Origin of the sequence: Nonomuraea monospora, from assembly GCF_039531895.1 — a bacterium.
In the GTDB taxonomy this organism is placed as follows: domain Bacteria; phylum Actinomycetota; class Actinomycetes; order Streptosporangiales; family Streptosporangiaceae; genus Nonomuraea; species Nonomuraea monospora.
The window spans coordinates 171,552-229,222 of sequence record NZ_BAAAQX010000002.1 but is presented as its reverse complement, the minus strand read 5'-3'; the positions used below and the strand labels follow the sequence as shown (position 1 = coordinate 229,222).

47 protein-coding genes and 2 pseudogenes (2 of these 49 cut by a window edge) are annotated in these 57,671 nt (G+C 71.7%); 30 read left to right on the top strand and 19 right to left on the bottom strand.

Features of this window, described 5'->3' with window-relative positions; translation table 11 throughout:
• The 4 genes in view from ABD331_RS04360 to ABD331_RS04345 are tightly spaced (at most 57 nt apart) and all read left to right on the top strand, a layout consistent with a single transcriptional unit that may run on beyond the window.
• On the top strand, positions 1–643 hold the 3' portion of the coding sequence (locus ABD331_RS04360; RefSeq protein ID WP_344470931.1) for an enoyl-CoA hydratase/isomerase family protein. Its footprint begins 119 nt before the window's first position; the window shows 643 of its 762 coding nt (coding positions 120–762); its start codon lies off the left edge, out of view; the stop codon is at positions 641–643.
• Complete coding sequence (locus ABD331_RS04355) at positions 640–2,157, top strand: acetate--CoA ligase (protein ID WP_344470930.1); 1,518 nt, start codon at positions 640–642, stop codon at positions 2,155–2,157. Before ABD331_RS04360 ends, ABD331_RS04355 begins: the two co-directional genes overlap by 4 nt.
• A 9-nt stretch (positions 2,158–2,166) precedes the next feature.
• The gene (locus tag ABD331_RS04350) at positions 2,167–3,483 is read left to right on the top strand and encodes an MFS transporter (protein ID WP_344470929.1); all 1,317 of its coding nucleotides are present in this window, start codon (positions 2,167–2,169) and stop codon (positions 3,481–3,483) included.
• 57 nt (positions 3,484–3,540) lie between these two features.
• Positions 3,541–6,798, top strand: a complete 3,258-nt coding sequence (locus ABD331_RS04345) for a glucodextranase DOMON-like domain-containing protein (protein ID WP_344470928.1) — start codon at positions 3,541–3,543, stop codon at positions 6,796–6,798.
• 134 nt (positions 6,799–6,932) lie between these two features.
• Here the strand turns inward: ABD331_RS04345 and qcrB are convergent.
• Both qcrB and ABD331_RS04335 read right to left on the bottom strand, forming a co-directional pair.
• Positions 6,933–8,315 (bottom strand): annotated as a pseudogene (gene qcrB, locus ABD331_RS61270) (cytochrome bc1 complex cytochrome b subunit); the annotation flags it as partial.
• 120 nt (positions 8,316–8,435) lie between these two features.
• Entirely contained in the window at positions 8,436–9,131 is a 696-nt protein-coding gene (locus ABD331_RS04335; RefSeq protein WP_344470927.1) for a hypothetical protein, read from the bottom strand.
• 123 nt (positions 9,132–9,254) lie between these two features.
• On the opposite strand from ABD331_RS04335, the gene ABD331_RS04330 reads away from it, so the two are divergent.
• Complete coding sequence (locus ABD331_RS04330; RefSeq protein WP_344470926.1) at positions 9,255–10,433, top strand: L,D-transpeptidase; 1,179 nt, start codon at positions 9,255–9,257, stop codon at positions 10,431–10,433.
• A 280-nt stretch (positions 10,434–10,713) separates the two neighbouring features.
• Here ABD331_RS04330 and ABD331_RS04325 read toward each other — a convergent pair whose 3' ends face one another.
• Entirely contained in the window at positions 10,714–11,391 is a 678-nt protein-coding gene (locus tag ABD331_RS04325) for a response regulator (protein ID WP_344470925.1), read from the bottom strand.
• A complete protein-coding gene (locus ABD331_RS04320; protein ID WP_344470924.1) occupies positions 11,388–12,599 on the bottom strand; it encodes a sensor histidine kinase in 1,212 nt (403 codons plus the stop codon). Before ABD331_RS04320 ends, ABD331_RS04325 begins: the two co-directional genes overlap by 4 nt.
• 152 nt (positions 12,600–12,751) lie before the next feature.
• Between ABD331_RS04320 and ABD331_RS04315 the strand changes: the two genes are divergently transcribed.
• The 4 genes from ABD331_RS04315 to ABD331_RS04300 all read left to right on the top strand — a co-directional run bounded on the left by ABD331_RS04315 (position 12,752) and on the right by ABD331_RS04300 (position 16,682).
• Positions 12,752–13,171 carry a hypothetical protein gene (locus tag ABD331_RS04315; RefSeq protein ID WP_344470923.1) on the top strand — a complete coding sequence of 140 codons (420 nt, stop codon included), beginning with the start codon at positions 12,752–12,754 and terminating at the stop codon, positions 13,169–13,171.
• Positions 13,168–14,820, top strand: coding sequence for a multicopper oxidase family protein (locus ABD331_RS04310; RefSeq protein ID WP_344470922.1), 1,653 nt, complete (start codon positions 13,168–13,170; stop codon positions 14,818–14,820). The genes ABD331_RS04315 and ABD331_RS04310 overlap by 4 nt, the downstream gene beginning before the upstream one ends.
• A gap of 97 nt (positions 14,821–14,917) precedes the next feature.
• A complete protein-coding gene (locus tag ABD331_RS04305; protein ID WP_344470921.1) occupies positions 14,918–15,787 on the top strand; it encodes a fumarylacetoacetate hydrolase family protein in 870 nt (289 codons plus the stop codon).
• Between the two features lie 7 nt (positions 15,788–15,794).
• A complete protein-coding gene (locus tag ABD331_RS04300) occupies positions 15,795–16,682 on the top strand; it encodes a LysR family transcriptional regulator (protein ID WP_344470920.1) in 888 nt (295 codons plus the stop codon).
• Positions 16,683–16,752: 70 nt separating this feature from the next.
• On the opposite strand, the gene ABD331_RS04295 is transcribed toward ABD331_RS04300, so the two are convergent.
• The 3 genes from ABD331_RS04295 to ABD331_RS04285 form a co-directional block, all read right to left on the bottom strand.
• The gene (locus ABD331_RS04295; RefSeq protein ID WP_344470919.1) at positions 16,753–18,834 is read right to left on the bottom strand and encodes a glycosyl hydrolase family 28-related protein; all 2,082 of its coding nucleotides are present in this window, start codon (positions 18,832–18,834) and stop codon (positions 16,753–16,755) included.
• Between the two features lie 88 nt (positions 18,835–18,922).
• Positions 18,923–19,657 (bottom strand): cache domain-containing protein, encoded by a 735-nt coding sequence (locus tag ABD331_RS04290; protein ID WP_344470918.1) that lies wholly within the window; start codon positions 19,655–19,657, stop codon positions 18,923–18,925.
• A gap of 66 nt (positions 19,658–19,723) precedes the next feature.
• Complete coding sequence (locus ABD331_RS04285; protein WP_344470917.1) at positions 19,724–20,476, bottom strand: FadR/GntR family transcriptional regulator; 753 nt, start codon at positions 20,474–20,476, stop codon at positions 19,724–19,726.
• Between the two features lie 82 nt (positions 20,477–20,558).
• Here ABD331_RS04285 and ABD331_RS04280 point away from each other — a divergent pair, with 82 nt between their 5' ends.
• The 4 genes from ABD331_RS04280 to ABD331_RS04265 are packed head-to-tail and all read left to right on the top strand — an operon-like array spanning position 20,559 to position 24,502.
• Positions 20,559–21,647: an ABC transporter ATP-binding protein gene (locus ABD331_RS04280; protein ID WP_344470916.1), complete on the top strand. Its 1,089-nt coding sequence runs from the start codon at positions 20,559–20,561 to the stop codon at positions 21,645–21,647.
• Between the two features lie 22 nt (positions 21,648–21,669).
• A complete protein-coding gene (locus ABD331_RS04275; protein ID WP_344470915.1) occupies positions 21,670–22,872 on the top strand; it encodes an ABC transporter substrate-binding protein in 1,203 nt (400 codons plus the stop codon).
• Positions 22,869–23,699, top strand: a complete 831-nt coding sequence (locus ABD331_RS04270; protein ID WP_344470914.1) for an ABC transporter permease — start codon at positions 22,869–22,871, stop codon at positions 23,697–23,699. The genes ABD331_RS04275 and ABD331_RS04270 overlap by 4 nt, the downstream gene beginning before the upstream one ends.
• A complete protein-coding gene (locus tag ABD331_RS04265) occupies positions 23,696–24,502 on the top strand; it encodes an ABC transporter permease (RefSeq protein ID WP_344470913.1) in 807 nt (268 codons plus the stop codon). The genes ABD331_RS04270 and ABD331_RS04265 overlap by 4 nt, the downstream gene beginning before the upstream one ends.
• Positions 24,503–24,505: 3 nt before the next feature.
• On the opposite strand, the gene ABD331_RS04260 is transcribed toward ABD331_RS04265, so the two are convergent.
• The 7 genes from ABD331_RS04260 to ABD331_RS04230 form a co-directional block, all read right to left on the bottom strand.
• Positions 24,506–24,832, bottom strand: coding sequence for a hypothetical protein (locus tag ABD331_RS04260; RefSeq protein ID WP_344470912.1), 327 nt, complete (start codon positions 24,830–24,832; stop codon positions 24,506–24,508).
• Complete coding sequence (locus tag ABD331_RS04255) at positions 24,802–25,821, bottom strand: hypothetical protein (protein ID WP_344470911.1); 1,020 nt, start codon at positions 25,819–25,821, stop codon at positions 24,802–24,804. Before ABD331_RS04255 ends, ABD331_RS04260 begins: the two co-directional genes overlap by 31 nt.
• Positions 25,822–25,926: 105 nt before the next feature.
• Complete coding sequence (locus tag ABD331_RS04250) at positions 25,927–27,393, bottom strand: sulfatase family protein (protein ID WP_344470910.1); 1,467 nt, start codon at positions 27,391–27,393, stop codon at positions 25,927–25,929.
• Positions 27,390–28,358 carry an aliphatic sulfonate ABC transporter substrate-binding protein gene (locus ABD331_RS04245; protein WP_344470909.1) on the bottom strand — a complete coding sequence of 323 codons (969 nt, stop codon included), beginning with the start codon at positions 28,356–28,358 and terminating at the stop codon, positions 27,390–27,392. The genes ABD331_RS04250 and ABD331_RS04245 overlap by 4 nt, the downstream gene beginning before the upstream one ends.
• A 30-nt stretch (positions 28,359–28,388) precedes the next feature.
• Positions 28,389–29,168, bottom strand: a complete 780-nt coding sequence (locus ABD331_RS04240; RefSeq protein WP_344470908.1) for an ABC transporter ATP-binding protein — start codon at positions 29,166–29,168, stop codon at positions 28,389–28,391.
• Complete coding sequence (locus ABD331_RS04235; protein WP_344470907.1) at positions 29,165–29,974, bottom strand: ABC transporter permease; 810 nt, start codon at positions 29,972–29,974, stop codon at positions 29,165–29,167. Before ABD331_RS04235 ends, ABD331_RS04240 begins: the two co-directional genes overlap by 4 nt.
• Positions 29,971–31,194 carry an ROK family transcriptional regulator gene (locus tag ABD331_RS04230; RefSeq protein WP_344470906.1) on the bottom strand — a complete coding sequence of 408 codons (1,224 nt, stop codon included), beginning with the start codon at positions 31,192–31,194 and terminating at the stop codon, positions 29,971–29,973. Before ABD331_RS04230 ends, ABD331_RS04235 begins: the two co-directional genes overlap by 4 nt.
• A gap of 333 nt (positions 31,195–31,527) precedes the next feature.
• Here ABD331_RS04230 and ABD331_RS04225 point away from each other — a divergent pair, with 333 nt between their 5' ends.
• Both ABD331_RS04225 and ABD331_RS04220 read left to right on the top strand, forming a co-directional pair.
• Positions 31,528–32,559: a BtrH N-terminal domain-containing protein gene (locus ABD331_RS04225; protein WP_344470905.1), complete on the top strand. Its 1,032-nt coding sequence runs from the start codon at positions 31,528–31,530 to the stop codon at positions 32,557–32,559.
• Positions 32,560–32,629: 70 nt separating this feature from the next.
• The gene (locus ABD331_RS04220) at positions 32,630–35,566 is read left to right on the top strand and encodes a beta-galactosidase (RefSeq protein ID WP_344470904.1); all 2,937 of its coding nucleotides are present in this window, start codon (positions 32,630–32,632) and stop codon (positions 35,564–35,566) included.
• A gap of 18 nt (positions 35,567–35,584) precedes the next feature.
• Here the strand turns inward: ABD331_RS04220 and ABD331_RS04215 are convergent, their stop codons facing one another.
• Positions 35,585–35,914: a putative quinol monooxygenase gene (locus tag ABD331_RS04215; protein WP_344470903.1), complete on the bottom strand. Its 330-nt coding sequence runs from the start codon at positions 35,912–35,914 to the stop codon at positions 35,585–35,587.
• Positions 35,915–36,028: 114 nt separating this feature from the next.
• Here ABD331_RS04215 and ABD331_RS04210 point away from each other — a divergent pair, with 114 nt between their 5' ends.
• From ABD331_RS04210 to ABD331_RS04195, 4 genes are all read left to right on the top strand, one after another.
• On the top strand, positions 36,029–36,778 hold the full coding sequence (locus tag ABD331_RS04210) for an ABC transporter ATP-binding protein (RefSeq protein ID WP_344470902.1): 750 nt from the start codon (positions 36,029–36,031) through the stop codon (positions 36,776–36,778).
• A gap of 1 nt (position 36,779) precedes the next feature.
• Entirely contained in the window at positions 36,780–36,914 is a 135-nt protein-coding gene (locus ABD331_RS04205) for a hypothetical protein (protein ID WP_262379593.1), read from the top strand.
• Positions 36,911–37,432, top strand: a complete 522-nt coding sequence (locus ABD331_RS04200; protein ID WP_344470901.1) for an NADPH-dependent FMN reductase — start codon at positions 36,911–36,913, stop codon at positions 37,430–37,432. The genes ABD331_RS04205 and ABD331_RS04200 overlap by 4 nt, the downstream gene beginning before the upstream one ends.
• Positions 37,433–37,515: 83 nt before the next feature.
• On the top strand, positions 37,516–38,709 hold the full coding sequence (locus tag ABD331_RS04195) for an endonuclease/exonuclease/phosphatase family protein (RefSeq protein WP_344470900.1): 1,194 nt from the start codon (positions 37,516–37,518) through the stop codon (positions 38,707–38,709).
• A gap of 269 nt (positions 38,710–38,978) precedes the next feature.
• Here the strand turns inward: ABD331_RS04195 and ABD331_RS04190 are convergent, their stop codons facing one another.
• Complete coding sequence (locus ABD331_RS04190; protein WP_344470899.1) at positions 38,979–40,166, bottom strand: MFS transporter; 1,188 nt, start codon at positions 40,164–40,166, stop codon at positions 38,979–38,981.
• 94 nt (positions 40,167–40,260) lie between these two features.
• On the opposite strand from ABD331_RS04190, the gene ABD331_RS04185 reads away from it, so the two are divergent.
• The gene (locus tag ABD331_RS04185; protein ID WP_344470898.1) at positions 40,261–40,836 is read left to right on the top strand and encodes a TetR/AcrR family transcriptional regulator; all 576 of its coding nucleotides are present in this window, start codon (positions 40,261–40,263) and stop codon (positions 40,834–40,836) included.
• Between the two features lie 133 nt (positions 40,837–40,969).
• On the opposite strand, the gene ABD331_RS04180 is transcribed toward ABD331_RS04185, so the two are convergent.
• Entirely contained in the window at positions 40,970–41,230 is a 261-nt protein-coding gene (locus ABD331_RS04180) for a hypothetical protein (protein ID WP_344470897.1), read from the bottom strand.
• A gap of 663 nt (positions 41,231–41,893) precedes the next feature.
• Here ABD331_RS04180 and ABD331_RS04175 point away from each other — a divergent pair.
• The gene (locus ABD331_RS04175) at positions 41,894–44,788 is read left to right on the top strand and encodes a M36 family metallopeptidase (RefSeq protein WP_344470896.1); all 2,895 of its coding nucleotides are present in this window, start codon (positions 41,894–41,896) and stop codon (positions 44,786–44,788) included.
• A 148-nt stretch (positions 44,789–44,936) separates the two neighbouring features.
• On the opposite strand, the gene ABD331_RS04170 is transcribed toward ABD331_RS04175, so the two are convergent.
• Positions 44,937–45,341: a hypothetical protein gene (locus ABD331_RS04170; RefSeq protein WP_344470895.1), complete on the bottom strand. Its 405-nt coding sequence runs from the start codon at positions 45,339–45,341 to the stop codon at positions 44,937–44,939.
• Positions 45,342–45,461: 120 nt separating this feature from the next.
• Positions 45,462–46,736, bottom strand: a complete 1,275-nt coding sequence (locus ABD331_RS04165; RefSeq protein WP_344470894.1) for a serine hydrolase domain-containing protein — start codon at positions 46,734–46,736, stop codon at positions 45,462–45,464.
• A gap of 162 nt (positions 46,737–46,898) precedes the next feature.
• Between ABD331_RS04165 and ABD331_RS60885 the strand changes: the two are divergent.
• From ABD331_RS60885 to ABD331_RS04120, 9 genes and pseudogenes are all read left to right on the top strand, one after another.
• Positions 46,899–47,000 (top strand): annotated as a pseudogene (locus ABD331_RS60885) (LacI family DNA-binding transcriptional regulator); the annotation flags it as partial.
• 111 nt (positions 47,001–47,111) lie between these two features.
• A complete protein-coding gene (locus tag ABD331_RS04155; RefSeq protein ID WP_344470892.1) occupies positions 47,112–47,921 on the top strand; it encodes a LacI family DNA-binding transcriptional regulator in 810 nt (269 codons plus the stop codon).
• 167 nt (positions 47,922–48,088) lie between these two features.
• Complete coding sequence (locus ABD331_RS04150; RefSeq protein ID WP_344471519.1) at positions 48,089–48,982, top strand: carbohydrate ABC transporter permease; 894 nt, start codon at positions 48,089–48,091, stop codon at positions 48,980–48,982.
• A complete protein-coding gene (locus ABD331_RS04145; RefSeq protein ID WP_344470891.1) occupies positions 48,975–49,805 on the top strand; it encodes a carbohydrate ABC transporter permease in 831 nt (276 codons plus the stop codon). The genes ABD331_RS04150 and ABD331_RS04145 overlap by 8 nt, the downstream gene beginning before the upstream one ends.
• Before the next feature lie 17 nt (positions 49,806–49,822).
• The gene (locus tag ABD331_RS04140) at positions 49,823–51,109 is read left to right on the top strand and encodes an ABC transporter substrate-binding protein (protein WP_344470890.1); all 1,287 of its coding nucleotides are present in this window, start codon (positions 49,823–49,825) and stop codon (positions 51,107–51,109) included.
• Positions 51,110–51,139: 30 nt separating this feature from the next.
• Positions 51,140–52,228: a Gfo/Idh/MocA family protein gene (locus tag ABD331_RS04135; RefSeq protein WP_344470889.1), complete on the top strand. Its 1,089-nt coding sequence runs from the start codon at positions 51,140–51,142 to the stop codon at positions 52,226–52,228.
• Positions 52,225–53,127 (top strand): DUF6807 domain-containing protein, encoded by a 903-nt coding sequence (locus ABD331_RS04130; protein WP_344470888.1) that lies wholly within the window; start codon positions 52,225–52,227, stop codon positions 53,125–53,127. Before ABD331_RS04135 ends, ABD331_RS04130 begins: the two co-directional genes overlap by 4 nt.
• On the top strand, positions 53,124–53,825 hold the full coding sequence (locus ABD331_RS04125; RefSeq protein WP_344470887.1) for a cupin domain-containing protein: 702 nt from the start codon (positions 53,124–53,126) through the stop codon (positions 53,823–53,825). Before ABD331_RS04130 ends, ABD331_RS04125 begins: the two co-directional genes overlap by 4 nt.
• Positions 53,826–53,903: 78 nt before the next feature.
• Positions 53,904–57,671, top strand: the 5' portion of a protein-coding gene (locus ABD331_RS04120; protein ID WP_344470886.1) for a carboxypeptidase regulatory-like domain-containing protein. Its footprint extends 210 nt past the window's final position; 3,768 of the gene's 3,978 nt are visible here — the first part of the coding sequence; the start codon lies at positions 53,904–53,906; its stop codon lies off the right edge, out of view.

Here is a 57,671-nt window from a genome sequence, read left to right as displayed (position 1 = left end):
GGGCGCCGACCCCGAGGTGGGCGCGGTCGTCCTCACGGGCGCCGGGCGGGCCTTCTGCGCCGGGCAGGACCTGGGCGAGACGGCCACGATCGACCCCGACGACCACGCCGCCTCCGACGCTTGGATCGACGGCTTCGACCGCCTCTACCGGGCGGTGCTCGACCTGGACAAGCCGGTCGTGGCGGCGGTGAACGGCGTGGCGGCGGGCTCCGGCTTCCAGTACGCGCTGCTGGCCGACCTGCGCGTCGGCCACGCCGGCGTGCGGATGGGACAGCCCGAGGTGCTCTCCGGCATCCCCAGCATCACCGGCATCTGGGCCATGTGGAACATTCTCGGCCGCGCCAGGACCACGGAGTTCGCGCTGACCGGGCGGCTGGTGTACGGGGCGGAGGCGGAGCGGCTGGGCCTGCTGACCAGGCTCGTCGGCGAGCGCGAGGTGCTGGCGGAGGCCGTCAAGCAGGCCAAGGAGCTGGCCGCGCTGCCGCCGGGCGCCGTGGCGCTGACCAAGGGGCGGCTGCGCGAGCTGGAGAGCCAGGCGCTGGCCGACGCGGTGGTGGCGGCCAAGAAGGTGCACGCCGCCGCGTACGCCTCGGGCGAGCCGCAGCGCGAGATGAACAGGTTCCTGGAAAGGAGCGCCCGATGACCGGGTGGAGCGTTCCCGAACGCTACAACATGGCCGTGGACGTGGCCGACCGCCACCCACGCGAGAACCTGGCGCTGATCTTCGAGGATCACACCGGCGCCCACGAGGAGATCCGCTGGGGCGAGATCCAGGATCGCTCGCGGCAGATCGCCGCCTGCCTCCAGGGCGCCGGCGTGCGTCCCGGCGACCGGGTCGCCGTCATGCTGCCGCAGCGCACCGACACGCCCGCCACCTACCTCGGCGTCCTGCGCACCGGGGCCGTGCTGGTGACCATGTCGCTGCTGTGGGCCGACGACCAGATCGCCTACCGGCTCGCCGACTCGGGCGCGTCGGTGCTGGTCACCGAGGCGGGCGCGGTCCGCAGGGCGGGCGGCTACCAGGGCATCGTGGTGGACGTGGACGACCCGGCGCTCGCCCGGTTCAAGCCGGAGTTCACGGACGCCGACACGGCCGCCGACGACCCGGCGCTGATCTTCTACACCTCGGGCACGACCGGCCCCGCCAAGGGCATCGTGCACGCGCACCGCACGCTGCTCGGCCACAACGAGTTCGAGGTCTGCCACGACCTGCGCCCCGGCGACGTCTTCTACGGCGCGGGGGAGTGGGCCTGGTCGATGGCCAAGCTCATGGGCCCGCTGCGGGCCGGCGCCGTGCACTACGTGTACCGGCCGGCCGCCGGCTTCGACCCGGACGGGCTGCTGGCGGGCATGGCGCGCAACGGCGTCACGACCGGGCTGGTCAACCCCACGTTCCTGCGCAAGATGCGCGAGCAGGTGCCCGACGCGGGAGCCCGCCACCCGCAGCGCCTGCGCACCGTGTGCTGCGCCAACGAGCCGCTCACCGCCGACCTGATCCGCTGGTTCCGCGACCAGTTCGGCGTGACGCTGCTCGACTACTACGGCTCGACGGAGTCGTACCCGCTGATCGGCAACTTCCCCGGCGAGCCGGTCAAGGAGGGCTCCATGGGGCGCCCGCTGCCCGGCTGGGACGTCGCCCTGCTCGACGAGTGGGAGCGGCCGGTGCCGCAGGGCGAGGTCGGCGAGATCTGCCTGCGGGCGCGGAGCAACCCGCAGTTCCCGCTCGGCTACTGGAACCGCCCCGAGGCCTCCCAGGAGACCTTCGGCGGGGACTGGTTCCACACCAAGGACCACGCGCGCGTGGACGAGGACGGCTACTACTGGTTCCTCGGCCGCGTGGACGACGTGATCAAGACCTCCGGCTACCGCGTCGGCCCCGACGAGATCGAGGAGGCGCTGCGCGCCCACCCGGCCGTCGCGGACGTGGGCGTGGCCGGGGTGCCGGACCCCGTACGCGGCCAGGCCGTCAAGGCGTGGGTCCTGCCAGCACCCGGCTACCGGCCGGGTGAGGAGCTGGCGCGGGAGATCCGCGAGTTCGCGAAGACCACGCATTCGCGCTTCGCCTACCCGCGGGAGATCGAGTTCGTCACCGAGCTGCCCCGCTCGGCGACGGGGAAGATCCAGCGCGCCCGGCTCCGCAGCCGGCACACCAAGTAAGGGAGCACCATGACCCCCCAGGATTCCGCCGCCGTGCGGCGCAAGGTCTCGCTGGCCTCCGCGATCGGCAACTTCGTCGAATGGTTCGACTCGGCGGCGTACGCCGTGATGTCCGCGACCATCGCCGCGCTGTTCTTCCCCGACTACGACAAGACGGCCGCGCTGCTCGCCACCTGGGCGATCTTCGCGGGCGGGTTCATCGCCCGGCCGCTCGGCGCGGCCTTCTTCGGCCGGTACGGCGACCGCCTCGGCCGCAACAGGATGCTCGCCCTGACCGTGCTCACCATGAGCGGGGCCACGTTCCTCATCGGCATCCTGCCGACCTACGCCTCCTGGGGCATGGCGGCGCCGATCCTGCTGTTCCTGCTGCGCTGCGCCCAGGGCTTCTCCACGGGCGGCGAGTACACGGGCGCGTCGGCGTTCATCGTCGAGTACGCGCCGGACGGCCGCAGGGCCCGCTTCGCCGCCGCCGTGCCGGTGACCGTGGGCCTGGCCAGCGTGGCGGGCTCCGGCGTCGGCTTCCTGATCACCTCGGCGCTGTCCACGGAGGCGCTGCAGAGCTGGGGCTGGCGGGTGCCGTTCCTGCTGGCCGCGCCGCTCGGCCTCATCGGCCTCTACCTGCGCTCCAAGGTCGAGGACACGCCCGTGTTCCGTTCGCTGGAGAAGCACGACGAGGTGGAGCCCGCGCCGCTGCGGGAGGCCGTGCGGCGCTGCGGGCGACAGATCGCCACGCTGTTCGGCTACAGCATCACCAACGCCGTCGGGTACTACCTGATGAGCAGCTACATGATCGCGTACATGTCGGAGGAGCTGGGGTACTCCAAGAGCGAGTCGCAGCTCACGAACGTCGTGTCGATGCTCGCGTACAGCGTGGCCTGCATCTTCGCCGCCAGGGCGAGCGACCGGTACGGGCGCAGGCCGATGCTGATCGCGGCGTGCGCGGGGTTCGTGCTGCTGCCGCTGCCGGCGTTCTGGCTGATGGGGTCGGGGCTGGCGGGCGCGATGCTGGGCACCTCGCTGCTGGCCATGCTGGTGTCGGTGATCGGCACCTCGAACGTGCCCGCGCTGGTGGAGATGTTCCCCGCGAAGGTGCGGGCGAGCGGCTCGGCCATCGGCTACACCGCCGCGTACGTGCTGTTCGGCGGCACCGCGCCGTTCGTCGCGACCGGGCTGGTGTCGGCGTCGGGCAGCGCCATCGCGCCCGCCTTCTACATGGTGGTGATCGCGGTGGTGTCGCTGGTCGTGGTGCTGACCTCGTTCAAGGAGACGCGCGGCCTGCGCCTGGACCGGGGCGTGGACGCCACGGTTCCCGCCGCCCGGGGTTGACAGCGGGGGAGGGCTGGTCTTCTCTCGAACCCATCGGGGTAGGGAGGGGAGCCCCGCATGCGCGCGATCCGCCGATCCGTCGTTGCCCTGATCGTCGTCGTCGCGCTCGTGACCGTCCCCCGCGACCCGGTGCTCGCCCAGGCGCCCGCGCCGGGCGGGCCAGGCCTCCCGTCGCACTTCGGCCTGGCCCGCAAGGACTGCGTGGGCACCGCGACGTCCCGCTCCTCGAAGGTCTGGTACACGGTGGCGGGCGGCGTCCTGTCCGACGTGTACGAGCCCACCATCGACAACACGAACGTCGAGACCATGCAGTTCGCCGTCACCGACGGCAGGACGTTCACCGAGTTGCAGGCCCGCGACACCACCTACCAGGTGGCCACCGACCGGTCGGGCATGACCTGCACGATCACCTCCGTCAGCAAGGCGGGCCGCTACCGCCTGACCGCCACCTACCTGACCGACCCCGACAGGAACGCGGTGGTCGTCCGTGCCCGCCTCCAGCCGCCCGGCCTGCGCCTGTACGCCAGGCTCGACGCGAGCGTGAACGGCAACGGCGGCGGCGGAGCGCCCAACGGCGGCCCCGACAACGCGATCGTGGACCCGAAGACCGGGGCGCCCGTCGTCTGGGACGACAACACCGAGACCTCGGCCCCGGCCCGCGACTACGCCGTCCCCACCCATCTGGCGCTGCGCGCGGAGCGGCGGCTGCCGCAGGCGAGCGTGGGCTACGCCGGCACCCCCAGCGACGGCGCCGCCCAGCTCGACGCCGCCCGCGAGCTGACCCCCCACACCGAGGCTCTCTCCGGCAACGTGGTGGCCACCGCCCGGCTGCCGATCGACGCCAGGGGCGAGGTCACGTTCGCGCTCGGCTTCGGCCGCGACAGGGCCGCCGCGCTGCGCACCGCCGCCGACGCCGCCGCCCGCCCGTTCGACGGCACCCGCGCCCGCTACGAGGCAGGCTGGGCCGCCTACGACGCGAGCCTGCGCAGGCCCCCCGCCGCGCTGGACGGCCTCTACCGGCTCTCGGCCAACGTGCTCAAGGCCAGCGAGGACAAGACGTTCCCAGGCGCGGTCGTCGCCTCCCTGGCCAGCCCATGGGGCCAGGCGGTCGGGGCGGGCGAGCTGGCCGGCGGCAAGGCGATCTACTTCGGCTCCTACCGCGAGGTGTTCTCCCGCGACCTGTACGAGGCGTTCACCGGCTTCCTGGCCGCCGGCGACGTGGCCACCGCCCGCGCCACGGCCCGCTTCCTGCTGGAACGCCAGCAACTGCCCGACGGCCGCCTGCCGCGCAACTCCCTGCTCAACGGCCGGCTGGCCCCCGACTCCGGCGGCGACCAGCTCGACGAGACCGCGTACCCGATCCTGATGGCCTACCAGTCGGGCCTGACCGGCGTGTGGGACGACGTGCGGGCCGCCGCCGACTTCCTCGTCTCGCACGGCCCGGCGTTCGGCGTGGAGCGATGGGAGGAGCAGTCGGGCCACTCGCCGTCCACGATCGCCGCCGAGATCGCCGCGCTGGTCGCGGCGGGCGAACTGGCCACGCGCCACGGCGACCAGGCGCGGGCCAGGCTCTACCGGGCCACGGCCGACCACTTCGCCCGCTCCGTCAAGGCGTGGACGGTCACCACGACGGGCCCGTACGCGCCCCGCTACTTCCTGCGCCTGTCACGCGGCGGCGACCCCGACGCGGCCGTCTCCTACAACCTGGGCAACGGCGGCCCCACCGAGGACCAGCGCCGCGTGGTGGACGCCGGCTTCCTGGAGCTGACCAGGCTCGGCATCCTGCCGGCCGACGACCCCGACGTGCTCGCCAGCCTCCCCGTCGTCGATCGGGTGATCAGGCGCGACACGGCGAGCGGCCCCGGCTGGTACCGCTACGGCTCCGACACCCCCGGCACCGAGGACGGCTACGGCGACTGCCACGAGCCTGACCCCACCGCCTGCGCGCCGTCGGGCAAGCCGTGGCCCACCGGCAACAACGGCTCGGGGCACGTGTGGCCGGTGCTGGCGGGCGAGCGGGCCGAGCAGGCGCTGCAGACCCGCGACCAGGGCACGGCCGCCGCGCTGCTGTCCGCCATGCGGGCCATGGCGTCGGGCACCGGGCTGATCCCCGAGCAGGCGTGGGAGAACCCGGCCCTGCCCGCCTCCCCGTACGGCGCCGACCCGGCCACCGCCTCCATCGGCTTCCGCGACGGCGGCCCGGCGGGCTCGGCGTCGCCGCTGACGTGGGCGCAGGCCCAGGTCGTCCGGCTCATCCTGTCGCTCGGCTCCACCAGGCCCGTCGAGCAGCCCGAGATCGTCCGCCGCCGCTACGGCGACCCGCCGCAGGCCGCCCCGCTCACCGTCACCGCCCCGGCCGACGGCACCCCGGTCACCGGCACGTCCGTGCCCGTGACGGGCAGCACGGTCCCCGGCGCGCGGGTGGAGGTCGCCGCCACGCCCATCGACACGGGCGCGGCCACCCAGGTCGTCTCCGTGCGGGCCGGCGCGGACGGCGGCTTCGCGGCGCTCGCGCCGGTCGCGTTCGGGGAGGTCGTGATCACCGTGACGGCCACCGCCACGGACGGGCGCACCGGGTACGCGCGGCGCACGGTCGTCGGCGACATCGTGGACGCCACCACGGTGCTCGACGTCGAGGACCCGGAGGGCGACGACCACGGGCCGGGCACGTACGCGTACCCGACCGCCGCCGACTTCCACGACGGCGCCTTCGACTTGCGCAGGTTCCAGGTGATCACCGACGCGAGCACCGTCTACCTGCGGGCCGAGCTGCGCGACCTCACCCCCACCTTCGGCAACCAGATGGGCGCGCAGCTCCTCGACGTGTACGTCCGCGACCCGGCGGTCGCCACCACCTCGGCGGAGGCGGCGTTCCCGCAGCGCAACCACCGCATCGCCGAGCAGGACGCCTGGTCGCAGCGGGTCGAGGCGCAGGGCTTCGCCGCGCCCGTGTGGGTGACGGCCGGCGGCGCGGCCCCCGCGGGGGCCGTGGTGCGCGCGTCCGGCACCACGCGGACGATCACGATCGCCCTGCCCAGGGACACGTTCGGCACGCCCGGCCCAGGGTGGCGCTTCGCCGTGGTGCTGACCGGGCAGGACGGGTTCAGCGCCGACCAGGCCAGGCCGTTCGCGGCGACGCCGCAGCCGTACCAGTTCGGGGTGTGCGCGGCGGGCGGCACGGACCCGCTGTGCGCGGTGGACCCGGGCACCGTGCCCAAGGCCCTCGACGTGCTGGTGCCGCCGGGCCGGTCGCAGGCGGACGTGCTGAACCCGCTGCTCGGCCCGGTGGCCGTTCCGGCGATATCAGTCCCATAGGGGGGTGAGGAGTGCCAGGAGCGCTGCAACGCGTCCTGGAGCCGCCGCCTGGCGGGAGGCGGCACGTCGCCGTTGGTCGCCGGCGGCAGCGCGGGCCGCGCCGGAGGCACCAGCACCGCCGTCTCCTCCTCCCCGGCCGGCCGCTCCACCTCGGTGTAACCGCCCTCGGCCCCGCGCACGATCACCCCGGTCTCCACCCCGTGCTCCACGGTGTGCCGGTCACGCGCCTGCAACCCGAGGCAGATCCGCCGGGTGATCACGAACGCCAGCACGGGCCCCAGCACGACCGCGACCCGGAAGATCCACGTCGTCGCGTACAGCGAGATGTGGAACGTGGTGGCGATCAGGTCGTTGCCCCCGGCCGCCCACAGCACCCCGTAGTAGACGACCCCGGCGACCCCGAGCCCGGCCCGCACCGGCACGTCGCGCGGCCGGTCGAGCAGGTGGTGCACGGCCCTGTCACGGGTCACCCACCGCTCCACGAACGGGTAGACGCCGAGCGCGACGAACAGCAGGCCCGGGGCGCCCAGCGCGGGCAGCACCACGCTCATCGTCACCGTCTGGCCGAACACCGTGAACTCCCACGGCGGCATGATCCGCAGCGCGCCCTCCAGGAAGCCCATGTACCAGTCGGGCTGGGAGCCCGCGCTGACGTGCCCCGGCATGTAAGGCCCGTACAGCCAGATGGGGTTGATCTGGAACACGGTGGCCAGCAGCGCGACCACCCCGGTCACCCACAGGAAGAACACCGTCGTCTTCGCCAGGAACGCCGGGTAGAACGGCGCACCGCGCACCACCCGGTCGTTCAGCCCCTTGGCGCGGAACTGGGTGTGCGTCTGCCGCCAGGTCAGCACCACCGCGTGCAGCGGGATGAGCAGCAGCAGGATCCCGGGCACCAGCAGCACGTGGATGCTGAAGAGCCGGGGGATGATGTCCGTGCCGGGGAACTCGCCGCCGAACAGGAACATCGCCAGGTACGTCCCCACCAGCGGCACCGAGATCGTCACGCCGTGCAGGATGCGCAGCCCGGCCCCGGACAGCAGGTCGTCGGGCAGCGAGTAGCCGAACAGCCCGTTCAGCATGACCAGCCCGAACAGCGCCACGCCGATCAGCCAGTTCAGGTCGCGCGGCTTGCGGAAGGCGCCGGTGAAGAAGTTGCGCAGCGCGTGCACGACGATGGCGGCCAGGAAGATCAGCGTGGCCCAGTGGTGCATCTGCCGCATCAGCAGGCCGCCGCGCACCTCGAAGCTGATCTCCAGCGACGAGGCGTACGCCTCGCTCATCGTGACGCCCTTCAGCGGCACGTAGACGCCGTCGTAGACGACCTCCCGCATGCTGGGCTTGAAGAACAGCGTCAGGAAGACGCCCGTGAGCAGGATGACCACGAACGCGTACAGGGCGATCTCGCCGAGCAGGAACGTCCAGTGGTCGGGGAAGATCTTCCGCATCGCCTTCTTCAGGAACCCGGCGCCGCCGATCCGGTCGTCCAGCGCCCCGGCCAGTGAGCTGCCCTTCATCGCCACCCCGCATCCGGCTCGGTTTTCTCGTCAGAACCAAGACGTCGCAGGGCGGCGATTTGTGACACGCAGCTTGTCTCGTCATGCGAGGGACCGGGCAGGGGCGGCGGGTCGTGACCGTCAGGCGAAGCGCTCCACGGTGACGGGGATGGGTCCCTGCTCGCGCACGGCCTGGCGGTGGTGGTGCAGCAGCGCGCCGAGCGCCGTGATGGGGCCGGAGCCGAGCCGGGCGGTCACGTCCACGCACCAGGCGATGCCCGCGCCGATGCGGCGCAGCTCCCAGGTGAAGCCGTGGCCGCCGGCGTTGACGGAGGCCGTGCCGACCACGCGCGGGTTGCCGGTGGGCTCCAGGCGCAGCGCCGTGCTGGCGTTGGCCAGGCCGGTCTCGCCCAGCTCCCCGGCGAACAGGATGCGGTAGCGGCGCGCCCTGGCCGGGCCGTTGCCGAGGTGGAGCGGGGCCGTGGTGGGCAGCGAGCGGCGCTCCTGGAAGAGCGTGCGCAGCCCGGCCTCCTCGGGCAGCCCGCCGCCGCCGAGCACCTTGAAGGCGCGCACCGCCTCCTGCCTGCTGACCGGTGTCACGCGGGAGCGCAGTGCGGTGTCGGCGCGGATGGCCCTGCTCAGCTCGGCCGAGGCGGACCAGGCCCCGATCTCCGCCACCCACTCGGCGCCGTCGATGCCGGCCGCCGTGTAGTCGTCGCACAGGACGAACTCCTCCACCAGGAGCCCTGCGGGTGATCGATCGCCCGCCGTCGCGGAGATCAGGTAGTAGTCCACCGGCCCATGATTGTGGTCGGCGGAACGCCAGATCAAGATCATCGCAACGTGCCGCGCCGACGTGTTCGCATGGGTTCGGTCAATACGGGAAGGAGTCCGCCGGATCGCCGATAACCGGTCTAATCTGAATGACTGCCTATATGTCAGGCGCGGGAGGCATCAAGGATGCGGAACGGCCGGACCAACAAGACAATACTCACCATCTGCGCGGCAGCCCTCGTAGCGACCGCCGGCTGCACCTCCACAAGCGGCGGCGCGGGGCCGACACAGCAGCAGGGCCCCGTGGCCAAGCTGTCGATCACCCCCGCCGACGGCGCCAAGAAGGTCGCCCCCGACACCGGCATCACCGTCAAGGCCACCGGCGGCCAGGTCACCAAGATGACCGTCGCCGACGCCAAGGGCCGCGCCGTACGGGGCGCCGTGGCCGCCGACGGCCAATGGCGGCCCCAGTGGCCGTTGCGGCCCGCCACCACGTACACGATCAGCGCCGAGGCCAAGGGCACCGACGGCAAGGCCGTCACCGGCACCGCCACCTTCACCACCCTCAAGCCGAAACGGGCGCTGGAGAGCGGCATGTCGCCCCTGGACGGCGAGAAGGTCGGCGTCGGCATGCCCGTCCAGCTCCTCCTCTCCCAGCCCATCACCTCCAAGGAGGCCAGGGCCGCCGTCGAACGCTCGCTGGTCGTGCGCATGTCGCAGCCGGTCGAGGGCGCGTGGAGCTGGGTGAGCGACCGCGAGGTCCAGTTCAGGCCGCGCGAGTACTGGCCGGTCGGCGAACAGGTCACCGTCGTGGCGCACCTGGCCGGCCTGCGCGCCGGATCAGGACTGTGGGGGACGAAGGACCGCAGCGTGTCCTTCACCGTCGGCCCCGAGCACATCACCAAGGTCGACGCCAAGACCCACAAGGCCGTCGTCGAGAAGGACGGCGAGGTCGTCAAGACCATCCCCGTCAGCCTCGGCAAACCCGGCGACGACAGCTACTCGGGCATCATGATCGCCCAGGAGAAGGCCGCCGACCTCGTCATGGACTCCGCCACCATCGGCGAGCCAGGCGAATACCGCATCCGCACCAAGTGGAACGTCCGCATGACCTACAGCGGCACCTTCTTCCACGCCGCCCCCTGGTCCACCGGGGCGCAGGGCAGCTCCAACGTCAGCCACGGCTGCGTGAACGCCAGCCCGGCCAACGCGCGCTGGTTCTACGAGTTCACCCAGCGCGGGGACATCATCGAGGTCACGGGGACGTCGCGGAAACTGGAGTTCGGCAACGGGCCCACGCCTTGGGCCAAGTCGTGGGAGGAGTGGCTGGCGGGGAGCGCGCTGGGCAAGCCTGTGAACGGGTGAGGGGCATTTTGTATGGATATTCTTCGCCGATATCCAGGGGGTTTCCATGAATGCTCCCTTTGTAGCCCGGGCGATTTACCATGGAGCGAACAAGGGCGCCGTCCTGTTCCATTCGAATCCGTTGGAGGGGCGAATTCGGGGAAGCTCAGGGCTCGCAGGGGAAGGTGACGTGATAACGGGTGCCTGCTGAAGGAACCTGGCGGGGGCCGCATCGGCTGCCGGCCATCGCCCTGTGGCTGCTGGTGTGGGCGCTGAACGCCTACGAGTTCCTGCTGGCCGTCTAGGCGGCGGTGCCGGGGACCACCAGGCCCGACTCGTACGCGAAGACCACGAGCTGGGCCCGGTCACGCACGCCCAGCTTGATCATCGACCGGCTCACGTGCGTCTTGGCCGTGGCGGCGCTGATCACCAGGTGCTCGGCTATCTCGTCGTTCGACAGGCCCCTGGCGACCAGGGCGACGATCTCACGCTCCCGGCCGGTCAGCCGGTCCTGCCCGGGGGCGGGGGCGGGGCGGGGCGGGGTGCTGACGTACTCCTCGATCAGGCGGCGCGTCACCGACGGCGACAGCAGCGCGTCGCCGCGCGCCGCCACCCTGACCGACTGCAGCAGGTCGGCCGGTTCGATGTCCTTGAGCAGGAAGCCGCTGGCGCCCGCCCGCAGCGCGGCGAAGACGTACTCGTCCAGGGCGTAGTTGGTGAGGATCACCACGCGCACGCCGTTCAGCTCGGGGGTGGCGCCGATCCTGCGGGTGGCCTGGATGCCGTCGAGGAGCGGCATGCGGACGTCCAGCAGCGCCACGTCGGGGAGGAGACGCTTGGCCAGCTCCACGGCCTGCGCGCCGTCGCCTGCCTCGCCCACGACGGTGATGTCGTCGGTCAGCTCCAGCAGGGCCTTGAAACCGGCGCGGATCAGCGGCTGGTCGTCGGCCAGCAGCACCCTGACGGGCCGCGGCCTCACGCCACTGCTCCGGCTGGGAGTTCCGCGCGGACGGTGAAGCCGCCGCGTTCGCCGGGGCCCGCCGCGAGGGAGCCGCCGACGGCCACCGCTCGTTCGCGCATCCCGATCAACCCCATCCCCGGCCCGGGCACGCCCGGCTCGCCGTCGTTCTCCACCCGCAGCACGACCTTCGACGGATCGTATTCCACGGCCACCGTCACCGCCGCCGCGCCCGCGTGCCGCAGCACGTTGGTGAGCGCCTCCTGGGCGATCCGGTACGCGGCCCTGTCCACCTCGGGCGGCAGCGCGTACGGGTGGCCCGAGACGGTGTGCGCCACCCGCAGCCCCGCCCCCTCGGCCCTGGACACCAGGCGCGGCAGCCCCGACAGGCCCGCCTCGGCGCCCTCCGGCTCGCTCTGCCGCAGGACGCCCAGTGTGGCGCGCAGCTCGTCCATCGCCTCGTGGCCCGACTCCTTGATCGCGGCCAGCGCCTCCCTGACCCGCTCGGGCTTCCTGTCCAGCAGCTCCATGGCCAGCGCCGCCTGCACGTTGACCACCGAGATGCTGTGGGTGAGCGAGTCGTGCAGCTCCTGGGCGATCCACAGCCGCTCCTCACCGGCCCGCCGCAACGCGGCCTCCTCCCGCGTCCGCTCAGCCTCCCGCGCCCGCGACGCCTCCGCCTCCGCCCGCTGCGCCTGCGCCTCGGCGCGCTGCGTCTCCGCCTCGGCGCGCTGGGTCTCCGCTGCGGCGCGTTGCTCCACCGCGTGCAGGTACGCGCGCCGGCTCCTGGTCACCTCGCCGATCACCACCATGGCCACCAGCCAGCCGCTCAGCAAGGCCATCCAGTTGCCCGCCCCCGGGTCCTCGGACGACAGCGCCATCAGCCCGTACACCGGCACCGCCAGCCCGATCGCCAGCCAGATCGCGTCGGCGCGCCGCCCCAGCACGGCGAGGGTGTAGATCGAGGCCAGCGCCGGTGCGGCGGCGAACACGCCGGGGTAGTGGGCGGCGTAGTACACGACTCCGCAGGCCGCCGCGACGATCCCGGCGGTCAGCGGGGCGGACCGGCGGAAGGCGAGCGACAGGGCCGCGATCGTGATCAGCACCAGGCCCGCGGGGTCGATCGGGCGCTCGTAGGGCCCGGTCCACGACAGGTTCGCGTACGTGGCGGGCACGATCGCGACCAGGCTGCCCACCGCGATGAGCGCGTCCGTTCTGCGGCTTTCCATGTCCATAAGGTAGCGATCGCCCTCTGAACGGACGTCATCCCGAGGGCGTACGTTTCCGGCGCGGCTCGGGCGGCGTACGACTGCGGGAGTACGGCGGGGTGTCGTCCCGCGTGGGATGTGACCGGAAGGGGTGCCGAAGGAGCATTTCCGGCATGACCTCCTCGAACTCCACACCGGCGCCGCGTCGCTGGATCGTCTGGTCGCTGCGGGTGACGGCCACCGCCCACCTGACGGGCGTGCTCGCGCAGGCCGCGCTGGCCGGGCTGTTCGTCACCGGCGACGTCGACCTGCTGACCTGGCACCGCAACAACGGCGGCGTCACCCACAGCGTCCTGTACCTGCAGCTTCTCGCCTCCGTGCTGCTGTGGCGGCCCGGGAGGGGAGCGTGGTGGCCGGCGGTGGCCGGGGTTGGGCTGGTGGTGCTGGAGACCGTGCAGGTGATGCTCGGCCAGGACCGGGTCATCGCGGGGCACTTCCCGCTCGGGATGGCGATCTTCGGGCTGTCGGCCGTCTTCACGGCGTGGACGTGGCTGGCCTTCCGCCGGACCGGCGCGGCGGCGGGTGCGGCATGAGCGGCGGGCGCGGCATGGGCGGCTTCGGGCGTGGCAAGGGCGGCGGGTACGGCATCAGCGGCGTCGGGCGTGGCGTGAACCGTGGAGCGAGAGGGGTCTCGCGGCGGGCGTTCCTCGGTGTGCTGGGCGGGGCCGCGCTGGCCGCCGCCGGGTGCGGTGGCGGGTCCGAGACGGCGGGTGAGCTCCTGGCGAGCAGGGCGCGCCTGCCCGAGCCGTTCACCGTGCCGCTGCCCATCCCCGAGGTGGCGCGGCCGGTGAGCCCCGGCCGGTACGAGGTGACGCAGCGGGTGGCGGCCGTGGAGATCCTTCCCGGGCTGCGCACCGAGGTGTGGGGGTACAGCGGCACCTTCCCCGGGCCCACGTTCGAGCTGCGGCGCGGCAGCCCCGCCGTGATCGGGGTACGCAACGAGCTGCCCGTGCCGACCTCCACCCACCTGCACGGCGGCGTCACCCCGCCCGGCTCGGACGGCTACCCGACCGACCTCGTCGTCCCCGCCGGATACTCCTCGGCGCACGGGCATCCGGGGGAGGTGCTGCACCCGGTGGTCAAGGACTATCGCTATCCGGTGGAGCAGCGGGCGGCCACGCTCTGGTACCACGATCACCGGATGGACTTCACGGCGCCGCAGGTGTGGCGGGGGCTGGCGGGGATGGTGCTGGTTCGGGACGAGGAGGAGGACGCGCTGCCGCTGCCCCGGGGTGAGCGGGAGCTGCCGTTGATGATCTGTGACCGGTCGTTCGAGGAGGACGGCTCCTTCCGCTACCCGCACACCGCACACAGCACGGGCGCGGGCGGGCACAGCGCAGGGACGCACGGCGCAGGGACGCATGGCATGGGCGGGGGCGCGCACGGGCTGGACGACGGCACGCACGCCCTCGACCCCGACTACCTGGAGGGTGTGGAGGGCGACGTGATCCTGGTCAACGGCGCCCCCTGGCCGGTGGCCGAGGTGACGGCCGCGCGGCACCGCCTGCGCCTGGTGAACGCCTCCAACGCCCGCAGATACCGCCTGACCCTCTCCCCGAAGGCCCGCTTCACCCAGATCGGCAGCGACTCCGGCCTCCTGGCCGCCCCCATCGACCACGACACGATCACCCTGGCCCCCGGCGAGCGCCACGACGTCATCGTCGACTTCTTGAACTACCCGCCCGGCACCCACGTCACCCTGCTCAACACCCTGTCGAACGGCCCGCAGGGAAAGGTGATGCGCTTCGTGGTCACCAGGCGGGAACGCGACGACACCGCCGTCCCCGCCACCCTGTCCCGCCCGCCCCGCGCCCCCCGCCCCGTCACCACCCGCACGTTCGACTTCCGCAGGACGAACGACTCGTGGACCATCAACGGCCACCGCTACCAGCCGGGCGTCCCGCTGGCGAGCCCGCGCCTGGGCACCGCCGAGGTCTGGCGGCTGACCAGCGACTTCCACCACCCCGTGCACGTGCACCTGGCCCACTTCCAGGTCCTGGCCAGGAACGGCAGGCGGCCGGACGCCACGGACGCGGGCTGGAAGGACACCGTGGACGTGCGCCCGTACGAGGTGGTGGACGTGCTGGCCCGCTTCGACGGCTACCGTGGCCGCTACATGCTGCACTGCCACAACCTCGAACACGAGGACATGGCGATGATGGCCGATTTCGAGGTCGTCTGAGCCCTCCCGATCATCCCGGCGAACTACTAAGTTGATCCCATAGGGGACATTCATCGGATGACATGTGCCCCCTCGTCTGATGGAGCTAGGAGCACGCATGCAGATCGTACGGTTCACCAGCCCTCTGACCAGCAGCGATGCGGTGGGAGTGGATGACGGTGAGCAGGTGGTGGAGCTGTCGGGGATCACCAGTGTGGGCGAGCTGCTCCGCCTGTCCTCCGATGAGCTGCGGGAGCGCTGCGCGTCCGCGGACGGGACGCCGCACCCGTCCGGCTCCGTGCCGCTGCTGCCTCCCGTGGACGGCCGCATGGAGGTGTGGGCGGCGGGCGTGACGTACCGGCGGTCGCGGGAGGCGCGGGTGCTGGAGAGCGAGCGCGCCGCCGACGTGTACGAGCTGGTGTACGACGCCGAGCGGCCCGAGCTGTTCTTCAAGTCGGTGGCGTGGAAGGTCGCCGGCCACGGCGGGCGCATCGCGGTGCGCGAGGACTCCGAGATCGACGTGCCGGAGCCGGAGCTGGGCCTGGTGCTGAACGCGTCGGGGGAGATCGTCGGCTACACGGTCGTGGACGACGTCAGCTCCCGCACCATCGAGGGCGTCAACCCGCTCTACCTGCCGCAGGCCAAGATCTACCTGGGCGGCTGCGCGGTCGGCCCGGCGATCAGGCCCGCGTGGGAGGTCGCCGACCCGTACGCGCTGGACATCTCGCTCAGCATCGCCAGGGCGGGGGAGACCGTGTGGGACGGCAAGGCCAGCACCTCCCAGCTCAACCGGCGCCTGGACGACCTGGCCGGATACCTCTACCGCGCCGACGTCTTCCCCGACGGCGCCGTCCTGGCCACCGGCACCTGCCTGGTGCCGGACCTGCCGTTCACGTTGCAGGACGGCGACACGGTGACGATCGGCATCGGCGAGATCGGCACCCTGTCGACCACGGTGGTGAGGGGCGTGCCGGGCCTGTCGGTATAAAGGGCGGATGAATCTCCAGCAGCTCCGCTACGTCGTGGCGCTGGCCGAGGAGCTCAACTTCGGCCGCGCCGCGCTGCGTGAGGGCGTCCGGCAGCCGCCGTTCAGCCAGCAGATCGGCAAGCTGGAGGAGGAGCTGGGCGTGCGGCTGTTCGAACGTACGACCAGGCAGGTGCGGCTCACCGCGGCGGGCGAGGCGTTCGTCGCGGAGGCGCGCACCAGCCTGGCGCACGCCGAGCTGGCCGCCGAGGCGGCCAGGCGGGCGGGCAGGGGCGAGGCGGGGCGGCTGGCCATCGGGTTCGTCGGGTCGGCCACGAACCTGACGCTGCCGCGCGTGCTGCGCCGCTTCCGCGCCCGCTACCCGGGCGTCCAGGTCGAGCTGCGCGAGCTGACCACCGCGCAGCAGGCCGAGGAGCTGCGGCAGGGGCTGCTGGACGTGGGGCTGCTGCACGCGCCGCTGGCCGGGCCCGCCGCCGAGGTGCTGTCCACCCGCACGGTGGCGCGCGAGCTGCTGCTCGCCGCGCTGCCCAGCGGGCATCCCCTCGCCTCCCGGACGCCCCTGCTGGCGGCGGCGCTGGCGGAGGAGCCGTTCGTGATGTTCCCCCGCCGGTACGGGAGCGCGTTGTACGACCAGATCACCGGGGTGGCCAGGGCGGCCGGGTTCGAGCCGGTGATCGTGCAGGAGGCCGTGCAGATGCAGACGATCGTGGGGCTGGTGGCGGCGGGGATCGGGGTGTCGATCGTGCCGGAGTCGGTGGCCCGGCTGCGGCGCGGGGACGTGGTGTTCCGGCCGCTCGCGCCGGCGACCAGGGTGGTCACGCTGGACGTCACCTGGCGGACCGGCGACGCCAACCCGATCGTGCGCAACTTCCGCGACCTGTTCCCCGCCACCGCCTGAACTTCTCGGAAGTGATGCACCGCCTGCCGGGAGGGGGCCTCCTGCCCGGCAGGCGGGGGTCATCGGGCGCTCACCAGGGGGACGGCGCCGGCGGCGGGACGACCGGCGGGCGGTCGTCGCAGGTGATCGTGTTGGGCAGCAGCCAGGGCGCCAGCCACCCGCCGTCGTTGCCCCCGAGGTCGGTCAGCGAGAACTCCGAGCCGCCGGCGGGGAACCCGAACGAGCCGCAGTTGTTCACCCCGACCGCTCCCACGTTCCGCGCGTCGACGTTCTCGAACGTGGCCGACCCCTTCACCCGGGCGCTGACCACGGAGGTGCCGGCGCCGTCCACCCGGATGTCCTTGAAGTGCACGTTCGTGATCGCGTACAGGTCCTTCACGGACCACTCGCTGACCAGCATGATCGCGTTGTAGGTGTTGTCGAGGAAGTCGTTGCCCGTCACCCGGACGTCGGCGGCGATGTCCCGCTCCAGCGCGTAGAACCAGATGGCGCCCAGCCCGATGTTCCAGTTCAGCTCGTACGTGCCGGCCCGCACGGTGGTGTTGCCGGTGATGTCCAGCCGCCCGGCGAACGGCTCGGCGCCGAAGCGGGAGCCCACCTGGAGCGCGCTGCCCTCCCTGATCGGGTCCGCGACCAGGTTGTCGGACACGGTGTTGTCGGTGCCGCCGTAGATCGCGATGCCGTTGGCCAGGACGGGCGTCTGCACGGTGTTGTGGTCGAACGTGTTGCCCGTGTTGGCGCTCTTCTCCGACCACATGGCCATGGCGTCGTCGCCGCTGTTGCGGATGAAGGTGTGCGACACGACGGAGCCGGAGACGCCGGTGTGGAAGTTGATGGCGTCGGCGATCTGGTCGACGATGATGTTGCCGGTGACCCGCAGGTTCGTCATGGGGCCGTCGAACCACATGCCGACCTTGGTGTGCCGGATGTGCAGCCGCTCGATCGTGGAGTCGCTCATCGCGCCGCCGACGCCGTTGACCTGGTCGGTGTCGATGCGCTCGCGTACGTCGCCGTCGATCGCGAAGTCCGACAGGTGCACGTCGCGGCTGCCGCCCTCGGCGGCGGGCCTGCCGTAGAAGCCGACGCCCGTGTGCACGGAGCCGTCGGGCGCGGGGCTGGGCAGGGCGACCTCGCGGCCCTTGATGATCGTGTACCAGTTGCCCGCGCCGGTGATCGTCACGTCGTCCACGACGATGTGCCGGTTCACCTGGTACGTCCCCGGCGGGATGTACACGGTCAGCCGCTTGCGCTTGGCGTACGCGATGGCCTTGTCGATCGCCCCGGCCGAGTCGCGCCGCCCGGTGGGGTCCGCGCCGAACGCCAGCACGTCGGCCGCCCGCGGCACCACCTTGGGCGGGCCGACCAGCTCGGAGTCGAGCAGGTCGATGACCGTCCACTCGGCCTTGCTGCCCGCCGGGACCGTCAGCCGCACCCGATCGCCCGCCCGGTAGGTGCGGCCGAGCAGCAGGCGCTGCTCGTCGTAGAAGTGGCTGGGCCGGAACGGCTTGGCGATCACCGGGGCCGGGGTGGTCGCGCTGGGCACGCACGCGCACTCGGTGATCCACCAGTCGGGGTGCAGCAGGTCGGCGCCCGGGTCGTTGGAGAAGGGGTACTGGTTGTAGAGCCAGGAGTACTGCGAGGTCAGCGTCATCGTGGTGCGGCGCCCGCCGTTGACGGTGACGTCGAGGGGCGCGGTGATGCCGCCTCCGCCGGGGGCGTCGGGGATGCTGTAGCGCACGGTGATCGCGTTCGTCCTGGCGGGCAGGGTGAACTCGACGTGCTGTCCGGGCGTCAGCTTCACCGCCTTGCGTCCCGAGGCTTCGGCGGGCAGCGTGTACGCGCTGCGGTCAGGCCCGATGACCGTGCCGTCGGTCGCGGCGTTCTCCGCCTCCTGCTCCGCGAACGCCACGGCGGCGCCCCGGCCCGCGACCAGCGCCGGATCCAGCGCGGCCCGCGTCACGACCGGCGCTCGGGCGGGGGAGTCGGCCAGCGCGGGCGGCGCCATGAGGCCGCACGCCACAGTGGCGGCGAGGAGCGCCGCCGCGAGGGCGGAGCGGAGAGAAAGCGCCGCAGTGCCGGCGGAGCGGGGAGGGCGCGCCGCGGTGTCGGCGGAGCGGGGAGGGCGCGCCGAGGTGAGGGCGGAGCGGGGCATGCGTGCTCGTTTCTCTCGGGGGGTGAGGCGACATTAGGCCCCCCGCACACCGCTCCACAAGGCCCTGTGAACTACTTTCAGCCTTAGCTCAAATTCTTGCGTCAAACACGCAAGGCGTTGCGTCACTTGCGGCGACGAGTGACAACGGCAGCCCGCCGCACGGATGCACCTCGAACCCCGCCTCCCCCCGGAACACCGACCCGCCGATCCACTTGGCGGTGTTCGACGCCACGATCCGCCCCGCCGCGCTGATCACGAACGCGGGCACCGGCACCTCGCGCAGCACCGGCCCGACCGCCCCCTCGAACCGCCGCACGAACACGTCCGCCGCCGCCACCCCCACGAACGCGCCCCCGGCCAGCACCGGCACCGACAGCGTCAGGCTGTACTCGTCGGTGCACAGGTAGTCCACGTACGGGCCGCAGATCGTCCGCTCCGCCCCCTCGCTCGGCCCCGCGTACCACTCCCAGTGCGTGTAGTCGTAGAACGCGCTGCTGGCCGGGTCGAGATCGCGCAGGAGCTGCACCGGCGTCCCCGACGGATCGTCCTGCCACCACTCCAGATACCACGGCGCGTCCACCAGCAGCCCCGGCGCCGCGATGAACCCGATGCCCGCGATGAGCCCGCCGAGATGACGGAACAGGGCGGGCCGCAGCGTCGCCAGATCCCCCGTGGCCAGCGGCCGCCGCGTCCTGGCGAGCGCGGCCGTGCGGTCGCGGACCTCGTCCAGGACGGTGAACACGCCCTGCACCGTCTCGCCGATCCGGGAGACGGCCCGGCCGACGCGAGCGGCTGTGGTGGTGGAAGTCGAGGGCTGGGGCATCGCGCGCTACCTCCGTGCCTGTGGTCGCGCCCGGCGCGGCTCGCGAACTCACGGGCCGCCGCGCGGTCAGGCGTCCGCCAGCCGCAACCGCAGCTCGATCAGCCGTTCTATCGCGTCGAGCACATGCTGTTCAGCCAGGTCACGAGCCAGGCCGGGGTCTCCGCGGCGGATGGCCTCGGCGATGGCGCGATGCTGGGCCGTTGCCTCATCGTGCCTGCCAGGCTCGTCGTACGGAAGCCAGAGCAACGGCCCGATGTCGGCCTGTAACCGGATCTCCTCCTGAGTGAGTCGTGCCGACTGCGAGGCCGCCGCCACCTCGACGTGAAACCGCCCGTCCAGACGTCGCAGCCCGGCCCTGGCCCCAGCACTGAGCCCACCGCCCGTGAGGTGCGCCATGGCGTCCAGCGTGCGCCACAGGGGCGCCAGGTCGCCAGGCAGTGCCCGCCCCGCCGCGAGCCGGGCGGCGGCGCCGGCGATGGCCGCGTAGTGGTCGCCCAGGTCGCGCAGCTCGTCCACGGTGAAGGCGCGCAGCCGTGCCCCCAGCTCGGGCGGCTCGCTCGGCGTACGCACGAAGCTGCCGCCACCCCGCCCCCGCCGCGTCTCGACGAGCCCCTGCTGCCGCAGCGCCATGAGCGCCTCCCGCAGGGTGACGGTGGAGACGCCGAGCAGCGCGGCCAGCTCGGCCTCGCTGGGGAGCTGCTCGCCGTCGGCCAGGAGGCCGAGCGCGATGGCGTCGGAGAGGCGGCGCACGACCGCGTCCACCCGGCCGGTGCCCCCCACGGGCGCGAACACGGCCAGGTGGGCTCCCCTCGTCGCCATGCCCCCACCTCTTCCAGCGTTAACGACATTGATACAGGAGACGCCCTTGTCGCGAAACCTTTGAAACCATATGTTTTAGGTTATGCCAGGCAGCGAGACAGCCGTCGGCTTACGCGGGCTGCGCAAGGAGTTCGGGCCGGTCACGGCCGTTGACGGGATCGATCTGGAAGTCCGGGACGGCGAGTTCTTCGCGATGCTGGGCCCCTCGGGCTCGGGCAAGACCACGGTGCTGCGCATGATCGCCGGCTTCGAGCCGCCCACTGCCGGGACGGTCGAATTGGGCGGCAGGGACGTCACCCGGCTGGCCCCGTTCGAGCGCGACGTCAACACCGTCTTCCAGGACTACGCGCTGTTCCCGCACATGAACGTGCTGGCCAACGTCGAGTACGGCCTGCGCGTGAAGCGCGTGCCCAAGGCCGAGCGGCGCGAGCGGGCCGTGTCCGCGCTGCGCTCGGTGCGGCTGGAGGGTTTCGAGGACCGCCGCCCGGCCCAGCTCTCCGGCGGGCAGCGGCAGCGGGTGGCGCTGGCCAGGGCGCTGGTCAACCGCCCGCGCGTGCTGCTGCTCGACGAGCCGCTCGGCGCGCTCGACCTCAAGCTGCGCGAGGAGATGCAGGTCGAGCTGAAGGAGTTGCAGCGGGAGGTCGGCATCACGTTCCTGTTCGTCACGCACGACCAGGAGGAGGCGCTGACGATGAGCGACCGGGTGGCGGTGTTCGACCGGGGGCGGATCGAGCAGGTCGGCACGCCCGCCGAGGTGTACGAGCGGCCCGCCACCGCGTTCGTGGCCGGGTTCGTGGGGACGTCGAACCTCATCTCGGGCGCCGCCGCGGAGAAGATCCTCGGGCGCTCCGGCACGTTCAGCGTGCGCCCGGAGAAGCTCCGCGTCGTGTTCGGCGAGAACGGCTTAGCAGGAGGGGAGTTCGCCGTGGCCGGGGCGGCAGAGCCCGACGGGCTCGCCGTGACCGGCCCCGGCGAGCACTCGGCCACCGGGACGGTCGCCGAGGTCGTCTACGCCGGCGCCGCCACCAGGTTCGTCGTGGACCTCGACGCCGGCGGGCGGCTGATCGCCCTCCAGCAGAACCTCCAGGTCTCCTCCATGGAGGTGACGGGCCTGAGAGGCGCCCGCGTCCGGCTCGTGTGGCAGCGGCGCCACGAGTTCGCGATCAAGTAGCGATCACCCAGGAGAGAAGGCAATGCGACGGATCGGATCAGCCCTCGCAGCGGCGGCCCTCGCGCTCGTCACCGCCTGCGGCGGCGGCGCCCCCACGACGACGACCGCCCCCGCCCCAGGCCAGAGCGGGTTCGTCCCGCCGCCGCTGCAGCCCCAGCGAGCCCTCGGCACCGGCGAGGGCCAGGTCAACCTGGTCGCCTGGGCCGGCTACGTCGAGGACGGCAGCAACGACCCGAAGGTCGACTGGGTCACCCCGTTCGAGCAGGAGACCGGCTGCCAGGTGAACACCAAGGTCGCCGGCACCTCCGACGAGATGGTCACGCTGATGCGGACCGGCCAGTACGACGCCGTCTCGGCCTCGGGCGACGCCTCGCTGCGCCTGATCGCGGCCGGCACCGTCGCCCCGGTCAACACCAGCCTGATCCCCAACTACACCGACGTGTTCGACGGCCTGAAGAGCAAGCCGTGGAACTCCGTGAACGGCGTCCCGTACGGGGTCCCGCACGGCCGCGGCGCGAACCTGCTGATGTGGCGCACCGACACGGTCAAGCCCGCCCCCGACTCGTGGAGCGTCGTCTTCGACCCGGACTCGCCGTACAAGGGCAGGATCACGGCGTACGACTCGCCCATCTACATCGCCGACGCCGCCCTCTACCTGATGGCCACCAAGCCCGACCTCGGCATCAAGAGCCCGTACGCGCTGGACGACAAGCAGTTCCAGGCCGCGGTGGACCTGCTCAAGCAGCAGAAGCAGCTCGTCGGCGAGTACTGGTCTGACTACACCAAGGAGATCCAGGCGTTCAAGAGCGGCGACTCCGTCGTGGGCACCACCTGGCAGGTCATCGTGAACGTGGCCAAGAGCGAGAAGGCCCCCGTGGAGGCCGTGCTGCCCAAGGAGGGCGCGACCGGCTGGTCCGACACGTGGATGGTGGCGGCCAAGGCGGCGAACCCGAACTGCGCGTACCGGTGGCTCGACTGGATCATCTCGCCGACCGCGAACGCGCAGGTCGCCGAGTACTTCGGTGAGGCCCCGTCGAACGCCAAGGCGTGCGAGGAGACCGCCGACCCGAACCACTGCGAGACCTTCCACGCCACCGACGAGGAGTACTTCTCCAAGATCCACTACTGGACCACCCCGATCGCCCAGTGCCTCGACGGCCGCACGGACGTCACGTGCAAGGACTACGCCGAGTGGACGCGGGCCTGGACGGAGATCAAGGGTTGACGCGCGTCGCCGCCTTCCTGCACCGCAGGGCGGGGGTACGCCTGTCGCTGCTGCTGTCGGCGCCGCTGGCGTGGCTGGGGCTGGCGTACCTGGGGGCGCTGGCGGCGCTGTTCGTCACCGCGTTCTACTCCGTGGACACCTTCACCGGGGAGCTGACCAGGACCTTCACCTGGGTCAACTTCCGCGACCTGGTCACGGGGGAGGTGTACAGGACGATCGTGCTGCGCTCGGTCGGGGTGGCGCTCGCGGTGACGGTCGTCGACCTGGTGGTGGCCTTCCCCATGGCGTTCGCGATGGCCAAGCTGGCCTCGCCGCGCTCGCGGCGCTGGCTGGTGATCGCGGTGCTGACGCCGCTGTGGGCGAGCTACCTGGTCAAGGCGTACGCGTGGCGCGTGATGCTGTCGTCCGGCGGCCTGCTGGGCTGGGGCTTCGGGCTGACCGCGACGGTGCTGACGCTGGCGTACCTGTGGCTGCCGTACATGATCCTGCCCATCTACGCGGGCCTGGAGCGGCTGCCGGGCTCGCTGCTGGAGGCGGCGGGCGACCTCGGGGCCAGGTCGTGGCGGGTGTTCAGGACGATCGTGTGGCCGCTGACCTTCCCGGCCGTGATCGCCGGGTCGATCTTCACGTTCTCGCTGTCGCTCGGCGACTACATCGCCGTCAAGATCGTCGGCGGGCGCAGCCAGCTCATCGGGAACGTCGTCTACGACAACATCGGCGCGGCCAACAACCTGCCGTTCGCCGCGGCCGTGGCCACCGTCCCCGTCGTCGTCATGCTCGGATACCTCGCGGCCGTGCGCCGCACCGGCGCGCTGGAGAACCTGTGAGACTGTCCCGGCTGTCCAGACTGCTGCTCCGGCTCGCGCTCGCCGCCGGGCTGGCCGTCATCTACGTGCCGCTGGCCGTCGTGCTGCTCAACTCCGTCAACGCCGACCGCACCTTCGGCTGGCCGCCGTCCGGGCTGACGCTGCGCTGGTGGGGCGCCGCCTGGGCCTCCTCGGGGGTGCGCGACGCGCTGTGGACGTCCGTGCGGGCCGGGCTCGGGGCGACCGCGATCGCGCTGGTGCTCGGCACGATGGCGGCCTTCGCCGTGCAGCGCTACCGCTTCTTCGGGCGCGAGACCGTGTCACTGGTGATCATCCTGCCCATCGCGCTGCCGGGCATCGTCACGGGCATCGCGCTGAACAACGCCTTCCGCACCGTGCTGGAGCCGTTCGGCGTCGGGCTCGGCCTGTTCACGGTGGTCGTCGGGCACGCCACGTTCTGCGTGGTGACCGTCTACAACAACGTGCTGGCGCGGCTGCGGCGCACGGGCGCGAGCCTGGAGGAGGCGTCTGCCGACCTCGGGGCGGGACCGTTCACCACGTTCCGGCTGGTCACGTTCCCGATGATGCGGTCGGCGCTGCTGGCGGGCGGGCTGCTGGCGTTCGCGCTGTCGTTCGACGAGATCATCGTGACCACGTTCACCGCCGGGGCCGGGGTGCGGACGCTGCCCATCTGGATCTTCGAGAACCTCTTCAGGCCGAACCAGGCGCCGGTGGTGAACGTGGTGGCCGCCGCGCTCATCGTGGCCTCGGTGGTGCCGATCTACCTGGCCCAGCGGCTGTCGTCCGACGTGGGCGCGCACTGACCTTCATGCGGGATCGGGCACCTGGGCGGCCTGCTCGCGCAGCCGCCTGGCGCGGCGGCGCAGGCTCTCGGCGGTGGCCAGGCAGTCGTCCTCCAGGTCGTCCAGCTCGCGGCGCAACCTGAGGATCTGGGTGAGGAAGCGCTGCGCGGCCGGGCCGCGCCAGAACGGCTCGCAGTCGGCCGGGCGCGACGGGATGCCCTCGAACGTGTCCGGCAGCGCTCTGGCGTAGCGCAGGAAGGTGACGGCCAGCGCCTCCTTGTCGGCGGCCTCGCGGAGCAACTGGTCCTTGGTCGGCATCGTCAGCCGCCGATGGCCCGGACGTTCGCCCACGCGCGCTCGCGCAGGCCCTCCGCGCCCACACCCGGCTTGAGCGCCTCGTCCAGGGCTGGTCGCAGGGCGGGGGAGCCGGTGGTGAGGAGGGCGGCGGTCTCGTGCGGGTGCTCGGCCAGGAACTGCTGGAACGCCAGGGGGTTGGCGGTGTAGGCCGTGATCAGGCCGTCCAGCTTTTCGGCCGGGTGGTCTTTCAGGAGGGTGACCGCCACGTGGTTGAGCACCGCGCCGGACTGGGGGGCCAGGGAGATCAGGGCGGTGAGGGACCGGGGCGGGGCGGTGTCCAGCATGGCGTGCCAGTCGTCGCCCAGGCGGCCGGTGCGCTCGGCGCTGGCGAAGGCCCGGGCCAGAAGCGCGGGGGAGGAGCCGGACATGTCGGGCGGACTGGCGGGCGCGTCCACTGAGCCGGGCGCGTCCACCGAGCCGGGCGTGTCCACCGAGCCGGGCGTGTCCACCGAGCCGGGCGCGTTCACCGAGCCGGGCGCGTCCGTCACGACGCTCAGGACGCGCGTGAAGGCGTCCGGGCCGAGCGCCGTCAGGAGCGCCGCCGCGAAGGCCGGGTCGCCCACCTTGCCCGCCACACCCGAGACGGCCCGCTCCACCGCGGCGACGTCGATGGGAGCGCCGGGCGCCGCGACGGCGGGGCCGCCGAGGGAAGCGCGGATGACGCCCGCAGCCTGCTCGGCCTCCCGCCGCGCCTCGGACTCCTCGCCGAACGGGAAGACCGCCGTCAGCATCCCCCGCTCCCGAACCGCCACAAGCTGCTCAACGGTGTCGATCCGCCACTTCAGATCATGCTGGGACTCGTCGAGAAACGCCCACGCGCGACGCAGAGCCGTGCTGCCCTGCCGGCCCGCCCAGTCCGGGCCCGCCTCGGCGATCGCCGCGTCGAGCCCGGGCCGCGTCCTGCCCAGGACCGCCTTCACCGCCTCCATCCGGCGGATCAGCTCAAGAGCACCGCGGGGGTCGATCCCCACCAACTCCCCCATGAACCCTCCAATGAGGTCACCAGGCGGGAGTCAAGCACACCGACCGCACCGGAGGAGACCCGTTTGCCAGAACGGGAATCGCCCCAGTAGGCGGGCCGGGACGCGTCAACCGGTGGTCTCTTTCTCGAAGGAGCTCAGCGTGGGGTCGTAGTCCAGCTCGCCGATGTCGTACATCGGCGTCATCCAGTGGTAGAAGTTGTCGCCGCGGTCGCGCAGCAGGTCGTACAGCCTGCGCATGAGGCGGCGGCGGACGGGCGCCAGCTCCGGGTGGGTGTAGCGGTTGCTCAGCTCGTGCGGGTCGGCGTGCAGGTCGTACAGCTCGTTGACCGACTCCGGGTTGACGACCAGCTTGTAGCGGTCGTCGCGGATCATGCGCTGCGGGTAGGGGAAGTGGTGGCCGTGGAACTCGGCGAGCAGCTCGCCCGGCCACTCGGGGTGCTCGCCGCGCACGAGCGGCACCAGGCTGCGGCTGTCCACCGCCGGCTTCGGGTCGCAGCCCGCCAGCTCCAGGATCGTCGCCGTGCAGTCGGTCAGCGTCACGAACTCGTTCCTGACCTGCGGCGCCTCGCCCGGGACGCGGACGATGCCGCAGATGCGGTAGATATCCTCGTACATCGCCGGGCCCTTGTCGTGCAGCCGGTGGGCGCCGGTGAACTCGCCGTGGTCGGAGGTGAAGAACACCGACGTCTGGTCCGTCAGGCCCAGCTCGTCCATGCGGTCGAGGATGCGGCCGATCTGCTGGTCGATCAGCGTCACGTAACCCCAGTAGACGGCGATCAGCTTGCGGGTGACCTCGATCGGGATCGTGTCGAACGTCCAGTGGTCGCTGTAGTTGCGCTGCACCGGCGGCTTGCCCTCGAACGTCTCCGCGATCGACGCCGGCAGCTCCACCAGACCGGGGTCGTACATGTCGAAGTACTCGTCAGGCAGCAGGTACGGCAGGTGCGGCCCGAAGAAGTGGGTGGCCAGGAAGAACGGCTTGCCGTCCGCCGCGTACCGCTCCATCAGCTCGATCGCCCGGTCCGCCAGGTAGTGCTCGAACGTGGCCTCGACCGGCTGGTGCAGCCGCGCGGCGAGCAGGTTGCCCTGGTTGCCGTTCGGCGTGGTGCCCCTGATCAGGTCCGAGATCCGGTACGGCGGCAGCCCCCGCTCCTCCAGGTACGCCAGGTAGTCGGGGTGGTCCACCGGGTTGTGCCAGCCGGGCAGGTCGGGCCCGTCGAAGCCGTAGGAGGCGGCGTTGCGGCTGGTCCCGCCGTGCCACTTGCCGATCAGCCCCAGGTTGTAGCCGCGCTCCTTCAGCGCCTCGGGGAAGGTGAAGGCGTCCTCGCGCAGGTCCTCCAGGTAGCCGACGTTGCGCTCGTAGTTCGCCAGCAGCCGGTGCCTGAACGGGGCCTGCCCGGTGAGCAGGCTGGCCCGCGCGGGCGTGCAGATGGCCGTGGGCGTGTAGAACCGATCGAACCGCGTACCGGTGGCGGCCAGCCTGTCGAGGTTGGGCGTGGCCACGTGCGGGTTGCCGTAGCAGCCCAGGGTGTCGACGCGGTGCTGGTCGGTCATCAGGAACAGCAGGTTCACTTCGTGAAGGCCTTCGTGTAGAGGTCACCGGTGTAGTACGTGGCGGGGTCGGGCTTCGTCTTGAGCTGGCCCGTGCTGACGAAGAAGTCGCCCAGGCTGTTGAGCCACTTGGCCACGGTGCCGTCCTTGGTCTTGTTGACCAGGTCCTCGGTGGTCATCACCTTGACGTTGGCCGCGTCGGCCTTGACCTTGGCCGCGTCCAGCTTGAGCAGCGACGCCGCCTCGGTGATCGACTCGTCGTAGTGCGCGGCCCGCCAGTCGTTGGCCTCCTGCAGCACCTTGATCACCTTGTTGGTGAGCTCGTCGTTCACCTTGGTGCCGCCCACGAAGGCGGTCGGGAACGAGCTCTCCGGCCACTCCTTGGTGCTGGCCAGCTCGACCAGGTCCGGCACCTTCCCCTTGATGTTGTCGATCAGCGGGTACCAGATGCCGGCCGCGTCGATCTGCCCGGCGACGAAGGCCGAGACGACGGTGGCCGGGTCCATGGGCACCTTCTCGATGTCCGAGGCGCTCAGGCCGGCCTTCTGCAGGGCCAGGTTGAGCACCATGTCGCCGGAGGTGCCCTCGGGCACGCCGACCTTCTTGCCCTTCAGGTCCGCGATGGACTTGATCCCGGGCCGGCCGATGACGCGGTCGGCGTAGGCGAGCGTGTTGATGGCGACGACCTTGGCCTTGCCCGTCGCGGGCAGCCACATGGCGCCCGGGCCGATGTAGCCGAAGTCGAGGTCACCGGCGCCGAGCGCCTGGATCTGGAGCGGTCCGTTCGTGAAGACCTTGATCTCGGGGGTGAGCCCCTGCTTCTCCCACAGGCCCTGCTTCTCGGCGATCGCGAGCAGGCTCGCGCCGTTGTAGTCGCTGATGTAGCCGAACCGGACCGTGGAGCCGTCGTCGGAGCAGGCGGTCACGGAAAGTGCGAGCAGGCTCACCGCCGTGGCGGCCGTCAGGGCGCGGCGAAGAGAACGCATGGCGGATCAGTCCTTTCTGGGAGGTTTTACTTAGGCCGCGGGTACGGCCGGAGCCTGGTGGTAGACGGAGTGCCAGACCTCGTTGCGGATGTCCCCGAACTCGGGCGACAGCCGCATCTCCTCGGTCCTCGGGTACGGCAGGTCCACGTCGATGACCCTGTGCAGCCGGCCGGGCCTGGCGGCCATCACGATGACGCGCCTGGCCAGGTAGACGGCCTCGTCCACGTCGTGCGTGATGAACATGACGGTGCGCTGGTCCTTGCTCCACGTGTCGAGGAGCTGGTCCTGGAGCTGCACCCGGGTCAGCGCGTCGAGCGCGCCGAACGGCTCGTCCATGAGCAGCACCTGCGGGTCCACCGCGTACGCGCGGGCGATCGCGCAGCGCTGCTTCATGCCGCCGGACAGCGTCTTCGGCAGCGCGTCCGCGAAGTCGGCCAGCCCCACCAGCTCGATCGCCCGCTCGGCGCGCCGCCTGCGCTCCTCGGCGGGCAGCTCCATGAGCTTGAGCCCGAACTCGACGTTCTTGCGCACGGTCAGCCACGGGAACAGCGCGTACTGCTGGAAGATCACGCCGCGGTCGGGGCCGGGGCCGACGACCGGCGCGCCGTCCACCAGCACCTCGCCCGAGGTGGGCTCGACCAGGCCGGCGGCCATGCTCATCAGCGTGCTCTTGCCGCAGCCAGAAGGGCCCACGACGGTGACGAACTCGCGGTCGGCGATGTCCAGCGACACGCGGTCCAGGGCCGTGAAGGTGTCGCCCTTCATCGGGTACGTCTTGACGACGTCCCTGAACGAGATCTTGGCGTTCATCGGCGCTCCTGCCAGTTGGTGAGGCGGCGCTCGGCGAGCAGCAGCAGGCGGTCCATCAGCAGGCCGAGCACGCCGATGGCGATCAGGCCCACGAAGATCGTGGACAGGTCGTAGTAGAGCTGGGCCTGCTGCATGCGGAAGCCCAGGCCCTCCTGGGCGGCGATCAGCTCGGCGGCGACCAGCGTGCCCCAGGCCGAGCCGAGCCCGACCCGCATGCCGACCAGGATGAACGGCGTGGAGGCCGGCACCACGACCTTGAGGAAGATGGTGCGGTCGGACGCGCCCAGCACGCGGGCCGCGTTGATGAGCGTCCTGTCCACGTCCACGACGCCCTGGAACGTCGAGACGACGCTGGACAGGAACGACGCCAGGAAGATCACGAAGATCTTCGGCACCTCGCCGATGCCCATCAGCACGATGGCCAGCGGGATGATCGCCAGCGGCGGGATCGTCCGGAAGAACTGCACGTACGGCTCCAGCAGGCCGCGCGCGGTGGCGTACCAGCCCATCAGGAAGCCGACCGGGATGGCCAGCAGCGTGCCGAGCAGGAAGCCGATGAGCACCCTGCGCAGGCTGGCCAGCGCGTCCAGGAACAGGGTGCCGTCGGCGATCAGCTCGCCCGCCTTGGCCGCCACCTCCAGCGGCCCCGGCAGTCCCTGCACGCCGATCGTGGCCAGCAACGTCCACACGACCAGGCCGATGACGACGGCGATGAGGTTGAGCGCGATGGCGCGCCGCGAGCGACTGGGGGCGCGCCGGGCGGCCTGCGCCGCCGGCGACTTGCCCAGCGCGGTGAGCTGGGTCATCGAGACTCCTTGTCGGGGATCGGGTCCTCCGCGAGATCCGGGCCGGCCGGATAGCGGGAAAGCAGGGGGGATTCGTGCAGCACCAGGGCGATGCCGCCGAGCGCGCCCGCGACCTCGCCGAGCGTGGCGCGGCGCAGGCTCACCCGGTGCCGCGAGACCGGCATGACGTGGTCGTGCAGCGCCCGCTCGATCGGCTCGACCAGCGCGGGCCCCGTCTCGGCCAGCTCGCCGCCGATCACGATCACACTCGGGCCGATGGCGTTGCACAGGGCCGCCAGCACCTCGCCGATCCTGGCGCCGACGCCGTCCAGCAGGGTGAGCGCCGTCCTGTCGCCCGCGCGGACGGCCTTGACCAGCTCCGCCACGTCCGCCGCCCGGCCGCCCGCGGCGCGGAAGGCGTCCAGCACCGCTCTTATCGAGGCGACGGTCTCCAGGCAGCCGGTGCCGCCGCAGTCGCAGCGGGCGCCGCCCGGCTCCACCGTGATGTGGCCGAACTCGCCGGACAGGCCGTACGCGCCGCGGTGCAGCGAACCGCCGACCACCAGGCCGCCGCCGACGCCGTGGGACAGGCGCAGGTAGAGCACGTCCTGGCCGCCGGCGGCGGCGCCCCAGATGGACTCGCCCAGCGCGGCGAGGCGGGTGTTGTTGTCCAGCAGCACGGGGACGCCGAAGCGCTCCCGCAGCAGCACCTGCACGGGGTGCGGCGCGGCTTCTTCGTCACCCGCGTGCTGGGAGCCGACCACGCCGACCACGCCGACGCCGATCGCGTCGAGCGCGCCCAGCCGCAGCGCGCCCGCGCCGGTACGGGTGCCGGTGAGCGACCCGACGAGCCGGACGGCCAGCTCGACCCGCTCCTTCCACGGCAGGCCGGCGTCGTGCGGCTCGCTGGCCGAGCCGACCACCTCGTGGGCGAGGTTCACGGCGGCGACGTGCAGCGCCCGGCGGGCGAAGTCGATGCCGATGGCCTGGCCCGCGTCGGGGTTGAGGGTCAGCGTCTCGGCCGGCCTGCCACGGCCGCGCGGCGCCTCCTGGGAGGTGGCGGTGACCACGGCGCCGGTGGCGACGAGCTCGGCGAGGATGTCGTAGAGGGTCGTACGGGACAACCCGCAACGCTTGCCCAGCTCGCCCCGGCTGAGGGGGCCGTGCTTGCGCAGCAGGCCCAGCACGAGCTCTTCGTGCCCGCGCCGGAGTTGTGACAGGGGGCCACGGGGTTGTGACATGACGGAGAGTCTGCCGACGCCCGGTGTTTTTCGTCAATAACCCGGAAAAAAACGTACCCGCCCCGAGATTGGCCCTGTGAGCTGCGAGAATAGGCGTATGCGGGGATTCGCGCCACTCGTAACGTTCCCGTAACGGGGTGCCGGTAGTACGCTGTGCTGACCGGCGCCGTCCCGCGCCCGACCTCCTGACCGCGCACCCACGCCGTGCGGCCACGCGGAGGCAGAGGGGATCGATGTCCTCGGGGCGACGTCTCGATCGTGCGGGTTCTCTTCACGGCGGGCCGTGCCGAAGGAGCGTGGGTCCGCGCACGGAGCCGCCGCGGGAGCGCTGCCATGACCGATCACAAGCACCTCAAGCGCCGCGTACGCGAGCGCATGGCCAGGACCGGCGAGTCCTACACCACCGCGCTGCGCCACGTCGCGGGCCGCGCCCGCCGCCACCACCACGAGTCGGCGCTGCTGCGTGACGTGCTGGGCGGCGGACTGTCCGAGGCCATGCTGCTCGGGCTGGGCGGCGGCATCGGGTTCATGTACTTCGTCTTCGAGTACGCCGGACACCCGCCCATGCTGACCGTCGTCGCCCAGGCCCATCCCGAACCGATGATCCCGCTCGCGCTCGCCAGGGCCGGCGTCCCGCACGAGCTGCGCCGGACCGGCTCGGCCAAGGCCGCCGAGCGCAACCTGCGGGCCGCGCTCGACGCCGGGCACCGGCCGATCTGCCGGATCTCCCGCCACCTGCTGCCCTGGCGGGAGACCATGCCCTTCCCCGACCCGGTGGACGTGGCGGTGACCGGCCTGGACGGCGACACCGTGCGCGTGCGGGACGACGGGCCCGGCGAGCTGCCGCTGGCCGCCTTCATGGCCGCCTGGTCCGCACTCCCCAAGACCAAGCACCTGCTCGTCGAGGTCACCGGCCCCGCCACCGGTCAGCCCGACGTGCGCGCGGCGATCACTGACACCGCCGCCAAGCTGACCGGGCCGGTGCTGGGCAACAACTTCGACGTCAACTTCGGGCTGTCCGGGATGCGCAAGCTGGCGGCCCAGCTCGCCGACACCACCGGCAAGCAGGGCTGGACCCGCAGGTTCGCCGATCCCGGGCCGGCGCTCGATCGGCTGGCGGAGTGCCTGGAGGTCGACTACACCGCGCCCGGCGCCACTCGACCCCTCTACGCCGACTTCCTGTTGGAGGCCGAACACGCCGGGTGCGGTGAGGCGGCGGGGCTTTACCGGGAGTGTGGTCGGCAGTGGTCGCGGGTGGCCGCCGCAGCGGCGGCGCGCGAGCCGCTGGCGGAGGTGGCCGCGCTCGTCGCGGAGGCCGTGCTGCTGGAGGAGCGGGGAGCGGAGGCACTGGCCAAGATTTATTGACTTTTGTTTGGATGGTCGCCAAATTAAAGAGCGCGCATGCCGTTCCGAGCCCACCCCCTGGAAGGCGACCATGAGGCGCTTGCCCCCGGTGCTCCTGGCCCTGCTCCTGACCTGCGCGACCCTCGTCGCGCCCGCGCGGGCCGGCACCGCGCCCGAGGTCACCTACGACAAGTACTCGCTGACCGTGGACGGCCGCAGGATCGTGCTGCAGTCGGCCGAGTTCCACTACTTCCGGCTGCCCAGCCAGGAGCTGTGGCGCGACGTGATGGAGAAGTTCAAGGCGGCCGGGTTCAACGCCGTCTCGCTCTACTTCTCGTGGGCCTACCACTCGCCCGCGCCCGGCGTGTACGACTTCAGCGGCGTACGCGACGTGGACCGGCTCCTGCGCACCGCCCACGAGGCCGGCCTGTACGTGATCGCGCGGCCGGGCCCGTACATCAACGCCGAGAGCACCGGCGGCGGCTTCCCCGCCTGGCTCAAGACGGTGCCCGGCCGGGCCCGCAGCTTCGAGCCCGGCTATCGGGAGGCGTACCGCGAGTGGCTGCACAGGATCAACCCGATCATCGCCCGCCACCAGGTCACGGACGGCGGCCCGGTGATCCTCTACAACGCCGAGAACGAGTACCAGGTCAACACCGACGCCTCGTACATGCAGGACATCCAGGACCAGGCCAGGGCCGACGGCATCACCGTCCCGATCACCACCAACGACTGCTGCGACGCGGGAAGCTGGAGCTCGACCTGGGCCACCGGGCCCGGCGCGGTGCAGATCCCCGGCGTGGACGACTACCCGCAGTCCTTCGAGTGCGCGAACCCAGGCCTCTGGGGGCCGTGGGGCGAGGGCCTGACCGAGAAGCTGCGCGACGACATCCCCGTCTTCGCCGCCGAGTACCAGGCCGGGGCCATCGACCTGGGCAACGCCGGGTACGACAAATGCCGCGAGCTCACCGGGCCGGCCTTCATGAAGTTCTTCTACAAGAACAACCTCATCCAGACCGGCGCCACCATGTTCTCCTACTACATGGGGTACGGCGGCACGAACTGGGGCTGGCTGGCCCAGCCCAACGACGTCTACACCTCCTACGACTACGGCGCCGCGATCACCGAGGCCAGGCGGCTCACGCCCAAGTACGACGAGTTCAAGCGCCAGGGCTACTTCCTGGAGGCCGTCGCCCCCATCGCCAAGACCGACGCCCTCACCCCCTCGCCCGCCGTCCCCGCCGGCGCCGCCCTGACCACCGTCGCCCGCGCGAACCCCGACACCGGCACCCAGTTCGTCCTCGTCCGGCACACCGACAGGGCCGCCACCAGCGCCGACTCCGCCACCCTCGACTGGGCCGCCCCCGACGGGCGCTACCAGGTGCCGGTGCAGGTCAAGGGACGGGACGCGCACGTCCTCGTGGCCGGGTACGACCTGGGCGGGCAGCGGCTGGCCGTCTCCACCTCCTCGATCATGACCCACGCCGCCATCGGCGGGCGCGACGTGGCCCTTCTCTACGGCACCGCCGGCGCGCCCGGGGCCACCGTGTTGCGGTATGCGTCGCAGCCGTCGGTCAAGGTGCTCGAAGGGGCGGTGCGGGTCGCGTACAGCGGGGGTGACCTGCGGCTCGACTACGCGCACGAAGGGCTGGCGCGGGTGCTGGTCACGGGTGGCGGGCGGCGGCCCGTGCTGCTGCTCATCGGGACGGACGAGGAAGCGGCGCGCTTCTGGCGGGCCTCGACCCCGGCCGGGCCCGTGCTGGTACGCGGCACGGAACTGGTCCGCTCGGCCACGCTGCGGGGCGACGTGGTGCGGCTGAAGGCGGACACGGCGTCAGGCGCGGCTTCAGGCGCGGCGGCGGCGGGCGAGGTGGAGGTCTTCGCGCCGCCGTCGGTCAAGCGCGTCGAGATCGGCCCGAGCAGCGGCCAGCCTGCGAGCCAAGGCAGCGGTCAGGCTGCGACGCCAAGCAGCGGCCAGTCGGTGGGTGGTGGTGACGTGCCGGTCACGCGCACCGCGAGCGGCTCCCTGCGCGGCGTCACCCGCGCCCCCGTCCCGGCCGATCTGCCCGCCCTGACCGGCTGGCGCGCCCACCCAGAAGCCCCCGAGGCCGCACCAGCCTTCGACGACTCCCGCTGGAAGGCCGCCGACCACACCACCACGACCAGCCCCCACCCACCCAAGACCCTCCCCGTCCTGTACGCCGACGACTACGGCTTCCACAACGGCAACGTCTGGTACCGCGGCCACTTCACCGCCACCGGCACGGAGACCACGATCGACCTGAACGCGATCACCGGTCTGCGCGGCAACTACCTCGTCTGGCTGAACGGCCGCTACCTCGGCTCGGCCGCCGGGGGAGTGGAGGCGGACTCGGGCGACCAGTGGACCCCGCCGAACCCCGACCCGGGCCCCGGCCACTTCGCCGTCCCGGCGGGCGTGCTCAAGCCGGGCGCGGACAACGTGCTGGCCGTCCTGGTCGCCAACATGGGACACAACGACGACTGGATCGCCGACGACCTGCGCTTCAAGCAGCCCCGGGGGCTGGTGGCGGCGTCCGTCAGCGGGACGCCGATCGCGTGGCGCATCCAGGGCACCGCCGGGCTCGACAAGCTGCGCGGCCCGCTGAGCACCGGCGGCCTGTACGGCGAGCGCACCGGCTGGCATCTACCGAAATATCGGGACAAATCGTGGAAGGAGGCCGCTCCCTCCGCCGCCCTGACCCCCGGCGTCACCTGGTACCGGACCTCGTTCGAGCTGGACCTGCCCAAGGGCCAGGACGTCCCGGTCGGGCTGCGGTTCGGCGGCGACCCCTCGCCCGCGTACCGGGTGCTGATCTTCCTGAACGGCTGGAACGTCGGCCAGTACGGCGCCGACATCGGCCCTCAGCGCGAGTTCTCGCTGCCCGCCGGGCTGCTGAACGAGCGGGGGACCAACACGCTGGCCTTGGCCGTGACCGCCGAGCAGCCATCGGCGGGGCCGGGCCCGCTCAGCCTGTTCACCTACGGAAACGTACGCGGCGGGCCCTGATCCACGCAGCCCTTGGGCTCAGCTCTTCGGCACGGCCATCTCGCCCAGCTCGGACCAGCCGTCCTGGGCGAGGGTCGTGTTGACGATGCGCGGCGTCTCGGCGAGGTGCGACGGCAGCTCCTGCTGGGCCTGCTTGAAGTGGGCCGACTGCACGTGCGCGGCGCCCGCCTCGTCGTCACTGAACGCCTCGACGAGGACGTACTCGTTCGGGTCGTCGAGGCTGCGCGACCAGTCGAACCACAGGCAGCCGGGCTCGGCGCGGGTGGCCGAGGTGAAGGCGGCGGTGATCTCCGGCCACCGGTCGGCGTGCTGGGGCAGGACGCGGAACTTCGCGGTAATGAAGATCATCAGAGTCGCTCCTCTGCTGGTCGGCGGCTTACGGGACGAGACTATCGGCCAATTCTCTAGTTATCCTGTAGGGAAAGTTGACTTAGTGCCCGGCCAGCTCGTACCTTCGTACGCATGAGCCAGGGACTCCCCCTCACCATCCGGAACGTGACCAAGACGTTCCACGACGCCGAGCCGCGCACCGTGCTGTCCGGCCTCGACCTCGACGTGCGAGGGGGTGAGCTGCTCGCGCTCGCCGGCCCCAGCGGCTGCGGCAAGTCCACGCTCTTCGCCCTGCTCGCCGGCCTCACCGAGCCCACCACCGGCGAGATCCGCATCGGCGGCGCCCCCGTCACCGGCCCCGCGCTGGACCGGGGCGTGGTCGTCCAGCAGTACACCCTGTTCCTCTGGCGCACGGTCCTCGGCAACGTGGAGTTCGGCCTGGAGGGCCGGGCGGTGGACCGGCGGGAGCGGGCGCGTGAGTTGCTCTCGATCGTGGGGATGTCCCGGTATGAGGAGTGTTACCCGCGCGAGCTGTCCAGCGGCGGCCGGGAGCTCGTGGCGCTGGCCCGCAGCCTGGCCTTCGAGCCCGGAGTGCTGCTGCTGGACGAGCCGTTCACGGGGCTGGACCGGCGCACGCGCGAAGAGGTGGGGGATGAGCTCGTACGGATCTGGGAACGCACCGGCACGACCATCCTGCTCGTCACGCACGACGTCGAGGAGGCCGTCCGGGTGGGGCGGCGGGTCGCGGTCATGACGTCGGCGCCCGGACGGGTCAAGGAGGTCGTGGACGTGGGCACCCGCGCGGGGGATGCTCGCAGGCACGTGGGACGGCTGCTGCGCGAGCAGATCGCGGCGGCACGGGGGCGGAAGGTGGCGGCCTGAGATGGCGGAGCTGCGCGAGTACGAAGGTGACATCCACTGGTACGACCTGCCCGACGACGAGGCGGAGGAGGACTGGATGATGGACGAGGAGACCGAGGAGCGCTGGGTGCGCGGAGAGCTGGGAGTGGTCCGATGAGCGTCGTCGCGCTCGTGGGCAACCCGAGAGAGGGCTCCAGGACGCTGACCGTGGCCGCCGCCGCAGCGCGCGCGATCGGGCAGCGGGTGGACGGGGCGGAGTCGTACGAGGTGGTGGACCTGGCGGCGCTCGGCCCGCACCTGCTCGCACCCGGCGCGTCCGCCGTCGTGGAGACGGCGCTGGAGCTGGTGGCGGAGGCGAGCGTGCTGGTCGTGGCCAGCCCGACGTACAAGGGCACCTACACCGGGCTGCTCAAGGCGTTCCTCGACCGGCTGCCGCCGCAGGCGCTGGCGGGCAAGGCGGCGCTGCCGCTGCTCGTGATGGGCGACGCCAAGCACGCGCTGGCGGTCGAGGTGCACCTGCGCCCGCTGCTGGTCGAGCTGGGCGCCACCGTGCCCACGCCTGGGCTGGCGGTGCTGGAGTCCGAGCTGCCGCGCCTGGAGGAGGTCGTCGCCGCCTGGGCCGACCGGGTGGCGCCCCAGGCCGCGGCCGGCCTCAAGGACACTGCGTTGAGCTGAGGGAAAACTTCACCCCGATGTGGTGGTGCGCCGCCCTAGCCAGATGTCATGATCCGGCGCAGGCCCACCCGAGGGGAGACGTCGTGATCTTCCGTTGTGCCCTGGCCGCCGTAGTGGCGGCGGCGATCCTCACCCCACTGCCCGCGAACGCCACCAGCGAAGTCAGGTTCGCCACCTTCAACGCCTCGCTCAACCGGGCGGCCCAAGGCCAGTTGGTGAGCGACCTGTCCACCCCCGGCAACACCCAGGCCAGGGTCATCGCCGAGATCGTCCAGCGCGCCCGTCCCGACGTGCTGCTCATCAACGAGTTCGACCACGACGCCGGGGGAGAGGCGGCCCGCCTCTTCCAGGACAACTACCTGTCCGTCGGCCAGAACGGCGCGCGGCCGATCAGCTACCGCCACCGCTACACCGCCCCCAGCAACACCGGCCTCGCCTCGGGCTTCGACCTCAACAACGACGGCACCGCGGTGACCACGCCCGGCGCGCCCGGCTACGGCGACGACGCGCTCGGCTTCGGCGTCTTCCCCGGCCAGTACGGCATGGTCGTCTACTCGAAGCACCCGATCGACACGCGCGGGATCAGGACGTTCCAGAACTTCCTGTGGAAGGACATGCCGGGCAACGCCATGCCCGCCGGCTGGTACTCGGCCGAGGAGCAGCAGGTGCTCCGCCTGTCGTCCAAGAGCCACTGGGACGTGCCCGTCCGCGTCGGGCACCGTACCGTGCACTTCCTGGTCAGCCATCCGACACCGCCCACGTTCGACGGCGCGGAGGACCGCAACGGCCGCCGCAACCACGACGAGATCAGGCTCTGGGCCGACTACACCCGGCCGGGCGGGGGCGGCTACCTCTACGACGACCGGGGCAGGCGCGGCGGGCTCGACGCCGGGGCCGCCTTCGTGATCGCCGGCGACCAGAACGCCGACCCGAACGACGGCGACAGCTTCCAGAACGCCATCCACCAGCTCCTCGACCACCCGAGGATCGACGCGGGCGCCGCCCCGTCGAGCGCGGGCGCGGCCGAGGCGGCGGCGTTGCAGGGTGGCGCGAACGCCACGCACACCGGCGACCCGAAGTACGACACGGCCGACTTCGCCGACACCGCGCCCGGCAACCTGCGCGCCGACTACGTGCTGCCCGCCCGGAGGCTCAAGGCCGTGGGTGGTGGCGTGTTCTGGCCGGTGCTGGCGGACCCGCTGTCGCGGCTGACGGGCGTCTTCCCGTTCCCGAGCTCCGACCACCGCCTGGTCTGGCTGGACGTCAAGACCCCCTGACACCCAGGCGAACCGACGGCAGGCTGGCCAGCGCACGCCGGGACCGCGCAGGCGCCGGTTGGCCAGCGCACGCCAGGATCGCGTGGGCGCCGGTTGGCCAGCGCACGCCAGGACCGCGTGGGCGCCGATTGGTCAGCGCGCGCTGGATCACGGGGGCGCCGATTGGTCAGCGCGCGCTGGATCACGGGGGCGCCGGTTGGTCAGCGCGCCGGATGGCGGCGGCGCCGGTTGGTTATCGCAGGCCGGGGGCGCAGGGCGGAGCCGTTCGGTCAGCGCAGGCTGGGGTTGCGGCGGGCGGTCCACACCGCGATCCCGGCCAGCACGAGGAGGCCGCCCGCCGCCCACAGATCCCCCCGCAGCGCGACGGCGTCCACGATCGTCCCCCCGGCCAGCGCACCGAGCCCGATCGCCAGGTTGAACACCGCCACCCACAACGCGGACGCCGCCTCAACGGCCCCCGGCGCGGCCTTGATCATCCACGTCTGCAGGCTCACCGACACCCCGCCGAACGCCAGCCCCCACACGCCCAGCAACACGACCCCACCGACAGGCCCGGCCCCCACCAGGGGAAAGAGCAGCACGGTCACGGCCAGCGCGGCGACGATGACGAGCACCGTCCGATGCGCCCGCCGCGCCACCGCCGCCCCGGCCGCGAAGTTGCCCACGATGCCCGCCAGCCCGAACCCGAACAGCAGCGGCCCGACGAGGCCCGCACCGATGCCCGACACTTCCTGCAACACCGGGCTGACGTAGGTGTAGGCCGCGAAGTGCCCGATCACGACGAGGAACGTCGCCACGATCCCGGCCCGCACCCCCGGGTTGCGGAGCTGGTCGGCGAGGTGCCGCAGCCCGATCGCCCCGGTGGCGGTCAGCGGGGGAAGAACCGCGATCAGAACGGCGAACGCGACGAGCCCGAGCCCGGCGAGCGCGCCGAACGCCGTCCGCCAGCCCGCGAACCCGCCGATCACGGTGCCGATCGGGACGCCGAACACGTTCGCGGCCCCGACGCCGCCGAAGATGAGCGCCGTGGCCCGCGGCACGTGCGCCGGGGCGACGAGCCGGACGGCCAGCCCTCCGGCGACGGCCCAGAACCCGCCGATCGCCACCCCGGTGACCGCGCGGGCGGCCAGCAGCAGCGGGTAGGACGGGGCCAGCGCGGAGCCGACGCCCGCGAGCGCGGTCAGCGCCACCAGCCCGACGAGCAGGAGCCGCCGGTCCATCCGTCCGGCCAGCACGGGCACCACCGGCGCCGCGACGGCCGCGACCAGGCTGGGCAGCGTCACCATCAGCCCCGCCGCGCCCGGCGACACCGACAGCGTGTCGCCGACGGACGTCAGCAGCCCGATGGGCAGTTGCTCGGCCGTCACCACCAGGAAGGTCGCCACGGTCACGGTGGCCACCGCCACCCAGCGGCTCTTGGGCGGAGTGTCCGGCTCGGCCGGGGAAATGGTCGTCACGAAGCTCTCCTCACGGTTTGGGAGCGATCGCTCCCGTACGGCGGCTCACCCTAGTATGGGAGCGATCGCTCCACAACTGGGGTAGGGTGCTGCCATGGCGCGACCGAGAGAGTTCGACGAGCAGGACGTGGTGGCCAAGGCGACCGAGCTGTTCTGGCGGCGCGGCTACACCGCGACCTCCGTCCGCGACCTGGGCGCCGAGCTGCGGCTCACGCAGAGCAGCCTGTACCGCACCTTCCACGACAAGCGCGGGCTGTTCCTGCGCGCGCTCGACCACTACAGGACGACGGAGTCGTCCCAGGCCGGAGAGCTGCTGGAGCGGCCGGGGCCCGTCCGTGACGTCCTGCGCGACTGGCTGACCTGCATGGTCACCGACGACGCCGGGCGCGGCTGCCTGGTCGTCAACACCGCCACCGAGCTGGGCGCCGCCGACCCGGAGATCAGGCGGCAGACCGAGGCCGCGTTCGAGGTCACCAGGAAGGCGCTCGAAGCGGCGCTGCGGCGCGGCTGCCGCGAGGGGGAGCTGCCGGCGAACCTCAACCTCGACGCCGCCGTGGACCTGATCTTCACCACCGTGCTCGGGTTGCGCGTACGCGAGCGCGCCGGCCATGACCCCGCCCGCCTGGCCGCCACCATCGACTTCGCCGTACGCGCGATAGCCGCAGTGTGAAATAACCGCCTATGAAGAATGCGGAAATGTTGGAGCCCTCGGCGGTCCCCTGAAAAATCGGTGTAAATATCCCGACGCCATTCTTAAACTCAAATTTCGTGGACACGCCAACTCTTCTCGCGCATTTCCAGACTCACGATGTTCCGCTGGAGCTGTCCAGGGGTGGCGGCGAGCCGGTTCGGGACGACGCGGAGCTCCACCGCAACGCCCGGCTGAGCGACCCCGAGGGGTACGCGCTGCTCGCGCTGGTGCCGGGGGTGCTCGCCTGGCAGCGGGCCCGGGTGCTGCTGGAGACGCTCGCCGCCTCCCAGGACGGGCTCGACCAGGCCACCCGGGCGACCCTGGGGAAGGTGACCCGGGCGCTCATGTTCGGGCTGCCTCCCGCGTACGCCATCACGGTGCTGCTCGCGGTGCGGCGGCTGCGCGCCAACCACAAGCACACGACCAGGGCGATCGTCGCCTTCGTGCTGGAGCACCCGGACGCCGACGCGCTCTTCGAGGCACGCCGGCCCGCGCTGGCCGACTGCCTTGAGCACGCGCTCGGCAAGACCACGGCCCGCACCTGCGCCCGCCTGGCCGCCGAGGCCGACCACGCTGACCCGCCCGCCGGCGGGCTCAGCAACCGGCCGATCGCCGGTGGCGGCCGTGCTGAGGCGGTCCGTGGTGGCGACCGTGCTGAGGCGGCCACTGGTGGCGGCGGTGCTCGGCCGGCCGCTGGTGGCGACAGCACTGGGGCGATCGCAGCCGACCACAGCACTCGGGCGATCGCCGCCGGCGAAGGCGCTCAGGTGATCGCCGGTGGCCACCGTGCCCGGTCGGCTGTCGAGGGCGACCGTGCCCGGCCGGCTGTCGGGCGAACCCTCATGCCAGATAAGGGATGGTCGTTAGTCGAACGACTCTCTGGGCTCGCCGAGGTGCCGGCCACCTGTCCCGCACTTATCAACCGCTTATACGCTGATATTTTCGTTTTTACAAGATCTTGTCAGCTCCGGACAGCGGTGCTACCTCTTGCGGGATGCGCGAAACCTGCGCATCCCTGGCACGCAGGAGGGAAAACGTGTCGACCAAGTCCTGGTTACGCAGCACACTCATCGTCACCGCACTCACAGCGTCGGTCCTTCCCCTCGCGGGGGCCGCCCGGGGCGAACCCGGCGGGCAGGCCCCGGAGATTCACGACTTCCAGGCGGAGAATTCCGGCAGACCGGATGTGGACAACCGCCAGGGCCGGGTGGAACCCCCGGCCAGTCAGCGCCTCGCCGCCCCCACCGGCAAGATCCGCTGGAACGCTCTCGGCACCCCCGCCGCCATCGTCAGCGCCGAACCGCTGGCCGAGGGCCTCGGCTCCGACCCCGTCCAGGCCGCCCGCGCCTATCTCAAGGCCAACGAGGCCGTCTTCGGGCTGACGGCCGAGGCCGTGGACGCGCTGGAGACGGTCGCGGTCAACCCGATCGGCGCGGGCGCCGCCGTGCTGCTGCGGCAGCGCTTCGGCGACCTGCCGTCCGGCGTGGACGGCCTCGTCGCGATCGGCGTGTCCGGCGGCCAGGTCAGGCACGTGACGTCCTCCCTGTCGCGCCGCACCGAGGCGCCGCCCGCCGCGCGGATCACCGCGCAGCAGGCCCTGGAGATCGCCGCCAGGGACGGCGGCATCGACCTGGCCTCGGCGGCCACCAAGCTGGCCACGCCGGTGGCGGTGCCCGCACCCGACGGGGTGCACAGCGCGTACCAGGTGGTCCTGATCGGCGGGGCGCAGGGCGAAGAGGCGGGATACACCACGCACGTGGACGCCGTGAGTGGCGCCGTCATCACCCGCGAGAACCTGGTCGACCACCACCAGGACCCGGACAACCCGCGCTGGGCGGTCTTCCCCGCCAACCCGCCGGGCGACCACTCCTCCGCGGACACCCGCGAGGCCTGGTGCCACGCGCCCGGCCCCGGCTGTGACGAGGCGACCGGCGGCGACGCCGCGACCGGCAAGCCGTGGGACGTCGACCACACGACGAACGAGCCCACGTTCACCAGCATCGGCAACTCGGCCAGGACGTTCGAGAACCGGGCCAGCGGCGACCCGTTCACGGTCGGCACCCGCTCGAACGTGCTCACGCCGAGCAGGAACTACGTCTACCCGTGGCAGAACACCTGGTTCGAGGCCAAGTGCGACCCGGCCGTGTTCGACCAGCCGGGCGAGGCCGACCTGGAAGCCGCCATCGCGAACCTGAACGCCATGCACAACCGCATGCACGACTGGTCCTACCGGCTCGGCTTCACCGAGACCGCCTGGAACATGCAGAGCGACAACGGCGGGCGCGGCGGCCTCGGCAACGACCCCGAGCAGGGCAACGCCCAGGCCGGGGCGCGGGTGCTGTCCGTACGTGACAACGCCAACCAGATCACCGGCCCCGACGGGGTCGCGCCGATCACCAACATGTACCTGTGGCAGCCGATCGCCGGCTCGTTCTACTCGCCCTGCGTGGACGGCGACTACGACATGTCGGTCATCGGCCACGAGTACACGCACGCCATCTCCGGCCGCATGATCGGCGGGCCCAACGCGGGCTGGAGCGGCGCGCAGGCCGGGGCCATGAACGAGAGCACCTCCGACCTGTTCTCGATGGAGCAGCTCTTCGAGTACGGCCACCGCCCGGCGGGCGACACCCCGTACGTGACGGGCGGCTACGTCACCGGCGACACCACGCGCGGCATCAGGAACTACGACATGTCGAAGTCGCCGCTGAACTACAGCGACCTCGGCTACGACCTCGTGGGCACGCAGGTGCACGCGGACGGCGAGATCTGGTCGGCCACGCAGTTCGACGTGCGGGCGGCCTTCGTCAAGCGGTACGGCCAGGGCTCGGCCAGGCTGCAGCGCTCGTGCGCGGAGGGCAGGACGCCCGTGGACAGGTGCCCGGGCAACCGGCGCTGGGCGCAGCTCTCGTTCGACGCCCTGCTGCTGATGGCCTCGGGCGCGATCGACTACGTCGATCACCGTGACGCGCTGCTGGCGGCCGACGCGATCCGCTTCGGCGGGGCGAACCAGGACATCATGTGGCGCGCCTTCGCCGAGCACGGCCTCGGCTCGGCCGCCGCCAGCACCGGCCCGAACGACGCCGACGCGACGCCCAGCTTCGTCAACCCGGCGGGCAAGAACGGCTCCCTGCAGCTCAAGCCGCTGGGCGAGGCGAAGGACGCGGCGCTGCGGCTGTACGTGGGCGACTACGAGGGCCGGGTCGTCCCCGTCGCGGACACCGACCCGGCGACCGAGCTGGGCGACACGGTCGAAATGACGCCCGGCCTGTACGACTTCGTCGTCGCGGGCGCCGGTTTCGGCCACAGGCGGCTGAAGTACGCGGTCGTCCCCGGCGTGAAGCTGCCGCTCCCGCTGCCCCTGTCGCGCAACCTCGCCTCGGCGGCGAGCGGCGCGACCGCGACGGGCGACGGCGTCAACCAGCCGCTGCTGATCGACGACACCGAGGCCACGAACTGGGCTTCGCGCACCGGCGCGCCGGCGGGCAAGTCGGTCGTGGTGGACCTGGCGGGCGACGAGCCGGTCAAGGTCCGCAGGGTGCAGGTGAGCGCCATGCTGCGGCCGGGCACCAGCCCGGCGGACCCGGGCACGCAGAACCGCTTCTCCAGCCTGCGCTCCTTCGAGGTGCTGGCCTGCAGCGCGAACTGCGCCGACCCGGCGAGCTTCACGAAGATCTACACCAGCAAGGCGAACGCGTTCGACGCCACGCTGCCCAGGCCGCGCGGCGCGGACATGCTCATCAAGTCGTTCGACGTGCGCACCACGAGCGCGACGCACCTGATGTTGCGGGTGCTCAGCACGCAGTGCACAGGCAACCCGCGTTACGCCGGCGAGCAGGACAACGACCCGAACTCGGCGACGGACTGCGGCACGGCCAGCCCGGTCAGGGAACACGTCAGGGCCGCGGAGTTCCAGGCGTTCTCCCACTGATGATCCGCTGAGGGGCCGCCGTCCACCGCGACGGCGGCCCCTCTCTCGCGCGCTCGGACCTCACCGCCACCCGGGCCATCTCCGGCGTGCGGCAGGAAGTGACGAACGGGGCTGAGGCCCCCACCGACCTCAGCCCCGCGAGCAACTCTCAGTAGATGCGGTACTTCTTGCCGCAGTTGTCGAACTTGCCTGCCCAGCAGGTGAAGGTGTAGACCTTCTTGATCCCCTTGCCGCTCCAGGCGCCCGTGACCTTGCCGTCCCAGGACTTGTTGAACTTGTGCCAGGAGCCGTTCTGGTAGTACTCGAACCACACCCAGCCCTTCTTGCCGCCGGGGCGGTCCACGCCGTACCACTTCGTGAACACCTTGCCGCCCGACTTCCAGGTCTTGCCGTAGGTGTAGGCCTTGTGGTCGCTGGAGAAGAACTTGCCCCACTTGACCACGGTCACGGTGCTCGCGGAGGTGGTGGAGGCCTGGGCGGCGGCCGGGCTGAGCGCCAGGCCGGTGACGGCCATCGAACCGGCCAGAGCGGCTATCGCGAGGGTCTTACGCATGATCGGGTTTCCTCCCCCTGTCGGTGCTGCCGGGTTCGTCCCGGCAGCAAGGACACTACGGAGGCGACCAGCGATCATCTGTGCAGGAATCCACACATGGGCAGTGATCAGGGACACACCTCAGCGCTTGACCGTCACCCGGTCCACGGCGAACGGGACGTACGTCGGCCGCGCCGTCCTGGCCTGCGTGCCCGCGCTCTCGCCGCAGGCCGCCAGCAGGAAGTACGCGCCGCTGGCGTAGTCGATCGGGTGCAGGACGATGCCGCCGTTCTCGTCCAGGGTCTGGTACTTCGTGCGGTTGACGCCCATGGAGAGCTGGCGGGTGCCGTCCTCGCTGGTCATCGACTCCGTGGCCATGCCGAAGACGCCGCCGCTGTGGCCCCAGAACCGGCCGCAGGGCAGGTCGAAGTAGTAGAGGCCGAGGCCGTAGTCGAGCACGCCGCCCGCCAGCACCGGCACCGTCCTCTTCATCTCGGCCAGCTCCGCCGCGCCGATCAGCTCGCCGCGCAGCAGCGCCCGGTAGAAGCGGTTGAGGTCGTCCATCGTGGAGACGATCGAGCCCGCCGTGGTGGCCCAGGTCGGGCTGTAGACGCTGTAGTCGCGGGGCGGGTCGATCCAGCCGTACAGCGACTCGTACGCCTTGGAGTGCGGGCCGGGGATGTGCGGCGTGCGCGGGAACGACGTGTGCCGCAGGCCCGCCTTGCGGATGACGTTGCGGGTGATGTACTCCTCGGCGCCCGTGCCCGTCACCTTCTCCAGGAGCAGGCCGGCGATCAGGTAGTTGGTGTTGGAGTAGACCCCGGGCAGGGCGCCCGGCTCGCCCGTGGGCGCGGCGTCCAGGCCCAGCCGGACCAGCTCCGCGCGGGTGAAGACGCGGAAGCGGTTGTCGTCCAGGCTCTGCGGCGAGCCCACCAGCAGCGAGGGGAACGCCGGGCCGACGTAGTCGGCGATGTGGCTCGTGTGGTTGAGCAACATCCGCACGGTGATCTTCTCGCCGCGCTCGCCGGGCACCACGTCAGGCAGATAACGGCCGATCGGGGCGTCCAGCTCGACCGCGCCCCTGGCGACCTGCTGGAGCAACGCCACCGAGGTGAACGTCTTGGTGATGCTGCCCACCCGGTGCACCATGTCGGGTCTCACGGGGCGGTTCGTGGCCACGTCCGCCACGCCCGAGGCGCCCTGCCAGGTCTGCGAGCCGTCGCGGACCTGGGAGTAGATGCCGTACATGCCGGCCTCGTGCACGGCGTCCAGCGCCTGCCGCAGAGCCTGCCGGTCCAGCCCGCCGCCGTCCCGGGCGTGCGCGGGAGCGGCGGTCGCGGTGAGCAGCGCGCCGAGCGTGACGGCGGCGACCGCGAGGCGGCGGGAGGTGCTCTTTCCAGACACTCGCATCTTCATGCCGCAAGCATCCTGGGAACCGGGGGCTCCGGGTCAGTCGTGCGAGTCATCCGTCCCGTATGACAGGTGTCATCCGGCGCGGCGGCCGGAAGCCGGAATGACAGTACGCTTCATTGCCGCCTCTGTCCGGCGGCCGGATCGCTCACGGGAAGGACGGTGCCGATGCCTCACGCGGCGAGGCCCACGGTCACGCTGCACGACGTGGCCGCGGCGGCCGGCGTCTCGGTCGCCACCGCCTCCCGGGTCCTGGGCGGCAGCGCCAGGAAGGTGGCGCCCGAGTACGAGGCCCGCGTGCTGGCCGCGGCGGCGGCCCTGCGGTACACGGTGGACGCCTCGGCCAGGGCGATGCGCCGGGCCAGCGACTCGATCGCGCTGGTGGCCGACGACCTCACCACGCCGTCGATGGGCATGGTGGTGGCCGCGATGGAGCGCGAGGCCCGCACGGCGGGGGCGTTCGTCACGGTGTCGTCCACCATGGCGGCCTCGGAGCGGCAGTCGGAGACCGTCCGCGTGCTGCGCTCGCTGCGCCCGCGCGCGCTGGTGCTCACGTCGAGCCGCTACCTCGACGACGAGCGGCTGGCGAAGGAACTGGCCGCCTACGAGCGGGAGGGCGGCCGGGTCGTGATCGTCGGTCACACGGACCTGGCCTACGACTCGATCAATCTCGACAATCACGGTGCCGCGCGTTCGATGGGCGCTTTCGTCGCGGAAACTGGGCACCGCCGGGTGGTCATTCTGACCGGCGGCCGGGAAATGCGGAACATGGCCGAGCGCACCGACGGATTCGTCGCGGGATTGCGCGCCGGAGGCGTGGCCGAGCGCGATATCCGGATCGTTCGCTGCAAGGTCGATCGGCAGGGCGGATTCGAGGCCGCCCGCGCGCTGGTGGCCGAGGGAACCGCAGGTGCGCAGGCGGTTCTCGCCTCCAACGACGCGGTCGCGATCGGGGCGATGTCGGCTTTCCGCGAGGCCGGGCTGAGCGTGCCGGAGGACATTTCCGTGACAGGGATCGACGACATTCCGCTCGCCTCCGACGTGACGCCGAGATTGACCACAGTGGCGCTTCCGCTGGCGCAATCCGGGGTGGAGGCGATTCGTTTCGCACTGGGCGACGCGCAGGCTCCGCGCCGCCTGATTCTGGAGGGCCGGATGGTCGTCAGGGACAGCACCCAGGCCCGTCCGTAGCCAGGCGGCCGGGTCGCCGCGGCACTCTTGACGCTCGCGTTACAGCCATGCAAACTGCGGAATACGTTTTCCCGGCAAGGCGGCCACCCCCCGTCTCTGGCCCCAGGAGGTCCCCCCATGCTCCCGTCGCGGAGACCCGCGTGAGCGCGATCCACGAGTTGCAGCGCATGCGCCGGGGCAGTGGCGGCACCCTCGGCGGCAAGAAGGACAACAAGGCCGCCGCGGCGTTCCTCGCGCCCTGGTTCGTCGGCCTGCTGCTGGTCACGGCGGGCCCGATCGCGGCCTCGTTCGTGCTCGGCTTCACCGACTACAACCTCATCCAGCCCCCGGTCTTCAACGGCCTGGACAACTGGACCCGCATGCTGAGCGACACCCGGCTGCACCACGCGCTCGGCGTGACGCTGCTCTACGTGGTCGTCTCCGTGCCGCTGCAACTCGCCCTGGCCCTGGCGCTCGCCCTGGTGCTCGACCGGGGGCTGCGCGGGCTGGCGTTCTACCGGTCGGCGTTCTACCTGCCCTCGCTGCTCGGCTCCAGCGTCGCCATCGCGGTGTTGTGGAAGCAGATCTTCGGCGCGGACGGCCTGGTCAACCAGGTGCTCGGCATCGAGGGACAGGGCTGGATCTCCAACCCCGACACCGCGCTGGGCACCCTGATCGTGCTGAACGTGTGGACGTTCGGCGCGCCGATGGTGATCTTCCTGGCGGGCCTGCGGCAGATCCCTGTCATGTACTACGAGGCCGCCGCCACCGACGGCGCCGGCAAGTGGACGCAGTTCAGGAGGATCACGATCCCGCTGCTGTCACCGATCGTCTTCTTCAACCTGGTGCTGCAGGTCATCCACGCCTTCCAGTCGTTCACCCAGGCGTTCGTGGTCTCCGGCGGCAGCGGCGGCCCGTCGGACTCGACCCTGTTCTACACGCTGTACCTGTACCAGCGCGGCTTCGGCAACTTCGACATGGGGTACGCCTCCGCCCTCGCCTGGCTCCTGCTCGTGATCATCGCCGGTTTCACGGCCGTCAACTTCTGGGCCGCCAAGTTCTGGGTCAACTACGATGACTAGCCTCCTGCGCAAGGCGCTCAAGCACGCCGCCCTCATCGCGCTCGCGCTGATCATGCTCTATCCGGTGCTCTGGATGGTGGTCAGCTCCCTGCGCCCGAACAACGAGATCTTCCGCCGCCCCGGCCTGATCCTCGACAGCCTCCAGACGCAGAACTACGGCGACGGCTGGAACGCGCTGGCCTCCCCGTTCGGCCACTACCTGGCCAACTCGGCGATCCTGGTGCTGGCCTGCATCATCGGCAACCTGGTGTCCTGCTCGATGGCGGCCTACGCGTTCGCCAGGCTGGAGTTCACCGGCAAGAAGCTGTGGTTCGCCATCATGCTCGGCACCATCATGCTGCCGATCCACGTGATCATCGTGCCGCAGTACATCCTGTTCTCCCAGCTCGACTGGGTCAACACGTTCCTGCCGCTGGTGGTGCCGAAGTTCCTGGCCACCGACGCGTTCTTCGTCTTCCTCATGGTGCAGTTCATCCGCGGCCTGCCGCGCGAATTGGACGAGGCCGCCAGGATCGACGGCTGCGGCCACGCCCGCATCTTCGTCCGGATCATCCTGCCGCTGATGCTCCCGGCACTCGCCACCACGGTGATCTTCACGTTCATCTGGACCTGGAACGACTTCTTCGGCCAGCTCATCTACCTGACCGACCCGGAGATGTACACGGTGCCGGTCGCGCTGCGCTCGTTCGTGGACGCCACGGTGTCCACGTCGTGGGGATCCATGTTCGCGATGAGCGTGGTCTCCCTGCTCCCGGTATTCCTCGCCTTCCTCGTCGGCCAGCGCTACCTCATCCGGGGCATCGCGACCACCGGCGGCAAGTAGACCCCCAGGGAATCATGATGAGACGAATCGCTCTCGCCGTTGCGACGGCACTCCTGCTCAGCGCCTGCGGCAGCGGCGGCGGCGGCGCCGCGAGCCAGGAGCTGTCGAAGGACCCCGTCACGCTGCGCTTCACCTGGTGGGGCGCCGACGAGCGGCACAAGCGCACCCAGCAGGTCATCGACGCCTTCCAGAAGAAGCACCCGAACATCACGGTCAAGGGCGAGTTCAAGGACTGGAACGGCTACTGGGAGAGCCTGGCCACCACCGTGGCGGCCAACGACGCGCCGGACATCATCCAGATGGACGAGCTGTACCTGTCGTCCTACGCCGAGCGCGGCGCCCTGCTCGACCTCGGCACCGCCACGAAGTACCTCAAGACCGCCGACTTCGACAAGACCGCCCTGGACACCGGCCTCGTCAAGGGCAAGCAGTACGCGCTGCCGGTGGGCCTGGCCACGTACGCGATCGTCGCCAACACCGACCTGTTCGACCAGCTCAAGATCAAGGTGCCCGACGACGCCACCTGGACCTGGGACGACTTCAAGAAGGTCGGCGAAGAGGTGTCCAAGGCAGGCGGCGGCAAGATCACCGGCGTGCAGTCGTTCGGCTTCGACGCGGGCAGCCTGAACATCTGGGCCCGCCAGCAGGGCGCGGCCCTGTTCGACGACGCCGGCAAGGTCGTCGTCCCCGAGAACGTGCTGGCCGGCTACTGGACCTACCTGCGCGACCTGGCCAAGACCGGCGTCGCCCCCGCCCCGTCCGTGACGATCGAGCGGGCCGGCGGCTCGCTCGACCAGTCGGGCACCGCCACCAACGCCTCCGCCCTCGGCACCTGGTGGAACACCCAGCTCCCGTCGCTGGCCACGGCCAGCGGCCAGAAGCTGAAGCTGCTCAAGCTGCCCGGCGAGTCGCAGGCGGCCTCGCCCGGCGCCTACTTCAAGCCGTCGATGTACTGGTCGATCTCCTCGCGCAGCAAGCACCCGGCCGAGGCCGCGCTCTTCGTGGACTTCCTGGCCAACAGCCAGGAGGCGGCCGACGTGCTGCTCACCGACCGCGGCATCCCCGCCAACACCAAGCTGCGCGCCGCCATCGCCCCCAAGCTGGGCGAGTACGACAAGGCGGCGGCCGAGTACCTCGACTCGGTCAAGGTCGGCACCGCCCCCCGGGTGACCCCGAACGGCGCCAGCACCATCGAGGCGATCATCAAGCGGCACACAGAAGAGGTGCTGTTCGACCGGCAGACCCCCGAGCAGGCGGCCAAGACGTTCATCACGGAGCTGCAGGCCGAGATCGACGGCGCCTGAACCCCCGCACCATCCGAGCAGAGGAACACCTTGTCTCAACGCACCTACCGGGCCGCGATCATCGGCACCGGCGGCATCGCCCACGCCCACGCCCAGGCCGTGCAGGCCTCCGGCGGCCGGGCCGAGCTCGTGGCCGTGGCCGACGTGGACGCCGGGCGGGCGCGCGAGTTCGCCGCCAAGTACGACGTGCCGCACGCGTACGGGAGCGCCGAGGAGCTGCTGGCCGCGCAGGACCTCGACTTCGCGCACCTGTGCACCCCGCCCGCGCTGCACACCCCGCTCGCCCTGGCCTGCCTGGAGGCCGGGGTGACGGCGCTGGTGGAGAAGCCGCCGACGCTGTCGCTCGCCGAGCTCGACACCCTGATCGAGGCGGAGAGCCGCTCCACCGCCCGCGTCGCGACCGTGCTGCAGCACCGCTTCGGCGCGGGCGCGCTGCGGCTGCGCAGGCTGGCCGCCGACCTCGGCCGCCCCCTGCTGGCCACCTGCCACACGCAGTGGTACCGGGACGCGGCGTACTACGCGGTGCCGTGGCGCGGCACCTGGGAGTCCGAGGGCGGCGGGCCGACGATGGGGCACGGCATCCACCAGTTCGACCTGCTGCTGTCGGTGCTCGGCCCGTGGAGCGAGGTGACGGCCGTGGCCGTCAGGCAGGCCCGCGACGTGGACACCGAGGACGTGTCGATGGCGCTGGTCACGTTCGCCAACGGCGCGGTCGCCACCGTCGTCAACTCGGTGCTCTCCCCGCGCCAGACGTCCGAGCTGCGCTTCGACTACGAGCACGCCACGGTCGAGGTCGAGCACCTGTACGGCTACACCGACGACGACTGGACCGTCACGCCCGCGCCAGGCCACGAGGACGTCACGGCCCTGTGGGGCGCCGACCCCAGCAGCGCGTCCAGCGGCCACAGCGGCTGGTTCGCCGCCGTGCTGGACGCCTTCGACCAGGGCCAGGCGCCGCCGGTCACGACCGCCGACGCCCGGCAGACCATGGAGTTCATCGCCGCCCTGTACGCCTCCGCCTTCACCGGCGAGCGCGTCCGGGCCGGACAGATCACCGCAGACAGCCCGTTCGCCCTGCGCATGGACGGCACGGGCGCCCCTTGGAGGAACCAGAAGTGAGCCTGCACGCCACCCACCAGCTCGGCCGCTCGGTCGCCGTCACGGCGGGCGACGTCGAGCTGTTCACCTACGTCTACCGCCCGGACACGCCGGTGCTGGAGTCGCCCAAACCGTACCTGCACCCGATCCGCACCCGCGGCGGCCGGCTCGTGTCGCTGTTCAGGCCGCACGACCACGTCTGGCACAAGGGCATCGCCTGGTCGCTGCCGTGCGTGGGCGAGCACAACTTCTGGGGCGGGCCCACGTACGTGCGGGGCGAGTACGTCCAGCTCGACAACAACGGCAGCGCCACCCACCGCGAGATGACCACCCTGACGGCGCAGGACGGCCGGGTCGAGATCGGGCACGCGCTCGACTGGACCGCCCAGGACGGCGCCCCCGTCATCGAGGAGCGGCGGGCGCTGACCGCGACGCTCATCGACGACGCCACCTGGGCGCTGGTCTTCGAGACCGCCATGGCCAACGTCTCCGGCGCCACCATCGACTTCGGCTCCCCGACCACCAAGGGCCGCGAGAACGCCGGCTACGGCGGCCTGTTCTGGCGCGGCCCCCGCTCGTTCACCGACGGCGTCATCCAGTCGCCGGACGGCGCGGGCGGCGACGAGCTGCGCGGCAGGCGCGCCGAGTGGTTCGGCTTCCGCGGCAAGCACGACGAGACCGGCGACGGCTCCACGATCGTCATGGTGGACGACACCGCCAACCCGCAGCACCCGCCGCAGTGGTTCGCCCGCACCGAGAGCTTCGCCTGCCTCAACCCCGCGCCGTTCTTCAGCGAGGAGGTGCCGCTGCCCGACGGCGAGACCATCCGCTTCAGGTACGCGGTCGTCGTCGCCGACGGCGACCGGGGCGAGGACGGCTGCGCGGTCCTGGCCCAGCACGGCAGGGACGCACTGAGATGACCTTCCCGGGCGGCACCTCGATCAGCCGGCTGACCGTCTACACCGGGGCCTGCGCCGACGGCCTGGAAGGCGGTACGCCGCACCTGCACACCGCCTCCACCGAGGCGTACGTGGTGATCGGCGGGCGCGGCACGCTCCAGACACTCGACGTGAACGGGCTCAGGGAGACCGAGCTGAGCGCCGGCACGACCGTGTGGTTCACCCCCGGCACCATCCACCGCGCCGTCAACCGGGGCAGGCTGGAGGTCGTCGTGGTGATGTCGAACGCGGGGCTGCCGGAGGCGGGGGACGCCGTCATGACGTTCCCGCCCGAGGTCGTCGCCGACGCCGAGCGTTACCGCCAGGCCGCCACGCTGCCTGCCGTCGATGTCGAGCAGGCGGTCGCGCGGCGGCGGGAGCTGGCCGTGGCGGGCTTCCACCGGCTGGCCGAAGGCGGGCCGGAGGCGCTGCGGCGCTTCTACGACAGCGCGGTCGCCCTGGTCAGGCCCAAGGTGGCGGGGTGGCGGGAGCTCTGGGAGGCGAACGTCGCCGAGCAGGCTCGCCGCACCGCCGGCGTGCTCGACGCCCTGGAGCGCGGTGACGGCTCGCACCTCCAGGAGTCCGCGCTGATGGAGAGCCCGCCGCAGGAACGCTGGGGCATGTGCGGCCACCTGCGGGCGCACGACGTCGCCCACCCGGTCGTGCACACCCCGCACTGACGCCCGCGCCCGTCCCTCACCCTGCTCCGGAGCGCTCCAGAGCGTTCCGGAGCTCACCCCCCACTTCGAGGAGCAGCGATGTTCCGTGCCCGTCTCCTGGTGGCCGCCGCCCTGGTGGCCGCCTTCCTGCCTCCCGCCCAGCCCGCCGCCGCCGTGGCTGCTGGCACCACGTACTACGTGGACGCCTCCGCCGGTGACGACGCCGCCTCCGGGCAGGACGAGGCGCACCCCTGGAAGAGCCTGGCCAAGGTCAGCGCGACCACGTTCCAGCCCGGCGACCGCATCCTCCTGCGCGCCGGGCAGCGCTGGAGCGGCGAGCAGCTCTGGCCCAAGGGCTCGGGCGAGAGCGGCGCCCCCATCACCGTCGACAGCTACGGCCAGGGCGCCAAGCCCCGCATCGACGCCGCCGGCCAGGCGGGCGACGCCGTCCGGCTGTTCAACCAGGAGTTCTGGACCATCAGGAACCTGGAGGTCACCAACGAGGTGCCCGCCACCGGCACCCCCGGCGAGAACCTGCGCGACCTGCGCGGCATCCACGTCTCCGGCGACAACGGCCAGACCCTCGACGGCTTCGTCATCGACGGCGTCGCCGTGCACGACGTCACCGGCGAGGTCAACTGGATCAGCGGCAGCAGCGAGAACGACGAGCCGGGCGTGCACTTCGGCACCGGCTGGGACGGCTCGAAGAAGACCGGCGGCATCGTCCTCGACACGACGGTCGCCGACCCGCGGGCGCCGCAGCGGGCGACCGTGCTGAACGACGTGGTGGTGCAGAACTCCACGGTCGCCAACACCTCGTTCGCCGGGATCGTGGTCAAGCAGTACACCGGCGACGGCGAGAACGCCGTACTCACGGGCTGGGGCACCCGGCAGAACGCGGCCGACCCGAAGTTCACCCCGCACACGAACCTCGTCATCAGGAACAACCACGTCACCCAGGCCGGCACCGCCTACGGCTGCAACGGCATGTACGTCACCAACGTGCGCGGCGCGCTGATCGAGCGCAACGTCGTCCACCGCGCCGGCACCTCCGGCATCGAGACGTACTACGCCGACGACGTGACGTTCCAGTTCAACGAGGTGTACGAGACGCAGCAGAAGGCCGGCGGCGCCGACTCCAACGGCATCGACCCGGACAAGGGCACCACCCGGCAGGTCGTCCAGTACAACTTCCTGCACGGCAACGGCGACGGCGTGCTGCTGTGCCAGTTCGGCTTCGGCGACGCGGTGGTGCGCGGCAACGTCATCGCGGGCAACAGCCGCTACCAGATCTACCTGCACTCGGACCGCGCGACCACCGCGAAGATCTACAACAACACCATTTACAACGACAAATCCGGATACCTGATCTACGGGTACGGCAGCTACCTCGACGCCCGCTACGACATCACCAACAACCTGCTCCACTCCACCAGGGCGGGCGCGGTCCTGACCACCAGCCCCACCATCGCCTACAGCCACAACCTCTACGGCGGCGCCGCCCTCACGGTGCCGCCGGGCGACCAGGCCGCCGTGGTGACGGCCGACCCGCTGTTCGCGGACGCGCCGCTCGACGGCCCCTACGGCACCCCGGAGACCGGGCCCGCCCTCCAGACGGCCCACGGGCTGCGCGTCACCTCCGGCTCGTACGCCATCGACGCGGGCGCCGCGATCGAGGGCAACGGCGGGCGTGACTACGCGGGTGCGGCGCTGTACAACGGCGCTGCGGACCTCGGCGCCTTCGAGTACGCCACCGCCCCCGACGCCACCACCGAATCCATCACCGGCACCGTCCGCACCCCGTCCGGCGCACCCGTCTCGGGCGCGACGGTGACAGCGGCTGCGGCGACGGACGTCTCGGGCGCGAACGCGACAGCGGCCTCGGGCACGGCGGCGACGGCCGCTTCCGGCACGGCCACGACCGGCGCCGACGGCCGCTTCGCCATCAGGAACGTGCCGTTCGCCGACGGCATCGAGGTGACCGCCACCAGGAACGGCTACGCGACCGCCACCGAGACCGTGGACGTCCGCCCGGGCAACGTCACCACCGTAGCCCTCACCATGGCCTCCACCAGCACCGTCGGCACGATCACCGGCAAGGTCCTGGACCAGGCCGCCCAGCCCCTGCCCGCCGCCACCGTCACGATCAGGGACGGCGACCAGACCCTCGCCACCGCCACCAGCGCGCCCGACGGCTCGTACACGGCGGACGGCGTCCCCGTGGGCGAGGGCTACACGCTGCGCGCCACCGCCGGCGGCTTCGAGCCGAGGACCGCGACGGGCCTGAAGGTCGAGGCCGCCACCACGACGGACGCCGGTTCCCTGCTCCTTGTCCGCCCCACCCCCGACTACGTGGCCGTGCACGACTTCGACGACCTGCCCACGGGCCCGTTCGCCGGGACAGACGACCTGGCCGTCACCAGCGGCGGCGGCAGCGTAGAGATCGTCGAGAACGCCGGCGACAGGAACATCAGGCTGACCCGCACCACCAACAGCGGCGTCACCAGCCTCACGACGGCGTCCGCGCTGAAGGGCATCGTCACCGTCGAGACGAACGTCATGAGCCCGCAGCCCTACACCTCCGGCAACCACTGGTGGTCCATCCCGTACGTGAAGGACGCCGCGGGCCAGAGCGTCGTCAGCCTCGCCTTCACCAAGAACACGATCGTCGCCTACGTGGGCTCCACCACGAAGACGGTCGGCGCGTACGAGCCGGGCCGCTGGTACCACGTGGCCGCCGTCATGGACACCGTGAACAAGCGCTTCGACCTGCTCATCGACGGCCGCAAGGTGCTGGAGGGCGCCGCGTTCAGAACCCCCGTGGACACCCTGGCCAAGCTCGAGTACGCCGCCACCAGCACCAACTACGGCAGCATCGACCTCGACGACCTCCGCGTCGCCCAGGGCGTCGGCCTGTCCCGCGACGACGCCGCCCTGCTCAGCCTGGACACCAGCCAGGGCACGCCGGTGGACGGGGTGCTGGAGGTGCCGGCGCGCGTCACCGAGGTGTCGGTCACCGCCGTGGCGCGCAGCCCGTTCGCCAGGTCCGTCGCCATCGACGGCGCCGGCACGGACGGCGCCCAGGCCACCCGCACCGTCACGCTCGGCGACGCCGGGGCGGAGATCGCCATCGTGGTCACCGCAGAGGACGGCACCCAGGCCACGCACACCCTGCGCGTCGAGCGCCGCCCCCTCGCCCAGGACACCACGCTGACCGGCCTCGCCACCTCCGCCGGCACCCTCGACCCGGCCTTCGACCCCGACGAGCACGACTACGCCCTGACCATCCCCGGCGACACCCTCACCGTCACCCCCACCGCGCTCAACCCGAAGGCGGCCATCACGGTCCAGGGCAAGCCGGTCGCCAGCGGCAGCGCCGCGCCCGCCGTCCCGATCCCGGTCGGCGACACCGAGGTGGCCGTCAGGGTGGTGTCGGAGGACGGCACGGCGGACGCCACGTACACGATCAAGGTCAACCGCCCCGAGCCGCAGCTCCCGCAGGACGGCGCCACCGCGCCGCCCGCGCGGGCGGCGCTCTCCACCACCAGCGGCCACCCGTACGGCAGCTACGAGGTGACCATGAACCTCTGGTACGGCGTCAACGGCAGCGTCTTCGTCCTGTACGAGAACGGCAAGGAGATCGCCAGGCGCGACCTCACCCCGCACACCCCGCGCGCCCAGCAGGCCACGGTCCAGATCACAGGGCGGCGCAACGGCGCCTACGTCTACACCGGCGAGCTGCTCAACCAGGCCGGCCGCACCGCCACGACCGCCCTCAAGGTGGACGTGACCAGGGCGAACCCCGGCAAACCCGTGCTGAGCAGCGACAACTGGGACCACGACGGCTCGTACACGATCCGCATGAAC

Coding starts and splice junctions, on each gene's coding strand:
- ABD331_RS04355 (WP_344470930.1), top strand. CDS start 640: ATGACCGGGTGGAGCGTTCCCGAACGCTACAACATGGCCGTGGACGTG.
- ABD331_RS04350 (WP_344470929.1), top strand. CDS start 2,167: ATGACCCCCCAGGATTCCGCCGCCGTGCGGCGCAAGGTCTCGCTGGCC.
- ABD331_RS04345 (WP_344470928.1), top strand. CDS start 3,541: ATGCGCGCGATCCGCCGATCCGTCGTTGCCCTGATCGTCGTCGTCGCG.
- ABD331_RS04335 (WP_344470927.1), bottom strand. CDS start 9,131: ATGATCTTGATCTGGCGTTCCGCCGACCACAATCATGGGCCGGTGGAC.
- ABD331_RS04330 (WP_344470926.1), top strand. CDS start 9,255: ATGCGGAACGGCCGGACCAACAAGACAATACTCACCATCTGCGCGGCA.
- ABD331_RS04320 (WP_344470924.1), bottom strand. CDS start 12,599: ATGGAAAGCCGCAGAACGGACGCGCTCATCGCGGTGGGCAGCCTGGTC.
- ABD331_RS04315 (WP_344470923.1), top strand. CDS start 12,752: ATGACCTCCTCGAACTCCACACCGGCGCCGCGTCGCTGGATCGTCTGG.
- ABD331_RS04310 (WP_344470922.1), top strand. CDS start 13,168: ATGAGCGGCGGGCGCGGCATGGGCGGCTTCGGGCGTGGCAAGGGCGGC.
- ABD331_RS04305 (WP_344470921.1), top strand. CDS start 14,918: ATGCAGATCGTACGGTTCACCAGCCCTCTGACCAGCAGCGATGCGGTG.
- ABD331_RS04300 (WP_344470920.1), top strand. CDS start 15,795: ATGAATCTCCAGCAGCTCCGCTACGTCGTGGCGCTGGCCGAGGAGCTC.
- ABD331_RS04295 (WP_344470919.1), bottom strand. CDS start 18,834: ATGCCCCGCTCCGCCCTCACCTCGGCGCGCCCTCCCCGCTCCGCCGAC.
- ABD331_RS04290 (WP_344470918.1), bottom strand. CDS start 19,657: ATGCCCCAGCCCTCGACTTCCACCACCACAGCCGCTCGCGTCGGCCGG.
- ABD331_RS04285 (WP_344470917.1), bottom strand. CDS start 20,476: ATGGCGACGAGGGGAGCCCACCTGGCCGTGTTCGCGCCCGTGGGGGGC.
- ABD331_RS04280 (WP_344470916.1), top strand. CDS start 20,559: ATGCCAGGCAGCGAGACAGCCGTCGGCTTACGCGGGCTGCGCAAGGAG.
- ABD331_RS04275 (WP_344470915.1), top strand. CDS start 21,670: ATGCGACGGATCGGATCAGCCCTCGCAGCGGCGGCCCTCGCGCTCGTC.
- ABD331_RS04255 (WP_344470911.1), bottom strand. CDS start 25,821: ATGGGGGAGTTGGTGGGGATCGACCCCCGCGGTGCTCTTGAGCTGATC.
- ABD331_RS04245 (WP_344470909.1), bottom strand. CDS start 28,358: ATGCGTTCTCTTCGCCGCGCCCTGACGGCCGCCACGGCGGTGAGCCTG.
- ABD331_RS04240 (WP_344470908.1), bottom strand. CDS start 29,168: ATGAACGCCAAGATCTCGTTCAGGGACGTCGTCAAGACGTACCCGATG.
- ABD331_RS04235 (WP_344470907.1), bottom strand. CDS start 29,974: ATGACCCAGCTCACCGCGCTGGGCAAGTCGCCGGCGGCGCAGGCCGCC.
- ABD331_RS04230 (WP_344470906.1), bottom strand. CDS start 31,194: ATGTCACAACCCCGTGGCCCCCTGTCACAACTCCGGCGCGGGCACGAA.
- ABD331_RS04225 (WP_344470905.1), top strand. CDS start 31,528: ATGACCGATCACAAGCACCTCAAGCGCCGCGTACGCGAGCGCATGGCC.
- ABD331_RS04220 (WP_344470904.1), top strand. CDS start 32,630: ATGAGGCGCTTGCCCCCGGTGCTCCTGGCCCTGCTCCTGACCTGCGCG.
- ABD331_RS04215 (WP_344470903.1), bottom strand. CDS start 35,914: ATGATCTTCATTACCGCGAAGTTCCGCGTCCTGCCCCAGCACGCCGAC.
- ABD331_RS04210 (WP_344470902.1), top strand. CDS start 36,029: ATGAGCCAGGGACTCCCCCTCACCATCCGGAACGTGACCAAGACGTTC.
- ABD331_RS04205 (WP_262379593.1), top strand. CDS start 36,780: ATGGCGGAGCTGCGCGAGTACGAAGGTGACATCCACTGGTACGACCTG.
- ABD331_RS04200 (WP_344470901.1), top strand. CDS start 36,911: ATGAGCGTCGTCGCGCTCGTGGGCAACCCGAGAGAGGGCTCCAGGACG.
- ABD331_RS04185 (WP_344470898.1), top strand. CDS start 40,261: ATGGCGCGACCGAGAGAGTTCGACGAGCAGGACGTGGTGGCCAAGGCG.
- ABD331_RS04180 (WP_344470897.1), bottom strand. CDS start 41,230: ATGGCGTACGCGGGAGGCAGCCCGAACATGAGCGCCCGGGTCACCTTC.
- ABD331_RS04170 (WP_344470895.1), bottom strand. CDS start 45,341: ATGCGTAAGACCCTCGCGATAGCCGCTCTGGCCGGTTCGATGGCCGTC.
- ABD331_RS04165 (WP_344470894.1), bottom strand. CDS start 46,736: ATGAAGATGCGAGTGTCTGGAAAGAGCACCTCCCGCCGCCTCGCGGTC.
- ABD331_RS04150 (WP_344471519.1), top strand. CDS start 48,089: ATGCGCCGGGGCAGTGGCGGCACCCTCGGCGGCAAGAAGGACAACAAG.
- ABD331_RS04145 (WP_344470891.1), top strand. CDS start 48,975: ATGACTAGCCTCCTGCGCAAGGCGCTCAAGCACGCCGCCCTCATCGCG.
- ABD331_RS04140 (WP_344470890.1), top strand. CDS start 49,823: ATGAGACGAATCGCTCTCGCCGTTGCGACGGCACTCCTGCTCAGCGCC.
- ABD331_RS04125 (WP_344470887.1), top strand. CDS start 53,124: ATGACCTTCCCGGGCGGCACCTCGATCAGCCGGCTGACCGTCTACACC.